51 protein-coding genes and 1 pseudogene (2 of these 52 running past the window's edge) are annotated in these 56,716 nt (G+C 70.0%); 21 read left to right on the forward strand and 31 right to left on the reverse strand.

The genetic code is table 11. From position 1 onward, the window contains the following. The 3 genes in view from GF068_RS43715 to GF068_RS25345 are tightly spaced (at most 43 nt apart) and all read right to left on the reverse strand, a layout consistent with a single transcriptional unit that may run on beyond the window. Positions 1-393 carry the 5' portion of an Lcl C-terminal domain-containing protein gene (locus GF068_RS43715; protein WP_170319667.1) on the reverse strand. The gene continues 624 nt to the left of window position 1, outside the view, so only the first 393 of its 1,017 coding nucleotides appear in the window; it begins with the start codon at positions 391-393; its stop codon lies beyond the left edge, outside the window. After that, positions 390-1,295 (reverse strand): peptidase associated/transthyretin-like domain-containing protein, encoded by a 906-nt coding sequence (locus GF068_RS43720; protein WP_170319668.1) that lies wholly within the window; start codon positions 1,293-1,295, stop codon positions 390-392. The genes GF068_RS43715 and GF068_RS43720 overlap by 4 nt, the downstream gene beginning before the upstream one ends. Before the next feature lie 43 nt (positions 1,296-1,338). After that, positions 1,339-2,733, reverse strand: coding sequence for a serine/threonine-protein kinase (locus tag GF068_RS25345; protein ID WP_170319669.1), 1,395 nt, complete (start codon positions 2,731-2,733; stop codon positions 1,339-1,341). Between the two features lie 308 nt (positions 2,734-3,041). On the opposite strand from GF068_RS25345, the gene aroA reads away from it, so the two are divergent. From aroA to GF068_RS25390, 9 genes are all read left to right on the forward strand, one after another. Beyond that, entirely contained in the window at positions 3,042-4,409 is a 1,368-nt protein-coding gene (gene aroA, locus GF068_RS25350; RefSeq protein WP_338046560.1) for a 3-phosphoshikimate 1-carboxyvinyltransferase, read from the forward strand. Then, positions 4,406-5,125 carry a (d)CMP kinase gene (gene cmk / locus GF068_RS25355; protein ID WP_153822036.1) on the forward strand — a complete coding sequence of 240 codons (720 nt, stop codon included), beginning with the start codon at positions 4,406-4,408 and terminating at the stop codon, positions 5,123-5,125. The genes aroA and cmk overlap by 4 nt, the downstream gene beginning before the upstream one ends. After that, positions 5,094-6,077 carry a hypothetical protein gene (locus GF068_RS25360; RefSeq protein ID WP_153822037.1) on the forward strand — a complete coding sequence of 328 codons (984 nt, stop codon included), beginning with the start codon at positions 5,094-5,096 and terminating at the stop codon, positions 6,075-6,077. The genes cmk and GF068_RS25360 overlap by 32 nt, the downstream gene beginning before the upstream one ends. 20 nt (positions 6,078-6,097) lie before the next feature. Continuing rightward, positions 6,098-7,282 carry a hypothetical protein gene (locus tag GF068_RS25365; protein ID WP_206079546.1) on the forward strand — a complete coding sequence of 395 codons (1,185 nt, stop codon included), beginning with the start codon at positions 6,098-6,100 and terminating at the stop codon, positions 7,280-7,282. A 232-nt stretch (positions 7,283-7,514) separates the two neighbouring features. Then, complete coding sequence (locus tag GF068_RS25370) at positions 7,515-9,296, forward strand: 30S ribosomal protein S1 (protein WP_153822038.1); 1,782 nt, start codon at positions 7,515-7,517, stop codon at positions 9,294-9,296. A gap of 94 nt (positions 9,297-9,390) precedes the next feature. Next, entirely contained in the window at positions 9,391-9,792 is a 402-nt protein-coding gene (locus GF068_RS25375) for a YfiM family lipoprotein (RefSeq protein WP_153822039.1), read from the forward strand. A gap of 39 nt (positions 9,793-9,831) precedes the next feature. Further along, positions 9,832-10,368 (forward strand): HIT family protein, encoded by a 537-nt coding sequence (locus GF068_RS25380; RefSeq protein WP_153822040.1) that lies wholly within the window; start codon positions 9,832-9,834, stop codon positions 10,366-10,368. After that, complete coding sequence (locus tag GF068_RS47145) at positions 10,365-11,747, forward strand: AI-2E family transporter (RefSeq protein WP_338046561.1); 1,383 nt, start codon at positions 10,365-10,367, stop codon at positions 11,745-11,747. Before GF068_RS25380 ends, GF068_RS47145 begins: the two co-directional genes overlap by 4 nt. A gap of 58 nt (positions 11,748-11,805) precedes the next feature. Beyond that, entirely contained in the window at positions 11,806-12,774 is a 969-nt protein-coding gene (locus GF068_RS25390) for a tetratricopeptide repeat protein (RefSeq protein ID WP_153822041.1), read from the forward strand. Here the strand turns inward: GF068_RS25390 and GF068_RS25395 are convergent. After that, positions 12,771-13,196 carry a response regulator gene (locus GF068_RS25395; protein WP_338046562.1) on the reverse strand — a complete coding sequence of 142 codons (426 nt, stop codon included), beginning with the start codon at positions 13,194-13,196 and terminating at the stop codon, positions 12,771-12,773. The two genes, GF068_RS25390 and GF068_RS25395, sit on opposite strands and share 4 nt — an antisense overlap. 104 nt (positions 13,197-13,300) lie before the next feature. Between GF068_RS25395 and GF068_RS25400 the strand changes: the two genes are divergently transcribed. Together GF068_RS25400 and GF068_RS25405 are read left to right on the forward strand one after the other, a co-directional pair. Then, entirely contained in the window at positions 13,301-13,726 is a 426-nt protein-coding gene (locus GF068_RS25400; RefSeq protein ID WP_153822042.1) for an HIT family protein, read from the forward strand. 7 nt (positions 13,727-13,733) lie between these two features. Then, positions 13,734-15,158 (forward strand): hypothetical protein, encoded by a 1,425-nt coding sequence (locus tag GF068_RS25405; protein WP_153822043.1) that lies wholly within the window; start codon positions 13,734-13,736, stop codon positions 15,156-15,158. 12 nt (positions 15,159-15,170) lie between these two features. Here the strand turns inward: GF068_RS25405 and GF068_RS47150 are convergent, their stop codons facing one another. The 11 genes from GF068_RS47150 to GF068_RS25460 all read right to left on the reverse strand — a co-directional run bounded on the left by GF068_RS47150 (position 15,171) and on the right by GF068_RS25460 (position 29,540). Further along, entirely contained in the window at positions 15,171-17,828 is a 2,658-nt protein-coding gene (locus GF068_RS47150; protein WP_206079547.1) for a PEP/pyruvate-binding domain-containing protein, read from the reverse strand. A gap of 55 nt (positions 17,829-17,883) precedes the next feature. Next, a complete protein-coding gene (asnS, locus tag GF068_RS25415; RefSeq protein WP_153822044.1) occupies positions 17,884-19,275 on the reverse strand; it encodes an asparagine--tRNA ligase in 1,392 nt (463 codons plus the stop codon). Between the two features lie 160 nt (positions 19,276-19,435). Then, positions 19,436-20,287, reverse strand: coding sequence for a sulfurtransferase (locus GF068_RS25420; RefSeq protein WP_153822045.1), 852 nt, complete (start codon positions 20,285-20,287; stop codon positions 19,436-19,438). 9 nt (positions 20,288-20,296) lie between these two features. Further along, positions 20,297-21,589, reverse strand: coding sequence for a hypothetical protein (locus GF068_RS25425; RefSeq protein ID WP_153822046.1), 1,293 nt, complete (start codon positions 21,587-21,589; stop codon positions 20,297-20,299). Positions 21,590-21,596: 7 nt separating this feature from the next. Further along, positions 21,597-23,426 carry a serine/threonine protein kinase gene (locus tag GF068_RS44370; RefSeq protein ID WP_240807382.1) on the reverse strand — a complete coding sequence of 610 codons (1,830 nt, stop codon included), beginning with the start codon at positions 23,424-23,426 and terminating at the stop codon, positions 21,597-21,599. 22 nt (positions 23,427-23,448) lie between these two features. Beyond that, a complete protein-coding gene (locus tag GF068_RS25435) occupies positions 23,449-24,780 on the reverse strand; it encodes a hypothetical protein (protein WP_153822047.1) in 1,332 nt (443 codons plus the stop codon). A 44-nt stretch (positions 24,781-24,824) separates the two neighbouring features. Continuing rightward, positions 24,825-26,108, reverse strand: coding sequence for a hypothetical protein (locus GF068_RS25440; RefSeq protein ID WP_153822048.1), 1,284 nt, complete (start codon positions 26,106-26,108; stop codon positions 24,825-24,827). 53 nt (positions 26,109-26,161) lie between these two features. After that, positions 26,162-27,817 (reverse strand): DUF2254 family protein, encoded by a 1,656-nt coding sequence (locus GF068_RS25445; RefSeq protein ID WP_338046563.1) that lies wholly within the window; start codon positions 27,815-27,817, stop codon positions 26,162-26,164. A 28-nt stretch (positions 27,818-27,845) separates the two neighbouring features. After that, on the reverse strand, positions 27,846-28,727 hold the full coding sequence (locus GF068_RS25450; RefSeq protein ID WP_153822049.1) for a hypothetical protein: 882 nt from the start codon (positions 28,725-28,727) through the stop codon (positions 27,846-27,848). A gap of 142 nt (positions 28,728-28,869) precedes the next feature. Beyond that, entirely contained in the window at positions 28,870-29,208 is a 339-nt protein-coding gene (locus GF068_RS25455) for a hypothetical protein (protein ID WP_153822050.1), read from the reverse strand. Further along, positions 29,205-29,540 (reverse strand): hypothetical protein, encoded by a 336-nt coding sequence (locus GF068_RS25460; RefSeq protein WP_153822051.1) that lies wholly within the window; start codon positions 29,538-29,540, stop codon positions 29,205-29,207. Before GF068_RS25460 ends, GF068_RS25455 begins: the two co-directional genes overlap by 4 nt. Before the next feature lie 124 nt (positions 29,541-29,664). On the opposite strand from GF068_RS25460, the gene GF068_RS25465 reads away from it, so the two are divergent. From GF068_RS25465 to GF068_RS25475, 3 genes are read left to right on the forward strand one after another with little or no spacing between them, the layout of a single operon-like run. Next, on the forward strand, positions 29,665-30,525 hold the full coding sequence (locus tag GF068_RS25465) for a tetratricopeptide repeat protein (RefSeq protein WP_240807384.1): 861 nt from the start codon (positions 29,665-29,667) through the stop codon (positions 30,523-30,525). A 58-nt stretch (positions 30,526-30,583) separates the two neighbouring features. Beyond that, the gene (locus GF068_RS25470; RefSeq protein ID WP_338046564.1) at positions 30,584-31,984 is read left to right on the forward strand and encodes a protein-disulfide reductase DsbD family protein; all 1,401 of its coding nucleotides are present in this window, start codon (positions 30,584-30,586) and stop codon (positions 31,982-31,984) included. A gap of 49 nt (positions 31,985-32,033) precedes the next feature. Further along, on the forward strand, positions 32,034-32,957 hold the full coding sequence (locus tag GF068_RS25475) for a hypothetical protein (RefSeq protein ID WP_153822052.1): 924 nt from the start codon (positions 32,034-32,036) through the stop codon (positions 32,955-32,957). Here GF068_RS25475 and GF068_RS25480 read toward each other — a convergent pair whose 3' ends face one another. Together GF068_RS25480 and GF068_RS25485 are read right to left on the reverse strand one after the other, a co-directional pair. After that, entirely contained in the window at positions 32,958-33,914 is a 957-nt protein-coding gene (locus GF068_RS25480) for a hypothetical protein (protein WP_153822053.1), read from the reverse strand. A gap of 59 nt (positions 33,915-33,973) precedes the next feature. Beyond that, positions 33,974-35,359, reverse strand: coding sequence for a DUF4912 domain-containing protein (locus GF068_RS25485; protein ID WP_170319670.1), 1,386 nt, complete (start codon positions 35,357-35,359; stop codon positions 33,974-33,976). Positions 35,360-35,503: 144 nt separating this feature from the next. On the opposite strand from GF068_RS25485, the gene GF068_RS25490 reads away from it, so the two are divergent. Continuing rightward, the gene (locus tag GF068_RS25490; RefSeq protein WP_153822055.1) at positions 35,504-36,250 is read left to right on the forward strand and encodes a sterol desaturase family protein; all 747 of its coding nucleotides are present in this window, start codon (positions 35,504-35,506) and stop codon (positions 36,248-36,250) included. 243 nt (positions 36,251-36,493) lie between these two features. On the opposite strand, the gene GF068_RS25495 is transcribed toward GF068_RS25490, so the two are convergent. Both GF068_RS25495 and GF068_RS25500 read right to left on the reverse strand, forming a co-directional pair. Then, complete coding sequence (locus tag GF068_RS25495) at positions 36,494-37,495, reverse strand: D-alanine--D-alanine ligase family protein (RefSeq protein WP_153822056.1); 1,002 nt, start codon at positions 37,493-37,495, stop codon at positions 36,494-36,496. A 106-nt stretch (positions 37,496-37,601) separates the two neighbouring features. Continuing rightward, a complete protein-coding gene (locus GF068_RS25500) occupies positions 37,602-38,420 on the reverse strand; it encodes a PP2C family protein-serine/threonine phosphatase (RefSeq protein WP_153822057.1) in 819 nt (272 codons plus the stop codon). A gap of 93 nt (positions 38,421-38,513) precedes the next feature. Between GF068_RS25500 and GF068_RS25505 the strand changes: the two genes are divergently transcribed. Continuing rightward, entirely contained in the window at positions 38,514-39,656 is a 1,143-nt protein-coding gene (locus GF068_RS25505) for an FIST signal transduction protein (protein ID WP_153822058.1), read from the forward strand. On the opposite strand, the gene GF068_RS25510 is transcribed toward GF068_RS25505, so the two are convergent. Continuing rightward, the gene (locus GF068_RS25510; RefSeq protein WP_153822059.1) at positions 39,617-42,022 is read right to left on the reverse strand and encodes a protein kinase domain-containing protein; all 2,406 of its coding nucleotides are present in this window, start codon (positions 42,020-42,022) and stop codon (positions 39,617-39,619) included. The genes GF068_RS25505 and GF068_RS25510 overlap by 40 nt on opposite strands. 56 nt (positions 42,023-42,078) lie before the next feature. Between GF068_RS25510 and GF068_RS25515 the strand changes: the two genes are divergently transcribed. Both GF068_RS25515 and GF068_RS25520 read left to right on the forward strand, forming a co-directional pair. Then, positions 42,079-43,083: an ABC transporter ATP-binding protein gene (locus GF068_RS25515; protein ID WP_153822060.1), complete on the forward strand. Its 1,005-nt coding sequence runs from the start codon at positions 42,079-42,081 to the stop codon at positions 43,081-43,083. Continuing rightward, entirely contained in the window at positions 43,080-43,865 is a 786-nt protein-coding gene (locus GF068_RS25520) for an ABC transporter permease (protein WP_153822061.1), read from the forward strand. The genes GF068_RS25515 and GF068_RS25520 overlap by 4 nt, the downstream gene beginning before the upstream one ends. Before the next feature lie 17 nt (positions 43,866-43,882). On the opposite strand, the gene GF068_RS25525 is transcribed toward GF068_RS25520, so the two are convergent. From GF068_RS25525 to GF068_RS25570, 10 genes and pseudogenes are all read right to left on the reverse strand, one after another. Next, positions 43,883-46,264, reverse strand: a complete 2,382-nt coding sequence (locus GF068_RS25525; protein ID WP_153822062.1) for a pyridoxal-dependent decarboxylase — start codon at positions 46,262-46,264, stop codon at positions 43,883-43,885. A gap of 199 nt (positions 46,265-46,463) precedes the next feature. Beyond that, complete coding sequence (locus tag GF068_RS25530) at positions 46,464-46,832, reverse strand: VOC family protein (protein ID WP_206079549.1); 369 nt, start codon at positions 46,830-46,832, stop codon at positions 46,464-46,466. Between the two features lie 66 nt (positions 46,833-46,898). Beyond that, positions 46,899-47,684 (reverse strand): hypothetical protein, encoded by a 786-nt coding sequence (locus GF068_RS25535; RefSeq protein WP_153822064.1) that lies wholly within the window; start codon positions 47,682-47,684, stop codon positions 46,899-46,901. Positions 47,685-47,695: 11 nt separating this feature from the next. Beyond that, positions 47,696-48,742, reverse strand: coding sequence for a cysteine hydrolase family protein (locus GF068_RS25540; RefSeq protein ID WP_153822065.1), 1,047 nt, complete (start codon positions 48,740-48,742; stop codon positions 47,696-47,698). Positions 48,743-48,768: 26 nt separating this feature from the next. Continuing rightward, positions 48,769-50,712 carry a hypothetical protein gene (locus tag GF068_RS25545; RefSeq protein ID WP_153822066.1) on the reverse strand — a complete coding sequence of 648 codons (1,944 nt, stop codon included), beginning with the start codon at positions 50,710-50,712 and terminating at the stop codon, positions 48,769-48,771. Positions 50,713-50,727: 15 nt separating this feature from the next. Beyond that, complete coding sequence (locus tag GF068_RS25550; protein ID WP_153822067.1) at positions 50,728-51,552, reverse strand: protein phosphatase 2C domain-containing protein; 825 nt, start codon at positions 51,550-51,552, stop codon at positions 50,728-50,730. Positions 51,553-51,568: 16 nt separating this feature from the next. After that, positions 51,569-52,258 carry an NUDIX hydrolase gene (locus GF068_RS25555; RefSeq protein WP_153822068.1) on the reverse strand — a complete coding sequence of 230 codons (690 nt, stop codon included), beginning with the start codon at positions 52,256-52,258 and terminating at the stop codon, positions 51,569-51,571. 96 nt (positions 52,259-52,354) lie between these two features. Next, positions 52,355-52,996, reverse strand: coding sequence for a HEAT repeat domain-containing protein (locus GF068_RS25560; RefSeq protein ID WP_153822069.1), 642 nt, complete (start codon positions 52,994-52,996; stop codon positions 52,355-52,357). Between the two features lie 84 nt (positions 52,997-53,080). Continuing rightward, positions 53,081-53,209, reverse strand: a pseudogene (locus GF068_RS47405) (pirin family protein); the annotation flags it as partial. A 1-nt stretch (position 53,210) separates the two neighbouring features. Then, positions 53,211-53,834: an NAD(P)-dependent oxidoreductase gene (locus tag GF068_RS25570; RefSeq protein ID WP_170319671.1), complete on the reverse strand. Its 624-nt coding sequence runs from the start codon at positions 53,832-53,834 to the stop codon at positions 53,211-53,213. A gap of 59 nt (positions 53,835-53,893) precedes the next feature. On the opposite strand from GF068_RS25570, the gene msrP reads away from it, so the two are divergent. Together msrP and GF068_RS25580 are read left to right on the forward strand one after the other, a co-directional pair. After that, positions 53,894-54,910: a protein-methionine-sulfoxide reductase catalytic subunit MsrP gene (gene msrP, locus GF068_RS25575; protein WP_153822071.1), complete on the forward strand. Its 1,017-nt coding sequence runs from the start codon at positions 53,894-53,896 to the stop codon at positions 54,908-54,910. Continuing rightward, positions 54,910-55,548 carry a protein-methionine-sulfoxide reductase heme-binding subunit MsrQ gene (locus tag GF068_RS25580; RefSeq protein WP_153822072.1) on the forward strand — a complete coding sequence of 213 codons (639 nt, stop codon included), beginning with the start codon at positions 54,910-54,912 and terminating at the stop codon, positions 55,546-55,548. Before msrP ends, GF068_RS25580 begins: the two co-directional genes overlap by 1 nt. On the opposite strand, the gene GF068_RS25585 is transcribed toward GF068_RS25580, so the two are convergent. Beyond that, a complete protein-coding gene (locus tag GF068_RS25585) occupies positions 55,545-56,336 on the reverse strand; it encodes a DUF6585 family protein (protein ID WP_153822073.1) in 792 nt (263 codons plus the stop codon). The two genes, GF068_RS25580 and GF068_RS25585, sit on opposite strands and share 4 nt — an antisense overlap. A 60-nt stretch (positions 56,337-56,396) precedes the next feature. Here GF068_RS25585 and GF068_RS25590 point away from each other — a divergent pair, with 60 nt between their 5' ends. Continuing rightward, positions 56,397-56,716, forward strand: partial view of an ABC transporter permease gene (locus tag GF068_RS25590; protein WP_153822074.1) — the 5' portion only. 466 nt of this gene lie beyond the right edge of the window; only the first 320 of its 786 coding nucleotides appear in the window; the start codon lies at positions 56,397-56,399; the stop codon falls past the right edge of the window.

Below are 56,716 nucleotides of genomic sequence, written 5' to 3' on the forward strand. Positions count from 1 at the left end.
ATCGTCCCACGACATCGGCGCGGGCGCGGCGTCACGCTCCCACACGAGATCCAGGATCTCGTCGCGCACCCCCTCGCCCTCGTCCTCGCCGAACGGCACCTCCGCGTAGCTCGGCAGGGCGCCGACCACGTGGCCATCCTGGCCCGCCGCGAGGGACGCGTCCTCGCAGGCGACCACGAACGTTCCATCCGAGCAGAGCCGCGTCGCCGAGTCGGGGAAGCCCGTCCCTTCGGCCTCGGCGCACGCGCCGTCGGTGACGGGCGGCGCGGGCGGCGCGAGCGTGCGTGGCTCGATCCCCGCCACGACCTCGCAGCCGAGCGGGCCCGCGACGAGCAAGGGCCACGCGGCGGCGTACCTGACGAAGGGATGGACGAGCTCGCGTTTGGTGCTCAAAAGGTTCCTCCGAGGAGCAACGTCGCGCCCGACCCCGCCGCAGGCGCGACCGCGATCGACGTGCCTGCATCCGCCGGGCTCTTCGCGCGCGAGATCCAGTAGAGCGTCGCGGACGAGAGCAGGCACGCGGCGCCCAGGCCGAGCGACACGTCGGCGATCTTCGCGGCCCTCCGCCCGTCCTCGGCCACGTCGAGCGACGTCGCGTCGGGACAAACCGTACCCTCGCACCGCGCGCTCGCCTCGTCCTCCTTCACGAGCGCGCGGATCCCGAAGATCGCCCCCGTGCCGAGCGCGACCACCGAGAGGCCCGCGGTCACGTGCGCCGCGATGCGCGTGCCCGAAGGACCGCGGGACGGCGCGAGCGGAGGCACGACCACGGTCACTCGCTTGCCGGGCGAGACACGCACCGTGGTCAGGAAGGGCTCCTTGCCGTCGGCCGTCGCGGTGACCACGTGCTCGCCGGGATCCACCGGCACGGGCGCGCCGAGCGACGCGTCCGCGATCGTGGTCCCGTCGCGCTCGACCACCATCCCCGCGGCGCGCGCGCCGGGGCCGAGCACGATCACGAGCCGCGCGAGCTTGCCTTCGAGGGCGTCGAGCTCGGCGTGTGCGATCTCCGCGCGATCGGGCCGCGCGTCCGTGCGAGCCCACGCGAGGGCCTCGCCGAACTCGCGGTAGGCCGTGGCCGTCTTGCCCTCCGCCTCGTGGCAGAAGGCGAGGTTCAGGATCGTCCCGCCGCCCGGGTCGAGCCGGTGGCTCTCCGCGAGCTTCGGGCAAGCCTCGGCGAAGCGCTTGTCGGCCATGAGCTGCCTGGCCTCGCGAAAGAGGGCCTCCGCCTCCTCGGCGGCGCTCCCCTCGGCGCGCGCGGTCCCGCTCCCGAGGACGAGGGCGGCCCACCCCATCCAGGGCAGGAGAAATCGTTTGTCGCGCCAAGTGTATCTCTTCTCATTTGCGGCTGCCCAGCGGATCAAGGAAGTTCCCTCCTTTGCGGCGCCCCGAGGGGACGCCAGAGGTTTGATAAGGTGAAGCTGTCTGCGGCTTTGGCTCCTTCGCCTGCGGGCTCGGCGCGGGGGCCGCGGGCGCGGCGGCGGGCGGGTCGCTCCGAGGGTCGGGCGCCACCACGACCGAGGGCTCTTCGCGCGGCGCGGCGGCCGTCCGAGCTTGTGCGTTCGTGTTCGGCAGATCCTCGGGCGCGCCTCCCTGGGCGACGACGAGCGCCCCGACCACGAGCAGCGCGACGCCGAGCAGGCCGAGCCCCGCGCGGAGGCGCGTGGAGCGCCGGAGGGCCGCGGGCAAGAGGGCCGTGGAGAGCGCGCCGCGCGGGCCGTCGTCGTCACGGCACGGGCCGCCATGGGTCGGTAACTTCTCGGGAGGAACCCCCATCACCCGGATGACCCGCCGCACGCTGGTCTCGCTGCGCTCGGGCGCGAAAGGCCGGAGCGAAGCGGCGAGCTCGGCCACGTCGGGCGTGCGTTTGTCCGGGTCTTTCTGCAAACACTGGAGGATCGCCTTCTCGAGCCCCTCGGGTACGTCGGGACGAACATCCCGGATCCGCGCGGGCGGGTCGGCGGCGATGCGGAAATAGAGCGAGGAGATGGTCTTCGCCTCGAAGGGGCTCTGGCCGCTGAGGAGCTCGTGGAGGACGATACCGAGCGACCAGATGTCGGTGCGAGGATCGACGTTCGTCGGGTCCCGCAGCCGCTCGGGTGAGGTGTACCGGGGCGAACCCACCACGAATCCATTGCCCGTGAGCGTGACGCAATCCTCGGGCTGGCTCGCGCCGCCCTGGCGGAGGAGCTTGGCGATGCCGAAATCGAGGACCTTGATGAGCGGCGAGCCGTCGGCGCGGCTCGTGAGGAAGAGGTTCGAGGGCTTGATGTCGCGGTGGACGATGCCGAGGGAATGCGCCTCGGCGAGCGCCTCGCAGGCCTGGAGGATGTAATCGACCGCGTCCTCGACGGGCAGCGGGCCGCGGCGGCCGAGCACGCCCCGGAGATCGACGCCGGTCAGGTATTCCATCACGACGAACGGCGAGCCGCCCGGAAGGGTGCCCATGTCGAGCACGCGCGCCACGTGTTCGCTCTTGATCGCGCTCGCGGCCCGCGCCTCGCGGAGGAGCCGGGTGACGGAGACCTCGCTCCCCGCCACCTTGGGGTGCAGGAACTTGAGCGCGACCCGCTGCCTGAGGCTCGCGTGCTCCGCCTCCACCACGACGCCCATTCCCCCGGCGCCGAGGACCCGCAGGGCACGATATTTCCCCGCGATCATGTCGCCCGGGCGCGGCAGCGAGTCTGCGCCGAGATCGACGGAGACGTCGATCTCACATTCCGCGTTGTTCATACCCCCCATGATCCCCGTGTTTCACGATAGCGCGCGGGGGCGGAATGACAATCGATCCCGGGGCGATCCGGCACGTCTCCGCGCCGCGCGCCGTTCGGGCTGGATCCGGTGAAATGGGGACATCCACGGATTGGTTTGTCTCTCTCGCAGAATCCACTCGCTGCCCCGGACGGGGAATTCGCCTCCCCTGCCCTCCCGCGAGCGGACCGGGCCGCCCGGGGCGGCCGCTCGGGTGACGTTTCCGTGCGCCCCGACTGCCGCGTCTGACAAACATCCCCTCGGCCCTCGGCTTCTGCTAGAGCCTGCCCGTGACCGACCTCGTCGTCTTTCCATCCGAACGCCCTCTCACAGGCAGCGTCCCGATCCCGGGCGACAAGAGCATCGCGCACCGGGCCCTCCTCTTCGCCGGCCTCGCCGAAGGACAGAGCCGCATCGTCGGCGGCGCGCTCGGCGCGGACAACATGTCGACGCTCGCCGCGCTCCGCGCGATGGGCATCACCACCGAGGAGCAGACCGACGCGCTGCTCGTCGGCGGCAAAGGGCTCTACGGCCTCCGCGCCCCGAGCGCGCCCATCGACTGCGGCAACTCGGGCACCACGATGCGCCTGCTCGCCGGCGTGCTGGTCGCGCAGCGCTTCGCCGCCGTGCTCGTCGGCGACGAGTCGCTCTCGCGCCGCCCGATGGAGCGCGTCGCCAGGCCCTTGCGCCTGCGCGGCGGTCGCATCGAGGGCAAGCTCGATCCGAAGCGCGTCGGAGAGATCACGGCGCCGCTCCAGATCGGACCTCTGCCCGAGCCCAACGTGCTCGGGCCGCTCGAGTACGAGATGCCCGTCGCGAGCGCGCAGGTGAAGAGCGCGATCCTGCTCTCGGGCCTCTACGCCAACGGGCCCACGTACGTGCGCGAGCCGCTCGTGTCGCGGGATCACACCGAGCGGCTCATGCTCGCGCTCGGCGTGCCGCTGCGCTCGGTCGGCTCGATCATCGAGCTCGACGGCCCCTCGTTCTCGGGCAAACTCCCACCCTTCGAGATCACGGTCCCCGGGGATCCCTCGTCCGCTTCGTTCCTGGTCACGGCCGCGCAGCTCGTCCCGGGCAGCCGCGTGACCGTGCGGCGCGTGGGCCTGAATCCCACGCGCACCGGGCTCTTCGAGGTCCTGCGCGACATGGGCGGCGCGCTCGTCCTCGAGCCGAAGGGCGAGGAGATGGGCGAGCCGATCGGCGACCTGCACGCCGGCGCGGCGGACCTGCGTCCCGGGCGGCTCGGCGGCGAGCTCGTGGCGCGCACGATCGACGAGGTGCCGATCCTCTGCGCGCTCGCGGCCCGCGCGCACGGCACGACGCTCATCGAGGACGCCGCCGAGCTCCGCGTGAAGGAGAGCGATCGTATCGCCATGATGGCGCGCGTGCTCCGCGCGTTTGGCCTCGACTGCGAGGAGCGGCCGGACGGGCTCGCGATCGAGGGAAAGCCGGAAGGCAAGCTGAAGGCCGCGGACATCGAGAGCGGCGGTGATCACCGCATCGCCATGGCATCGTGTGTGCTCGGCCTCCTCGCGGATGGCCCCACGCGCGTGCGCGACGCCGACAACATCGCCACGAGCTTTCCGCGGTTCGTCGGTACGATGCGCGCGCTCGGGGCACGAATCGAGGTAGAACCGGGCGCCGGAGGGACGCCATGACGAGCGGTCGGAGGGCAGTACGCGTCGCGATCGATGGGCCGGCAGGCGCGGGCAAGAGCACGGTCGCGCGGAGGCTCGCGGAGCGGCTCGGCTACCTGCTCCTCGACACGGGCGCGCTCTACAGGACGGTCGCCCTGGCAGCCGTGCGCGAAAAGCTCCGCTGGGACGAGGCGGAGGCGCTCGGCGCGCTCGCGGAGGACCTCGTCACGCGGAGGCGCATGGTGATCGAGCGCGTCGAGGGCGCGACCGGCGGCGGCAGCGGCATGCGGGTCGTGCTCGACGGCGAGGACGTCTCGGCGGCGATCCGCGCCCCCGAGGTGAGCCTCGGCGCGAGCCGCGTCTCGGCCGTGCCCGCGGTGCGCGCGGCGCTGCTCGACATGCAACGCGGGCAAGGCGCCGTGGGCGGCGTGGTGCTCGAAGGGCGCGACATCGGCACCGTGGTCTTCCCCGACGCAGAGGTGAAGTTCTTCCTCACCGCGTCGCCCGAGGTCCGCGCGCGGAGGCGCTACGAAGAGCTCGTCGCGCAAGGCAAGGACGCCACCTACGAGGCGACGTTCAACGACGTGGAGCGCCGCGACAAGGCCGACACCGAGCGCCCCGTGGCGCCGCTCCGTCAGGCCGAGGACGCGATCGTCGTCGACTCGAGCCACAGGGACGTCGCCGAGCTCGTCGAGGAGATGGCGCTTGTCGTCGAAGCGCGAGAGCGAGCGGGCTGAGCCTCGTCCGCGCCGCGCGCTCTTGCTCGGCCTCTTCGCGCTCGGCTCCGCCGCGGCGTGTGGCGGCGAGGTGCCGGCCCCGAAGAGCCCCCGCAAGCGCAAGGGCAAGCGGGAGAGCCTCGATCCGGCCGAGCTCTTCCCGGCCGATCTGGATCTCGTGGTCCGCGTGGATCTCGGCCGCATGCGCGCGCAGCTCGGGCCGCTGGCGGAGGTCCTCTCCGCGCGTGTCGAGGACGAGAGCGGCGGCGAGGAGGCGATCGTCTCGTTGGCGATCACGCGCGCCAAGGTCGTGTGGATCGGCCTGCGCGCCGCGGACGCCGAGGCCGGGGATCGGGTGCTCGTCGTCGAGGGCGACGTCGAGGATGTGCGCCCCGATCCCGGGATCTTCCGCCTCGTGGATCCTCCGATCGCGGACGACGTCCGGACGTGGGAGCGAAGAGGGCCCCTCGGGCGCGCAACCACCGCGCGTATCCACGCCTTCGGGACCCGCATGATCATGTTCGTCACGCCCGTCGAGGCGGACAGCGTCGCTCGTGTGCTCGAGGAGGGCCCGGACGATCGCCGCCGTGATCCCGCGGCCGAGGGCCTGGTCAGCGTGGACCTCCGCGCCCGGCGCCTGCCGCCCTCGCTCGAGCGACGTTTCCCCTCCATCGCCTCGATCATCGGCGGCCTCGACCGCGCCCGCGCGAGCGCGGTGATGGTCGGCGACGCCTTGCGGATCGACGCCGAGATCACGGCCGGCACGGGGCAAGCCGCCGGCAAGGCCGAGAATTTGCTCCGCGCGCTCCGCGAAGGTGGGCAGGGCAGCCGGTATGCCGCGCTCTTCGAGGACGTGCGGATCGAGCGAATCGATCGCTCCGTGCGCGTGCGCTGGGACTTCTCGTCGGAGGTGCTGCGGGCGATGCTCGAAGGCAAGCTCGCGGCGCCGGAGGAGATGCAAGGCGAGCGCTGAGCGTTTTATGCTCGGCGGCGATGGCCGACACGCTCGTCGATCCCGTTGACGCTCAGGGGCTCGGCTCGGACGCGCCGAGTGACGCCCCCGATCCCCCCATCGAGCCCGTCCCGCCCACGCAACGTGATCCCGAGGCGGTCGGGGCCACGCCTCTGGCTGCGCCCAAGCCCGACGTGTTGCCGGAGCCTCCGCCCGAGCCTCGCGCCGAGTCGCCACGACCGAAGCCGCCGCCCACGCGTGTCTTGCTCGTGATCGCTGCGACGGTCTTCGTGCTCGTCACGCTCGCGGGCCTCGCGTTCTGGAGCTTCTTCCTGCGGTACCGGCCCACGGCGCGCGCGCACGTCCCCGCGGGGACGAACATCGCGGTCCGGCTCGAAGCCGCGGACATCGTGCTCTTCAAGCCCGTGCGCGAGCACCTCTTGAAGCTCGCGCTCGATGAAGGCAGCGGGCCCGAGGCCGCCGCGCCCCAGCGGCCCTCGCGCGCGGAGCGCATCCACGATCACACGGGCGTGCGTTTGCCCGCGGACGTGCGCGAGGTCGTCGTCGCGTCGATGGACGGCCGGAGCTGGGTCGCGCTCTTCGGCGGTCGCATCGAGCGCGGCCGCTTCGTCGCGGGCCTCGCCGAGGTCGCGAAGGAGGAGGGCTGGGCCGGGTTTCGCCGGGAAGGCGAGCTCCTCGTGGGCCCTTCGATCGTGATCGGACAGGCGGACGACGGGACGATCCTCGTCGGCACGGATCGATCGATCGTGGAGGCCGCGCTGCCGGCCACGGAGGAAGGTGAGAAGCTCGGTTTGCCCGAGAAGGGCGCGGTCACGTTCGCGATCGCGCGGCAGGCGTTCGAGGTCGCGTCGGGGGCGAACACGCTCCTGCCGCGCGCGTCGGTCCTCGGCACGATCGAGCGGGCCACGGGCTCGCTCGCGCTGAGCGGTTCGCCGGAGCTCGTGGTTCGCCTCGAACCGACGAAGGCCGCGGACGCGCCCAAGCTCGAAGAGGGCGCGCGCTCTCTCCTGTCGGATCTCGGCCTCGTGCTGCTGCTCGCGCAGGACGTCGCGGGCGAGAAGGAGGCGCTCCGGGCGACCACCGTGAAGCGTGAGGGTGATGTCGTCGTGCTCCGCGCGCCCTGGCCGTACGAGGGACTGGATCGCGCCGCCGCCGGGCTCGCGGGCAAGCTGCGCGGCGCGGAGATCCCTGGCAAAAAGCCCTGATTTTGCTCGCCCTGGCCGGAGTTTGTCTCGCCGGTGAGGGCGGACAAAACGGAGCCTTTGGGGGCATCACATTGACAAGGCGCTGGCACCGGACTAGAGGGACCGCTCTCCCGGATCCGGACCGACGCCCGACGTGTGCCCGAGGCCGGCTCAAAACGAGCCGCACGCCCGCGCGGCGCATCGCAATCCGTGCACCGGGAAATCCTAGGGAAGGACGGTTTCAAAAGACCAGATGGCTAGTAACGCGAACGTGGAGATGACGGGATCCGACATGGGATCCGGTATGGAGAGCTTCGCCGCGCTCTTCGAGCAGCGGGTCGAGTCCGATTTCGCGCGCGAGGGCGAGATCATCGCTGGGACGGTCGTTCAGGTCGGCCGTGACTCGGTGGTGGTCGACATCGGTGGCAAGAGCGAGGGCGTGATCCCGCTCCGAGAGTTCGCGGACGCCACGGGTCAGGTCGGCGTCAAGCCCGGCGACAAGGTGGACGTCTACATCGAGAGCCGCGAGAACGACGACGGCCTCGTCACCTTGTCGAAGGAAAAAGCCGACAAGATGAAGGTCTGGGATGAGATCTCGAACGCCTGCGAGGCGGACGAGCTCATCGAGGGCACCATCAGCCAGCGCGTGAAGGGCGGCCTCTCGGTCACCATCCGCGGCGGCGTGAAGGCGTTCCTCCCGGGGTCGCAGGTCGACCTCCGCCCGATCCGCAACTTGGACAAACTGATCGGCCAGACCTACAAGTTCAAGGTCATCAAGTTCAACAAGAAGCGGGGCAACATCGTCCTGTCCCGCCGCGTCCTGCTCGAGCGCGAGCGCGACGAGATGAAGCAGAAGACGCTCGAGACCCTCACCGAGGGCATGACCGTCAAGGGCACGATCAAGAACATCACCGAGTACGGTGCGTTCGTGGACCTCGGCGGCATCGACGGCCTGCTCCACATCACGGACATGAGCTGGGGCCGCGTGAACCACCCGAACGAGGTGTTCAACGTCGGCGACGAGGTCACCGTCAAGGTCCTCAAGTACAACCCCGAGACCGAGCGCGTCTCCCTGGGCCTCAAGCAGACCCAGGAGGATCCGTGGAACCACGCCGAGGAGGCCTACCCGGCGGGCAAGAAGGTCCGCGGCAAGGTCATGTCGATCACGGACTACGGCGCCTTCGTGGAGCTCGAGCCGGGCGTCGAGGGCCTGATCCACGTGAGCGAGATGAGCTGGACCAAGAAGGTCAAGCACCCGTCGAAGCTCCTCGAGGTCGGCCAGGAGATCGAGTGCCAGGTGCTCGAGGTCGACGCGCGCGCCAAGCGCATCAGCCTCGGTCTCAAGCAGCTCGAGCCCGATCCGTGGATGCTCTTCACGGACAAGTACCACCCCGGCGACAAGATCGCGGGCAAGGTCCGTTCGCTCACCGATTACGGCGTGTTCGTCGGGATCGAGGAGGGCGTCGACGGCATGGTCCACAAGAGCGACCTCTCGTGGTCGGTGCGCGTCAACAACCCGAGCGACCTGCACCACAAGGGCGACGACGTCGAGGCGATCATCCTCTCGATCAACCACGACGAGAAGAAGGTCTCCCTCGGCATCAAGCAGCTCTGGGACGACCCGTGGCCGACGATGCTCAGCGAGTTCGCGCCCGGCCGCGTGATCGACGAGTCGCAGGTCATCAGCATCGTCGAGTACGGCATCTTCGTGCGCCTGCGCGAGGGCGTCGAGGCGCTCATCCAGACGGGCGACATCCTCGAGCCCGAGGGCACGAAGATCAAGGTCGGCGACCTCGTGAAGGTCGAGATCTCGAGCGTCGACACGATCGAGCGCCGCCTCTTCGCGACGATGAAGAACATCGGCGTGGAGAAGCCGGCGCCGGCCGAGCGCCCGAAGCGCGTGAAGAGCGCGGGCGGCGGTGGTAGCGCGGCCGTCGAGGAGGAGAAGAGCGTGGCCGGAACGGTCGGCGATCTCATCCGCGAGAAGCTGGCCGGCAAGCTCGATCTCAAGAAGAAGGAGAAGGATCAGGAGTAATCCTGGCCCCTCTCGGGTGACCGTTCGCGGCGCCTTCCCCTCGCGAGCTCGTGAGGGAGAGGCGCCGCGCGCGTTTTGTCCTTACGATCGGCGCATGAAACGCTTGCTCGTCGCGCCCGCGATCGTCCTCGCCGTGATCCTCGCCGCGCTCCCCGTCCGCGCCGATCCGCCCCCGGATCCGGATCCCTTTTTCGGCCGCGACAAAGCCCTGCACTTCGGCTTCTCGGCCGCGCTCGCGGGAGGCGCATACGGCGCCTCGGCCCTCTACGGCCTCGACGGGCGGGCGAACCGCGTCGCGGTCGGCATGGCCGTCGCGATCGGCGCCGGGTACAGCAAGGAAATCCTCGACGCTTGCGGGTTCGGCACGCCGTCGTGGAGAGATTTCGCCTGGGATCTCATGGGGACGGCGGTGGGCATCGGCGTCTCGCTCGCCCTCGATTACGCACTTTCACCTTCCCCGGCCGCGAAAAGCGGCAGCATGGCGCCCGCGCGTTGATCGCCACCGGCCGGCGCCGGTGCTAGCGTGCCGCGCTCGATGGGCCATCCGCTCTGGGCGCCGTGGCGCATGGAGTACATCCTTTCAAAAAAGGGTGGATCCTGCGTGTTTTGTGGCATCGAAGCTGCACCGCCGGAGGAGCTCCGCGAGCGCCTCGTCGTGTGTGATACGCCGCGCGCGTTCGTCGTGCTGAACCGCTACCCGTTCGCCGCGGCGCACCTCCTGGTCGTGCCGCACGCGCACGTCGACGCGCTGGAGAAGCTCTCGCGCGAGGATCATCACGCCCTCTTCGATCTCGTGCGCGATGCGACGCAGCGCCTGCGCGCCGCGGTCAAGCCCGAGGGGCTCAACGTGGGCTTGAACCTGGGCGCGGCCGCGGGCGCGGGGATCGCCGAGCACCTGCACGCGCACATCGTCCCGCGCTGGAGCGGCGACACGAACTTCATGCCGGTGCTCGCCGACGTACGCGTCGTGCCCCAGGCCCTCGAGAAGACGCGCGACTACCTCGCGCCTTTTTTCGCGGATCTGCCGGGCGCGCGCCTGCCCGCGCCGAGTGATGGAGGCGAGAGCCCGTGAACGAACCGTCACCGCCCGTGTCAGCCCATCCGCCGGAGCGCAAGACCGCGCGCCGCGTCTTCCTCGCCACGAGCGCGGTGCTCGTCGTCGCGCTCTGCATCACCGCGCACGCCGTGATGCTCCCCTTCGTGCTCGCGCTCGTCGTGGCGTACGTGCTGACGCCCGCGGTCCTGCGCGTCGAGCGCAAACGCGTGCCGCGCTGGGCCGCGATCCTGCTCGTCTACGCGATGACGCTCGGCGCGATCGGCGGCTTCATCGGGATGATCGTCCCGCGCCTCGTCACCGAGGGGCAGGCCCTCGCATCCGAGTGGCCGAACCTCACGCGCAAGGTGCGGAGCGAGTGGCTGCCGGCGATCGACTCGCGCCTCGTGCGCTGGGCCGGGCAACGCCCCGCGGAGAGCGCGCCGGAGCCCACGCCGAACGCGAGCCCCGAGATCAACGCGGGTGAGGCGCAGAAGGCCGAGGCGCAGGAAGCCGAGCGCCCGCCGCTCCGGATCGTCAAGCGTGACGACGGCTCGTACGACGTCTTCGTGAGCGAGGATCTGCGCCTGCACGAGGTGCAGCACGGCACCTGGGAGGTCGTGAACGAGGAGCCGAAGAACATCTCGAGCGCGGGCCTCTTGCGCGAGGGGTTCGACAAGGCGCTGCTCTACCTGCGCCAGAACGCGACGCTCGTGCTCCAGGTCGGCCAGAAGATCGCGGGCGCGATCTCGCGCGGGATCTTCAACCTCTTCATGACGTTGATGCTCGCGGGTTACATCATCCTGACGCACGAGAAGATCCTCGCGTTCTTCCGCGACCTCTGGGATCCGACCTCGCACCACACCTTCGACAGGTTCATGCGCAGGCTCGATCGAGGCCTGTCCGGCGTCGTGCGTGGGCAGCTCCTCATCTGCCTCGTGAACGGCGTGCTCTCGGCGATCGGCTTCTGGCTCTTCCACCTGAAGTACTGGCCGATCCTCTCGATCCTCGCGGCCGTGATGTCGCTGATCCCGATCTTCGGCTCGATCCTGAGCTCGATCCCGGCCGTGCTCATCGGCCTCACGCAGTCGCCGATGACGGCGTTCGGCGTGCTCGCGTGGATCGTGGGCATCCACCAGCTCGAGGCGAACTTCCTGAACCCGAAGATCATCGGCGACGCGGCCAAGATCCACCCCGTCCTCGTCGTGTTCTCGCTGCTCGTGGGCGAGCACTTCTTCCAGATCACGGGCGCGCTCTTCGCGGTGCCGTGCATGTCCATCGCCCAGACCATCTTCCTGCACTTCCGCGAGTCGACGATGGGCCTGTCCGATCCCATGTCGACGCACCCGCCCAAGGCCAAGGTGCGTCCGGACGTGAAGGAGACGCCGTCGACGCCGGAGGCGGGCGCCGCGGGCTGACGAAGTCGCGAGGGGCCGCGCTACTGTTTCCCGTGGCACGTGGTATGAAGCGCTCGCCTTGAAGACGTCCGACAAGCCGAAGAACAACACCCCGGAGAAACCGAAGACCGCGGACAAGCCGAAGGCCGCGCGCGAGGCGCTCATCGCCGCCGCGCGCGACAAACAGGCGGCCGCGCCCGATCCGCTCCAGATGCTCGAGCCGAAGAAGCTCGCGGTCCGGATCGGCATCCCGCTCGCGCTCGTCTGGTGCATCGCGCTCTTCATCTCGGGCTGGATCTCGAAGGTCGTGGCGCTCGTCGTGACGCTCGGCGTGGCGGCCCTGGTCGTCTGGGTCTTGCGGTACGCGCAGCGCTCGCGCGCCGTGGCGAACCTCGTGCGCGGCGCGGACACGCCCGAGGCGCGCAAGGAGGCCATCGAGAAGCTCGAGAGCGAGTTCGGCAAGGACGACACCGCGGCTGTCTTCGCCCGCGCGCAGCTCGAGCTGCAGGAGGATCCGAAGAAGGCGCTGGCGACGCTGGAGAGCATCAAGCTCGAGAAGGTCATGCCGCCGGTCGCCGACGAGGCGCGGGCGCAACGCGCGATGATCCACCTCGTGCTCGGCGAGACCGAGGCGGCCAAGGGCCTCGTCGACAAGATCGACCTCGGCCGGCACAAGGACGCGAAGAGCCGGGCGACGATCGCGGCGATCGTGGGCGAGGCGTGGGCGCGGGCCGGTCAGGCGAAGAAGGCCGTGGAGCTGCTCGACACGCTCGATCCGAACGACGCGACCTACGCCGACATCAAGCCGCAGCTCCTCCGCTCGCGCGCGTTCGCGTACGCGTGGACGAACGACACGAAGCGGATGAAGCAGATCCTGCGGCAGCTCTCGGCGCTCAACCCGCAGTACCTCGCGTCGTTCATCACGAAGAAGAAGCTGCCCGGCGGCGTCTCGCCGAAGGGCGTGCATCCGCTGCTCGAAAAAGAGGCCTTCGAGATGATCTCCAAGAGCGGGATGATCCCGCGCAAGATGGAGTATCGACGGTCCTAGGACGACGGCGCCGGCGGCTTGAGGAATCGCTCGACCGCGTCGAGCAACGTGTCGATGCCGACGGGCTTGCGCAGGTATCCGTTCGCCTGGATCTTCGCGGCCTGCTGCCGGAGGTTGCCGTCGGCCGAGATCACGATGACGGGGATGTCGGCGATCGTCGGATCCTGTCGTTGCTCGGTCCGGAAGCGCCAGCCGTCCATGACCGGCATCATCAGGTCGAGCAGGATGAGCTGCGGGCGAACGCCCTCGTGGAGCAGGTCGAGCGCCTGCTTTCCGTTGCTCGCGCCACGCACCTCGTAGCCCTCTTCCTCGAGGATCTGCGCGATGGTCTCACGGATGTCCGGATCGTCCTCGACGACGAGGACGCCGCGGCTCCCCTGCTCGATCGTGCCCATGGTCCCCGCCCGCAAAGGCGCGGCCACTCTACTGACCCACCCACGGTGTCGCCAGCCCCGGCGCCTCCGTACCGGACAAATCTTGGTGCGTGAGCAAACGCGACCATCGACCTGTGACGCGAGTTTCCCCCATGGCCCAGGCATGCACCTTTTGTCGTATTGCGGCAGGTGATCTTCCTGCCCATCTCGTGCTCGACGAGCCCGAGATCCTCGCCTTCCTCGATCGCAGCCCCTTGTTCGTGGGCCACTGCCTCGTCGTTCCCCGCGCCCACGTGCCGACGCTACTCGATCTACCCGAGCCGTCGATCGGTCCCCTCTTTGCGGCCGCGCAGCGCGTGGCGCGCGCGATCGAGCCTGCGCTCTCGGCCGAGGGATCGTTCGTGGCGATGAACAACAAGATAAGCCAGAGCGTGCCGCACCTGCACGTGCACGTGGTGCCGCGGCGCAAGAAGGATGGCCTGCGGGGCTTCTTCTGGCCGCGCGCGAAGTACACGAGCGACGAGGAGATGGCGCGTGTCGCCGAGGCGCTACGCGCGGCGCTGCGATCTCCCGCATAATGTGCGGATGAGTGACTCCCCCCCGCCGTCCCGCCCGCGCACGCCCCTGCGCGAGGTGACGAGGCTCTGGTTCGGCCTCGAAGCGCCGGTCGGGCGGCGCGCCTATCTGCTCACGGGCGTGACGCTGATGGCGCTCAAGTACGGCCTCGACGCGCTGCTCGTGTACCTCGCGTCGGGCGTGCTCTGGTCGCCGCTCGCGTACCTGAGCCCGGCCCTCTCGTTGCGGATGCAGAGCATCCCCGACGCGCCGTCGTGGCTCTTCGTGACGATGGGGGTCGCGACGCTGCCGTTCTTGTGGATCGGCGTCTCGATGAGCATTCGACGCGCGGCGAACGCGGGTTTGTCGCCGTGGTTCGGCCTCTCGTTCCTGGTGCCGGCGCTGAACTACCTGGTGATGCTCGTGCTCGCGGCGCTGCCGGAGCGCGCGGACGCGTGGAAGCCGGAGCCGACGTCGCCGTATCGCGAGCCGGGGCCGCAGCCGAAGATCCAGCCGAAGATCGAGGGCACGCTGCGGAGCGCGCTGCTCGGCGTGGTGGCAGCCGTCGCGGTGGGGCTCGGGATGGCGGGGCTCAGCGTGTACGCGCTGAACCTCTACGGCATGTCGCTCTTCTTCGTGACGCCGTTCGTGATGGGCTCGGTGAGCTCGTTCCTCTTGAACCGCGAGGCGCCGCAGCCGCTCGGACGTGCAGTCCTGGTCGCGGGTTTGTCCGTCGCGATCACGGGCGGGGCGATGTTGCTCTTCGCGCTGGAGGGCCTCGTCTGCCTGCTGATGGCCGCGCCGATCGCGGGCGTGGTGGCGGTGATCGGCGCGATCCTGGGCCGCGCGATCGCGCTGCAGGCGAAGACGCCGCGCACGCACGCCGCGGCGGCGGTGCTGGCGCTGCCGGGGCTCGTGGGCGCGGAGGCGGCGGTGGTGACGCCCGAGCTGCGCGAGGTGAAGACGGTGATCGAGGTGGACGCGCCGCCGGATCGGGTGTGGGAGAACGTGATCGGCTTCGGCGAGCTCGCGCCGCCCGCGGAATGGTTCTTCCACACGGGGATCGCCTACCCGGTGCGGGCGCGGCTCGAAGGCGAAGGCGTGGGCGCCGTGCGGTACTGCGAGTTCTCGACGGGCCCGTTCGTCGAGCCGATCACGGTCTGGGACAAACCTCGGAGGCTCGCGTTCGACGTGGCGAAGCAGCCCCACGCGATGAAGGAGTGGAGCCCGTTCCAGTACGTGCACGCGCCGCACCTCGACGGTAGTTTGAGGTCCAAGCGTGGTCAGTTCCTGCTGACCGAGCTGCCCGGCGGACGAACGCGCCTCGAAGGGACGACGTGGTACGAGCTCGAGATGTCGCCGAACATGTACTGGGCGTTCTGGTCGGATGGCGCGATCCACGCGATCCACACGCGCGTGCTCGAGCACGTGAAGCGGCTCAGCGAGGCGAAATGACGAGCGGGCGGGCTACGCGGTGACGACCCGGCCCGCCCCACCATCGACGGTGATGACCTGCCCCGTCGTGATCCGCGCCGTCGCGCCGGCGACGCCGACGACGGCCGGGATCCCGTACTCGCGCGCCACCACCGCGCCGTGCGACATGCTCCCGCCCATCTCCATCACGAGCCCTCCGGCCGTCAGGAAGAGCGGGGTCCAGCCGGGATCCGTCGACGGCGCGACCAGGATCTCGCCGGGCTCGATCTTCGCGCCCACCGGATCCAGCACCACGCGCGCCTTGCCCGTGACACGCCCCGCGCAGGCGGGCGTACCCGACAAACCATGCTCGTCCGACGCGGCCGCGGCCATCACCTCGGGCTCCGTGCCGTCCGAGAGCAGGATCCGCGGCACGTGCTTGCGGCCGAGCTCCTGCGTGATCATGCGCCGGCGCTCGGCCACGAGCGCGCGGAGATCGTCGCCCGCGACGACCGCGCGCAGCTCGCGCAGGTCGAGGAGGAACACGTCGTCCTCGGCCGCGAGGTTCCCTTCGCGCACGAGCAGCCGGCCGGCCTCGAGCAAGAGCGCGCGGGCGTGCGCGATGATGCGCACGACCCCGAACTTCGGCGCCTCGCGTACGCCCATGAGCCTGCGCACGCGGTCCGCCGCGAAACGAACCGCCGCGCCGCGCAGCATGCCCTTCGCGCGCGCCCGGGACGCGAGCTCCTCCGCCATCCGCTCCGCCTCGCGCGCGCCACGCTCGAACGCCACGTCCGGCGGCGCCACGTCGTCGCCGAGCGCGAGGTAGTTCGCGAGGCTGCCGAGGATGTGCGTCGGGTCGTCGCGCCACCGAGGCACGCCGATGTCGATCTCCGCGACGCCACGCGCGCCCCAGCGCGCGAGGAACGCTTCGAGCTCACGCTGGAGCACGGCCGGCAGCGCTCGCTCGGCGTGACGCTCGGCGAGCGCGGCGGGGGTCTCCTCGCGCAGAGCGCTTCGCGAGGCAGGATCGGCGCCGACGCGGCGCGAGAGCGACCAGAGCTCGAGGTCCATCTCGGTCGTCGGGTTGTTCGGCAGCGAGCGCAAGAGCGTGTGGACCTCGGCCTCGTCGAGGTCCTCTCCGAGCAAGCCGCGCAGCACGCGCAGCGCGACGAAGCCAACCGCCACGCTCGGCATGTGCAGGAAGACGGCGCTGAAGCCGGGGAGCATGCGCTCGACGGCGTCGAGATAGGCCGACGGCGGGGAGCCATCGGGCACCTGGGCGAGCGCGATCGCCGCCTCGACGTCGGCCTCGATGTGCGCAGGGACCTCGTCCGGCGACACGAGCCCGCGAAGGACCCTCCGCGGCGCGCGCATCGACGAGGCCGCGCGGGCGACGCCACGCGCGATCTTCCAGGCAGGCGTGCGCACGAGACCGAGGCGCGGTTCTTCGAGGAGCGCGCGCAGCACGGCGCCCGTCCGCGCTTCCATCCGCGCCGACACGAAGACCAGGAGGCGGTGGCCGAGCGGATTGCGGATGACGTCCGTGATGTCGAGGAACAACCGACTCGCGGAGACGGCCACGAAGGGCGCGCCCTCGATGGGATCGCCGTCCCAGAGGCTCGTCACCCTCGCGACGTTGCCGAAGAAGGCCCGCCAGAGCTGCACGCCCATCGGCGAGAACGGGCGGAAGACACCCTGCGCCACGTTGAAGCTGAAGAGGACGCGCAGATCGCCCTCCTTCGACCAGGGACCTACCGGGATCGGGAAGAGCGTGGTGATCGGGCGCGACTGCACGAGGAGGATCTCTCCTTCGGGATCGATCGCCCACTCGATGTCCTGCGGCGCGCCGAAATGCGCCTCGACCCGCGCGCCCATCTTCGCGAGCGCGCGCGCCTCCGCGTCGGAGATACAAGGCCCCGTCGAGCCGTCTGCGCGTTGCTCGTGGCGCGTCCCCCCGCCTGGCAGGGCCTCGATCACCACCCGTTTGTCCCCGAGGCGGCGGGCGACGATCTCGCCCGTGTCCACGCGGATCTCGAGGTGATCGGGGTTCGTCGCGCCACTCACGACGGCCTCGCCGAGGCCCGGCGCCGCGTCGATCACGGCCTCGCGGCGCCGGCCCGTCACGGGGTTCGCCGTGAAGAGCACGCCCGCCGCGCGCGCGAACACGAGGCGCTGCACGACGACCGCGAGGGAGACCTCGCGAGGATCGATCGCGCGATCCGCGCGGTACACGACGGCGCGCTCGGTGAAGAGCGAAGCCCAGCAGCGGCGAACCGCGTCGAGCAGCGCGTCCTTGCCGAGGACACCGAGGTAGGTGTCCTGCTGTCCGGCAAAACTCGCGTCCGGCAGATCCTCGGCCGTGGCCGACGAACGCACGGCGACGGTCGCGCCGCCGAGATCGTCCTCGTAGGCGCGAACGCACGCCTCGGCGATCACGTCGGGCACGGGCGCGGACGAGAGCGCGGCGCGGATGTCGGCCGCGAGCGCGGCGAGGCGGGCGCGATCGCTCGGATCGGCCTTCGCGAGCGCGTCGAGGGAGGGGCCGATCTTCGCCGCCTCCGCCGCGACGCGGAAGGCGGAGGTCGTCGCGACGAACCCGGGCGGGACCGGGACACCCGCGCGGATCATCTCGCCGAGGTTCGCGGCTTTGCCGCCGGCGATGGGGAGGGAAGAGCGATCGAGCGCGGCGAGCGGACGTACGAAGGTCACGCTCGACGCGTAGGGGACGCGGCACGCGGGAACAAGGTCTCGCGCGCCTCCCGGCTCAGAACTCGCAATGGCCCGGCGTGCGCGGGAACGGGATCACGTCGCGGATGTTGCCCATGCCGGTGCAGAGCAGGACGAGGCGCTCGAAGCCGAGGCCGAAGCCGGCGTGCGGGGCCGTGCCGTACTTGCGGAGGTCGAGGTAAAACGCGTAGTCCTCGGGCTTCAGGCCGGCCTCCTGCATGCGCTCGAGGAGCACGTCGTACCGCTCCTCGCGCTGGCTGCCGCCGATGATCTCGCCGATCTGCGGCACGAGCACGTCCATGTTGCGGACGGTCTTCTTGTCGTCGTTGAGGCGCATGTAGAAGGCCGTGAAATCCTTCGGGTAGTCCGTGAGGATCACGGGCCTCTTGAGGTGCACCTCGGTCAGGTACCGCTCGTGCTCCGTCTGCAGGCTCGAGCCCCACTTCGCCGGGTACTCGAACTTCTGGCCGGACTTCTCGAGGATCTCGACCGCCTCGGTGTACGTCATGCGCGCGAAGGGGCCGGCCACGATGTTCTGCAGGCTCTCCTTGAGGCCCTTCTGCACGAAGCTGTCGAGCAGGTGGAGGTCGTCCTGGTTCTGCTCGAGCACGGCGCGGATGACGTGCTTCAGGAACTCCTCCGCGATGAACGCGTTGTGATCGAGATCCGCGAAGGCCATCTCGGGCTCGATCATCCAGAACTCGGCGAGGTGGCGCGTGGTGTTGGAGTTCTCGGCGCGGAACGTGGGGCCGAAGGTGTAGATGTTGCCGAGGGCCATCGCGTAGGTCTCGCCCTCGAGCTGGCCGCTCACCGTGAGGCTCGTGCGGCGGCCGAAGAAGTCCCTCGCGTAGTCGATCTTGCCCTCGGGCGTGCGCGGGGGTTTGTCGAGGTCGAGCGTCGTGACCTGGAACATCTCGCCCGCGCCTTCGCAGTCGTTCGCCGTGATGATCGGCGTCTGCACGTAGAAGAAGCCGCGCGAGCGGAAGAAGTCGTGCACGGCCATCGACAGGGTGTGGCGGATGCGCGTGACGGCGCCGAAGGTGTTCGTGCGCGGCCTGAGGTGCCCGATCGTGCGCAGGTAGTCGAAGCCGTGGCGCTTCTTCTGCAGCGGGAAATCCTCGGGCGAGAAGCCGTAGACGTGCACGCGCTCGGCCTTGATCTCGATCGCCTGCTCCTTGCCCTGGCTCGCGACGACGACGCCCTCGACGCGCACGCTCGAGCCCGTGCCGAGCTTCTTCACGTCGGTCTCGTAGTTCTCGAGCGCGCCGTCCGCGATGACCTGCAGGTTCTTCAGGCAGGAGCCGTCGTTGATCTCCAGGAAGGAGAAGTTGTTCTTCGCGTCGCGACGCGTGCGGACCCAACCACACACGGCGATGCGCTGGCCAACGGGCGACTGCTTGAAAAGCTCCTGTACGCGATGAATCTGCATGGCCAATACCTCTCGTCGACGCTTGGGGCTACGGATCGCCTACGGCGTCCTACGCCCCAAACCCCTCGACGCTTGGGGCTACGGATCGCCTACGGCGTCCTACGCCCCAAACCCCAAAGCACCGGACCTCGCGCGGCGCAAGGGGCTTCCGGATCGAGGCTCAGCCCGTCTCGATCGGCAGCGTCGCGTCCCGCGACCAATCACTCCAGGAGCCCTCGTACAGAGCGACGTCCTCGCGGCCGAGCAGCACGAGCGCGAGCAGCGCGTGGCACGCCGTGACGCCGGAGCCGCAGTAACAGACGACGCTCTCCGCATCGAGCGCGCCGAGCGCCCGGTACCGCGCCTCGAGCGCCTCGCGCGGCAGGAAGGCCCCGCCGGGGGCCACGAGGTTCTCCACGAAAGGCGCGCTCCGAGCCCCAGGGACGTGCCCGGCGCGCGCGTCGATCGGCTCGACGCGGCCCTCGTAGCGCTCGCGAGCCCGCGCATCGAGGAGGACGGCAGCCTCCGGCCCCAGCGCGGCGAGGCGAGCGACGTCGGCTTTGCCCACGACGGGAGCGCTGCCAGGTCGGAGCGCGGGGGTCGGCGCGACCGCTCGCCGAGGACGGCCCGTGTCGAGCGGGTGGCCCGCCGCGATCCACGCGCCGATCCCGCCGTCGAGGACACGCCCGCCGCGAAACCCGAAGTAGCGGAGCAGCCACCACATACGCGCCGCGATCGCACCACCCGCGTCGTCGTAGGCGACGACGATCGAGTCCTCGGTGACGCCGAGGCGCGCGTGCAAAGCGGCGAAGTCATCAGGCGCGGGGAGAGGATGACGGCCCGGGCCGCGCGCATGATCCCCGGCGAGCTCGCGGTCGAGATCCACGAACGAAGCGCCCGGGATGTGGCCCGCGTCGTACGCGTCCACGCCACGCTTGCCCGAGAGGTACCAGCGCACGTCGACGACGACGACGCGTGGATCGGACACACGCGCCGCGAGCCAATCCACCGTGACGAGCGGACCTTCGGACATCGACGCCTCCTAGAACGTACCGGACAAACCCACGCTCCCCGGCCCGATGAGAGGCATGATCCGGGGCGCGAGGTGCGCGTCCTTCTTCGTCGGTTTCTTCCCACCACCCGAGGGCAAGAGCCAGAACGTCAGCGCGAGCGCGCCCATCACGCCGCCGCCGATGGCGAGGCCGAGGCCCACCGTCTGGAACGTCCGCCGCTCATCGTCCCTCGCCTTGATGTCGGCGTAGTCCGTCGCAGGCAGGCTCGTGCCCGGCTCGCGTATCGCCGCGAGGTCCTCGATCTCGCTCGTGCGCGACGCCGCCGTGTAGAGGAACACGCCCGAGGCGGCGCCGAGGCCGACCGTCAAACCCGTCGCGATCCAGGCGAACGTCCGACCTCCGCCGCGCGACGGCGACAGCGCCACGCGCGCCACGCTGCCGCGCTGCACGTTGACGGTCGTGCTCGACGTCGCGCCGTCCACCTGCATCTCGACCTCGTGTTTGCCCGGCTCCACGGCGACGCGCCCGTCATCGTCGGGCTCCACCGCCTTGTCGTCGACGAGCACCGACGCCGAGCCCGGCACGTCGCCGAGCGCGACCATCGCCTCCTGCGCCGGCACTGAGATCGTCTTCGTGAGCGCCGTCGTCGCGAGATCGCCGAACTTGTCCTGCGCGACGATCGTGACGTCGATCTTGGCCTTCGGGCGGATGAACGACGGATCGAGCGTGCCGCGCAGCGGGCCGTCGGGCGAAGGCGCGAGCGGCAGATCGAACGAGCCCTCGAGCGCGCTCGATCGAACCCGCGCGACGACCCGGAGCCACGGCGGCGTGGCGCTCGCCGTCGCCGAGATCCGCACCGGCGCCCAGGCGACCTCGGGCGCTCCGACCTCGAGGTCCGAGAGCTTCACGCCCGCCTTCTCGATCCGATCCTTGCGCGCCGTCTCCGCAGCCGTGCGACAAGCCGCGCGCACCTTCGGCGACTGATCCCGGGCGACCTCGGGATCGTAACCCGCCGCCACGATCGCCTTCGCGCACGCCTGCGCGCCCGCGCCCTCGCCACGCGTCACGAGCGCCGCTTGTGTCTCGAGCAGGCCCGCCTCCACGGCGAGCGTCGGCGGGAGCTCCGACTTCGACAGCGAGTTCAGCGTACGAAGCGCGTCCGCGAACGCGCCGTTCTCCACCTGCTCGCGCGCCCGCGCCACGACGCTCGCGAGGTCCTGACCTCGCGCCTCCGTGCCCGCGGCGCCGAGGACCAGCCCCACCAAAACGGTCACCGCGACCCGCCCGCGCCGAGCGCCCATGCAACGCCTCCCGTTCTTCATGGCAAACCTACTCCGACCTGCGCAGATCCACTCGAATCGACGACGGTTTGCCCGGCTTGATCGTGACCGACATGCTGCGCGACGCGCCGAGCTCGCTGTTGCGCAGGATCACCGAGTGCGGGCCCGGCGCGAGCGAGAGCGGCGCGAGCGGCGTGGTCCCGACCGAGCGCCCGTCCACGGTCACGTCGGCCCACGGCGAGACCGACACGACGAGCGTGCCCGGCTCGTTCGACGGCGCCTCGGCCGCGGACGCCGACGCGGTCGGCGCCAGAGAACCTCCGCCCGTGCGCCGCGGATCGACGGGCCGCGGGCCCGTCCCCTGCGCGACCTTCTCGGTCGGCGCGGACGAAGGCGCGCTCGAAGGCGCGGTCGCGGGCTCGACCTCGATGGCCGTCGCGCTCGGCGCAGCCGCGATCGAAGCCGACGGCGCGACCACGGCCGCGCTCGGCGCCGCCGACGTGGCGGCTTGATCTGCGCGTGGCGACGACGCGCTCTGCGACAGCACGAAAAACGCCGTCACGCCGCCGAGGATCGTGAAGCCCGCGAGCGCGATGATGGGCAGCACCATCGAGCGTCGCCCGCTCGTCCCCAGGCTCGACGGCGCGCCCGCGTCCGCGAAGCTCGACACGTTGGTCACGCCGAGGCCGCCGCTCGTCGGATTCGAACCGGGCGCGGACCCCGGCGTCCCCGCCATCGAGGGGTGATACGCGGGCGTCGAGATCCGCCCGGCGCCCGTCCCCGGCTGCCCCGCGTGCCCGTACGAGCCGTACGAGGCTTGCCCCGGCGCGTCGGACGATCGCGTGTTCTCCTGCGGAAAAGCGCTCGGCCGCTGCGCGCCCGTGCCGAGCTGCATGCTCCACTCCTGCGGCCGCTTCGCTTGCCCCGTGCCCGGCGCGTTCGAACCTCCCGCGGGCGCGCCCGCCACCTGCTCGACGCGCGCGCGGAGCTCGGCTTGTGCTTCCTTCACCGCGCTCGGCCCGAGCGCGCGCAGCGCCTCGTCCATGAGATACGCGAGCTCGCTGCCGTCGGCGATGCGCCTCCGTGGGTCGAGCTCCGTCGAGCGATCGATCGCATGCGCGAGCGCGGGCGGCACGCCCGGCACGAGCTCGTGCACGCGCGCGACGGGCTCGCTCGCGATCATCATGAGGAGCTGCGTCTGCGTCTCCGCCTTGCGCAACCTGCGCCCGAGCAGCCCTTCGAAGAGCGTGACGCCGAGCGCGAAGACGTCGGCCCGACCGTCGAAGGGCTCGCCGCGCGCCTGCTCGGGCGGCATGTACGGGAGTTTGCCCTTGAACACGCCGGTCTCGGTCTTCTCACCGCCGAGGCCCGAGATCCGCGCCACGCCGAAGTCCGAGAGCCGCACGCGGCCGTCCCGCGCGACGAGGATGTTCGACGGCGTGACGTCGCGATGAACGACGCCGCAGTTGTGGCCGTTCTCGTCGCACATGCCGTGCACCGCCTCGAGCGCGCGCGCGACCTCGCGGCCGATGTACGCGACCGTCGCGGGCGCGAGCGCGCCCGTGCGCTTGAAGATGCGATCGAGCGCGGCGCCGTCGACGAACTCGAGCACGAGGTAGAGGCCCCCCTCGGCGTTGCCGAGCTCGATCAGGCGGACGACGTTCGGGTGGTCGAGGCGCGCGATCACCTGCGCCTCGGCGACGAACGAGTCGGTCGCGACGTCGCCGATGTCCCCCGCGGTGAGCAGGCGCTTGACGGCGACGCGGCGGCGGAAGTTGCGCGGCCCCTCCTCCTCGGCGAGCCAGACCTCGCCCATCGCGCCCTTGCCGAGCATGCGGATGAGGCGGTACTTGCCCGCGAAGAGAGGCTGGGAGCTCATGGAGCCGGTGGTCATGCGCGCCTCAAGGTGCCGCCGGGGGCTCGGGTAGGATGGCCATCCGGATCGTGGCCGACGCTTCGTCCGTCTCGAGCCAGCCGACGAAGAGCCTGCCCGAGGTGAGGACCGCATGCACCGCGCTGATGTTGCGCGTCGAGAGCCGCGGGATCGAGGCCACGCGTGACACCGAGGCGCTCGCCGGATCGACGAGGTAGACCACGAGCTCCGGCGCGTCGAACGCCTCGCCGGGCGTGACGAGGATCGGCAAGGCGCCCTCGCGGCCGATCCACGCCGGGCGCGGCGTGTCGCGCAATCCCGGCAGCGCGCCGATCGCCGTCTCGACCGGCGGCATGGGATCACCCACGACGGGCGCTCCGACCCTGCGCAGCTCGGCCGGGCCCGAGACGGGATCGGTCGGCTGCTTGTCGCCCTGACGCGCCGAGGGCTCGATGTACGTGAGCGACGTGTCGTCGGCCGCGACGGGGATCGCGAGGCGACCGAGCTTCACCTCCGCCTCGCCGCCGCCCTCGGGCAAGAGCACCGCGCTCGGCCGCTCGTTGTCGAGGATCCACCACGCGCCGTCGTTCACGGCGAACGCGCCGAGAACGCCCACGGCGACGGGCAACTGCGCGCGCGCCGGGTGATACGTGGGCTCGGGCGTGAGGAGCGTCCCGTCCTCCTGCATCGCGTAGATCGCGAGCTCCGCGATCGTCTCGAGGTTGCCGTCCACGACCGTCGTCCGCGATCGCACGTAGCCGAGCTCGACCTGACTGCCGCGGCGAAGGAGCTTCGGGAAGCTCACGGCGCCGTACCCCACGGTGGCGAGGCGCTCCTCCTTGGGCCACGCGGGCTCGAACGAGGCCGGCTGATCCTCGCGCCCCTCCGGCGGGAGATCGACGCGGTACGTGACGAGCCGCGGCTCGACCGTGGGCTCGTCGGGCAACGATGGCGCGCTGACCGCCACGAGCACACGATCGCCGCTCACGGGCAGGATGTCGAAGTAGGGCTCGAGCGAGTCGGCGTCGGCGACGAAGCTACCCACGAGGTCGAGGCGCGGGCTCACGCCGCCCTCGGGCGTCACGCGCGCGCCCACGAAGCGTTGCCCCTCGTCGGAGTACGCATACGTCTCCCACGCGACGAGCACGCCCGAGGCTTGTGGCACGATCCGCACGTCCGATCCACGCAGGTACGGCGTGGCGGCGACGGTGATCGGCACGGGCGTACCCGGCAGCGCGCAGACGCCACGAATGCAGTCGTATCCCTCGGGGCAAGCGCCGCCCTCCGCGCAGAGCGCTGGCATGTCCCCGAACGAAGGCCCTCCGCAGCCCACCCCGAACGTCGCGAGCGCGGCGATCATCACGCGCGCCGATCGCGGATCCAGAACCCGTCCCCTCGATCCCCTCAAGGTGCCCCCATGCCCTCGCGACGCAGATCCGACACGCCGATCCAGAGATCCATGTTCGACTCGTAGAACTCGGTCCACGCGACGTACACCTTGTCGCCGAGGCCAAACGCGCGCGCCGTGTAGAGCGAACCGGTGCTCGTCCGCGGCACGCTCGCCACGATCCGCATGGGCTCCGTCGCCGAGCGCCAAGCGACGTCGATCGTGGGCAGGCTCGGATCTCGCGACACCGGCGCGACGAGCGCGCCCCCTTCGAAGGGCGTGCCCACGAAGGGCGACGCCGTGTCGGGCAGCGCGAAGCCCTCGTCCACCGTCGGCGTGCCCATCGAAGGCGTGAACACGTAGCTCACCGCGCACGTCGCCTTCGCCGGATCGCAGTCGCCGCGCCGCATCGAGAAGACGCCGTCTCTCCAGCCGAAGAGCGGCTCGTCCGTGGTCGACGCGAAGGCCGTCATCGTGTTCGCGCCGCCCATCGCGGCCGCGGGATCCACCGTCGAGAGCGCGTAACTCTCGAAGCCCACGCGCACCGTGAGCAGACCCGCGTCGTCGCGGAAGAGCTGGCAGTCGCCGGAGAGCGGCGGCACCTCGGGCGGCAGGCTCGCCGAGGCCGTCCAGGTGGTGTTCCAGAGCGAGCCGTTTCGCTCGAGGTGCAAGACCTCCACGCGCCCGCCGCCGGAAGGCACGGTCCAGGCGATGTTCACCGTGGTCCCGTCGATCGCGGCGCCGACGTACGCCGGCTCCACGCCGCCGAGGAAGGGCGTCGTCGTGGAGAAGAGCTTCCCGACCGCGGTCGTCGTGCCGCTCGCCGACGTGCGCTCGATCCCGAGCAGCTCGAGCGTCGTCTCGTCGCCGTCGACGTTCGGGAACCTCACGAGGACCACGCCGTAACGACCGTCGGGCAGCGGCACCACGGCCGAGGAGATCGTCGTGCCGCCGTACGCGTAAATCGCGCGTGGCTCCGAGACGCTCCCGTCGGGCGCGACGTGGATCTCGTAGATCCCCTTCGCGCCCGGGGTGAAGCCGTCGTTGACGATCAGCGTCGCGCCCTCGCCCTCGGCCGAGAGCCAGAACATCTCGGGCGGGTTGATCCAGGCGACACGTTTCGGCCGGCGGCTCGTGGGGTTCTCGCCGTCGCGCACGCAGACCGTGGCCTGGCACGAGTACCCCTCGGGGCAGAGCCCGCCGGATTCACACGAAAATGGCACGTCGCCGAGCTCGGGCGTGCAGCCCGCGCCGAAGAGCGCCGAAAACCAGAGGAAGTAGCGGGCCGTCCGCCCGAGCATGCGAGCAGTCTACCCCCGGACCCGGCCGCTTTGCGTCGGAAATGCGCGCCCTGTCAGCCTTCGCGCGCGCCGCCCGGCGCGTGGGCCTTCCCCGCGCCGTGCCTCGGCCCGCCCGCCTCGCTCCTCGGCGGCGTGTCCATCTGCGGAAACCACTCGAAAAACCGGTGCAAATGGGCGCGCCGCTCCGGATCGATGTACTCGAAGACCACCCCCCGATCGTTGATCTCCCAGAACTCGTTGCTGGTCACGGAGAGCATCTCGTTCTTGATCGACCAGAGCCGATGGGGCCGCTCGTCGCGCATGTCGCGGTGGATCTGCCTCGCCAGATCGACCTCGCCCTTCTGCAGGTAGTACGTCGCGAGCTTGACCTGCGCCTTGCGCACGCCGCGGAGCGACTGCTCCTGCTGCGCCACCTCCGCCTCCTTGTCGACCTCGAGGAAGATCCGGAGCAGCTCGTCCCGCACCGAGGCGCCGAGATCGTAGGCGAGCTCGTTCAGCGCGCAGAGGTCGAAGGCCACGGTCTCCGTGACGAACGCGAGCTTCATCGCGTGCGCCGTCTGCGCGTAGTACTTGAAGTGCCCCGCGATCCGCAGCGCCTCCTCGCCCCAGCCCTGCGAGAGGATCTTCTCGCCGAGGTAGCGGTACTGGTTCAGGCAGTTGTACGCGGCCGGCACGTCCCGCGCGTTGAGCGCGCGGCGCATGTACGTGTTGAAGAACTTGATCACCGTCGAGAGCGCCGCGCGATCCTCCGCCGCGAGCGCCGCGAGCCCGATGTACCTCGTGCCGATCGCGATGCGGTTGACGATGTCCGGCATCTCCGTCAGCGCCTCGCGCAGCACCATCAAGAACTGCCGGAGCGCCTTGTATTCGAGCCAGGTGCGATCGCTCTGGAGCTTGCCGAGCGCGACCTCGTTCATGCTCACGAAGTCGGCGTCCCGGAGCAGGCGCCCGCTGATCGAGAACCAGCGCTCGTCGAGCGTGCTCTTGTGCGGCATGTACGCGACCACGAGATCGCAGATCGCGTCGACCGTGTTCGAGGCGATCCCCTTGTCCTTCTGCTCGATCGCGTTGAGCCCGATGTCGGCGAGGTGCTCGAGCGCCGAGAGCGCGGTCATGCGCCGGCCGTCGACGTCCTCGTCCGACTCGTCGCTCGGCCTGCGGAGCGCCTGCGCCACGCCCGCCTTGCGGATGCGCTCGACGATCTTGTCGGGCTCGAGGAAGTCGAAGACGTAGTTGAAGTAAGGCGCCATCACGAGCAGGCTCAGCGTGAGCAGCACGATCGAGCCCATGACGCCGAAGCGCGGGACGAAGGACAGATCCGGCTCGGGCGCCTGTCGGATCGCGTAGTTCACCCAGAGCGAGAAGACCGCCGAGACCACGAAGAACGCGATCACCGCGCGGTTCGTGCGGTCCCGGAAGAACATGTCCGTGATGCGCGGCGTGTACCGCGTCGCCGCGAGCTGCACGATGATCGAGGCGACGGTGATGACGATCCCCAGGATCGCCGCGATCACCTCGCCCGTGCCGCCCATGATCCGGCTCGCGTCGTCCGGCGACATCGCGCCGAAGAGCGCGGTCACGCCGCCGGGTTGCGCCTTCGAGAGATCGACGAGCCGGAACGCGACGAACGCCGCCACGCTGACGCTGGCGAGGATCGAGAGCGGGTAGAGCCACAGGCTCTGCGAGATCGCGAGGCGAGCTTTACGCACGAGCCTCCTCGAGAGGACGAGAGCGCGGCTACGGGCTCTCGCCGCCCTCGAGGTCCTCGGCCAGGTAGCTCAGGATGACCTCGTCGAGCGACTTCTCGCTGATGAGATCCTCACCGAAGATCGAGGTTCCCTGCGCGGGACGCGCGGTCGCGAAGATGGCCGGCGGGCGCGTCTGCGCGTAACGCCCCGCGCTCGTCGGCGACGACACGGACGCGGGCTCCGGCGTCCCGAGCGCGCGATAGACCCCCGCCGTGAAGAGCGCGCCGCCCTTCTTCGAAGGGCTCAGCGAGGTGGGCGGCGGCGGGACGTCCTGCGTCTGCTGCACGAAGGTCGCCGTCTCGGGCGCCTTCGTCTTCTCCTCGAGCGACGACAGATCGAGGTCCATGTTCCCCGTCGTCGGCGCGGGCGGCGGCGGCGCGGGCGCCTTTCCGCGGAGCGCGGCCTGCAGATCCGTCGCGTTCATCAGCACGGACGGGCGCTGCGGCAGGGCCGGGTTGAAGCTCGGCGGCGGCGCCGCGGGCTCCGGCGCAGCAGCGGCAGCGGGGGGAGGAGGAGGCGCAGCCGGCGCCGGAGGAGGCGCAGCCGGCGCGGGGGCGGGCTCCGGCTTCGCGGGGGCCGAGGCCTCGGGTTTGTCCTCGAAAATGTGGTCGAACTGTCCGTCGCGCAAAGCGACGAACATCGCTTTGTGCTGCTCCTTCATGAGCTGACGGACGATCTCCTGCACGTTCGCCTCGTTGAGGTGCTCCGCGTAGGAGGTCTTCAGGGTCTTCAGGATGCGCCCGCCGTCCGCGAAAAGATGCGTGATCACGTGCGGGTGACGGTGCCCCGAGTCTTCCGTTTGAATATGGAAGACACGTCCCTTGTGCTTGACGTTGTTGTTGAAGCCGAGAAGCGGTGAGATGACTTTCACGGCGATCGATAAGGCTCCTGAAGGCCCAGAGAGACCCTACCATAGGGTCTGCCGGAGCGACCAACAAACGTCGCTTCAATCGACACGAGCGCTGGAATCCTGCGCCCTCGAGGTCGGCGCTCTCCTTCTTTCTCGTCTTGCTTCAAGGCAGACATCGCTCGAACTCGTCGGCGTTTCCCGCGCGCATCGCACACTCCGCCTCGTCCGCGGTGAGGTAGGTCGGGCAGCGCGCGAACTTCCGGTCGCCCCCGGCGATCGACCGCGCCTGGGCCTTGCGCGCCGCGAGCTCGGCCGCCGGCGGCTTCGCGTCGATGGCGTGGACGACGTGCTCCACGTAGCGATCGAGCAGCGCCGCGCACGTCTCCGGGGAAGGATGCGCCGCGAGCGCACGACGTAGCGGCTTCGACGCGACGAACCCCACGACGAGCAGCACGATCACGAGCGTCGTCACCACCTCCACGCGGCTCGCCGTCGAGCTCACTCGAGACACTGATCGACCTGCTCGGCCGTCGTCGCCTTGCGCACGCACTCCATCGCGCGCTCCGTGATCCGGCGCCCGACGCACTTGCTGACGAGCTCGTCTCCGCGCGCCGCGCGCACGGCGGCCGTCCGCTTCTGCACCTCGGCCGGGTCCGTGACGTTCTGCGCCGCGAGCTCGATCGCCGCGCTCTTGTCGAAGATCTCGTCACACTCGGCCTTCGTCGCCGGGCGACCACAGCCGACCACGACAAAAGCGAGCGAGACGATCAGGCAGGCCCCCGCGAGGCGCCCCCTCGCGCTCGAACCACCCTGCTCCATCATGCGCTGGCCCATGGGTCCGGGACCTTGGCGTGCCTCCGCCCGAGGCGCAAGCGCCGGCCGCGCGAGGAAGCACGACCGGACGCAGAGGGGCCCGTCGAATTCTGGACGCTCGGTTTGGCCTTGCTAAGCTCGATCCGTGAGCAAAGCGAAGGACAACCCAGCCTCCTTCGCACCCGCGGCAGCGGGCAAAGGAGCGGGCCAGACGGCCGGCGCCAAGAAGGCCTCGCCGCGCCGCGAGCGCGCCAAGGTCACGCCGAAGAAGCGGCCCGCGCGGCCGAAATCGGTGCTCGCCGAGGACATGCTCCGCCGCGCGCTCGAGGCGCCGACGCCGCGCTCCCGCGCGCTCTGGGCCCGCCGAGGCCTCGCCACCCGCGCCCCGCTCGACCGCACGACGCAGGCCATGCTGCTCCGTCAGCTCTACCTCGCTTACTACGAGGAGTGCCGCTTCGTGCAGGCCGCCGCGATCGCCGAGCAGGCGCTCACGCTCGACGTGTTGCCCGACGTCGCGCACCAGGACGCCGCGCGCGCGAAGCAGGCGCTCGGGGACGTCGAGGGCGCGGCCGCGCATCTGCGGCTCGCCGCGCGTATCGGCCCCGCGAGCCGCAAGGCGTTCCATTACTGGACCCTCGGCAGCCTCTTTTACCTGCACCACCGCTACGCCGAGGCGATCGCCGCGATGTCCCGCGCCGCGCGCTGGGGCACGACCGACAAGCCGCTCTACCATGGGCACCTCGCGCTCGCGCGGATCGCGCTCGGCCAGGAGGTCGACGGCATCGGCGAGCTCATCGACAGGTTACTCGTCGCGCCCGCGGGCGGCGGTTACGGCCGCTTCGTGCTCGGCCTGCTCGCCCTCCACGCCGGCCGGCCGGTCGACGCCCGCCGCTGGCTCGAGGCCTTCGTCGACCGCACCACCTCGGGCCGCAGGGCCGCCGCCATCGCGCTCCGCGGCGAGGTGGAGGCGGCTCGGCAGGCCCTCGCGCGCCTCCCTGCGGATTGATTGCCCGGGGCATTCGTGGATCGGGCCGAACGCTCGACCCTTTGGTAACATACGCCCCGTGCGACCCCGACGTGATCCCATGACACCCGCGCCTCGTTCGCTCGCGCCGCTCGCCCTCGCCGCGCTCGCGATCGGGGTGCTCCTCCTCTCGCCCTCCGCGGCCTTCGCAGCGGAGGACAGCCGCGATCTCTTCACGCGCCTGCGTGAGGACTACGGCCTCGTCGGCGGCGCGGTCGGCGCGTTCGTCGGCGGGCTCTTGACCTGCCTCACGCCCTGCGTTTACCCGATGATCGCGATCACGGTCAGCGTCTTCGGGGCCAAGCAGGCGTCGAGCCGCAAGCAGGCCGTGCTGCTCTCGCTCTCGTTCGTCATGGGCATCGCGGTCCTCTTCACCACGCTGCTCGTCGGCGCTGCGCTCACGGGAGGCCTCTTCGGCGCGGCGCTGCAGAAGTGGTGGGTCAACGTCGGGATCGCGCTCGTGATGGGCGCGATGGCCGCGTCCATGTTCGGCGCCTTCGAGCTCACGCTGCCCGAGGGCTTGATGCAGCGCCTCTCCAGCGTCGGCGGCGTCGGCTACGGCGGCGCCTTCGCGCTCGGCCTCGTGAGCAGCCTCATCGCCGCGCCTTGCACCGGCCCCGTGCTCACGGGCGTGCTCCTCTGGATCGGCAAGACGCAGAGCGTGGTGCTCGGCGCGCTCGTGGGCTTCTGCTACGCGCTCGGCCTCGGCTTGCCCTTCTTCCTCGTCGGCGCGTTCGCGGTCGGCTTGCCGAAGGGCGGCAAGTGGATGGTCGCCGTGAAGTCGTTCTTCGGCACCGTCCTGCTCGTCTGCGCCCTCTACTTCCTGCGTTACGCCATCCCGGCGATGACCAAGGTGGCACGGCATGACACGGTGTTCATGGTCGCGGGTGGCGCGGCGATCCTGTTCGGCATCCTGCTCGGCGCGATCCACCTCGACTGGAGCGACGGCGGCGTAGGCGTGAAGATCCGCAAGGCGCTCGGCATCGTCGCGGCGACCGCGGGTGGCTTCGTCCTCTGGGTCAGCGTCGAGCTGCCGCCCGAGATGCCGCACATCGTGGCGGACGCGAACGCGGCGCCGGGTCAGCCCGCGAAGAAGCTCCTCATGTGGGAGCACTCGGAGAAGGACGCGACGGAGAAGGCGCAACGCGAGAAGCGACCCCTCATGGTCGACTTCACGGCCGACTGGTGCGGCGCTTGCAAAGAGTTCACGAAGCACACCTTCTCCGATCCACGCGTCATGGAAAAGACGGGCAACTTCGTCGCGGTCAAGTTCGACGCGACCGACGACGAGGATCCGCAGGTGGAGCAGGTGAAGAAGAAGTACGGGGTGGTTGGGCTTCCGACGGTGGTCATCTTCGACTCGACCGGCAAGGAGCGGAAGCGGTTCACCGAGTTCGTGCCTGCCGACAAGTTCCTCGCGGCCATCGAAGGCATCGAGTAAACGGCGCGCCCATACCCCCTCGCATCGTTGCCGCATCGCGAGGTCCGACATGGGTATCGTCATCCGCCTTCTCTCCCTCCTCACGCTCCTCCTCCTCGTCCCAGCCTGCTCCGGCGGCGGTGAGCCGCTGCGGGGCGGCCTCGTCGTCGGCGTCACGAGTGATCTACGCGTCGGCGTCGACGTCCTGCGCCTGCACGTGATCCGCAAGGTCAACGGCGCCGTCGTCAGCGACGACGAGCTCTTCTCCGACGGCGCGTCGCCCTTCGAGATGCCGCTCGAGATCGGCTTCTCGGATCTCGCGGACGGCGACGACGTCGACGTCGAGATCGAGGCCTTCGGCAGCACGAACAGCCCGCTCGTCGTCCGCTCGGCCGGCAGCACGATCCGCGCGGGCCGCACGCTCCTCTTGCGTGTCGACCTCGCCGCTGCGTGCGCGGGCTCCTCGGCGCCGAAGTGCGAGGCGCCGCAGACGTGCACCGGCGGCGTCTGCGGCGCGGTGTACGTGAGTCCCGCGAACCTCGAGGACTACAACACGGGCTGGTCCAAGGGGAAGACGGACATCTGCAAGCCGAACGACGGCCCCCCTGCCCTCTTCATCGGCAAGGGCCAGGCCGATTATCTGCCCACGAGTGACTACGACCTCGCGCAGATCGAGGCCGGCCCGCAGGGCGGCCATCACATCTGGGTCGCCCTGCGCATGAAGAATCTGCGCCAGTCCGGGAGCATCACGACGCTGACGGGCCACGTCGACGAGCTCGACCTCGACATCAACCCGTTCACCGTGATCTTCACGTTCGACCCCGCCGAGGGCGGCTACTGCAAGCTCTACGGCCTGCGCTTCCAGATCGACGGCGCGACCGACGTCGAGGCGCTGCTCGGCAAGACGCTGCTCGTGAAGGCCAGCGTCAAGGACAAGGACGGCGACGTCGGCACGGCCGAGCGGTGGGTGAAGCTCTCGTCCGACATCCTCTGATCACCGCGCCGTCGCGGCATCCTCGCCGAGCCGCGACGTCTTCCACCGCGACCAGAACCCCCCCGTCAGCACATCGAGCGTCGCCTCCGCCTCCATCACCGCGAGCTCTGCGCGCGCTCGCGCCTCGGGATCCTCCGCCGGATCGTCTCGCACCACGCGCGCGCGTTGCCAGGCGAAGAGCGCGTCGAGCACGCGCGCCTCGAGCTTGTGCCTCGCCGCGGCGCGCTCCTCGCGCAGCCGCTCGAGCGCGACCTCTTCATCCGCGAACACCAGCCGATCGAGCTTGAACGTCGCGCGCGCTTCCAGCCACAGGCTCGATCCGCCGGAGGCCGTGACGCGCTCCGGGTCGTACTCCGTCGGCGCGAGCGCGCGCGCCTCGTCGAGCAGGCGCGTCACGCGCAGCCGAAGCTCGGGCAACAGGGCCGACGCGCGTGCCCGCGAAGCCACGCGGTCGATCCGCGCGACGTGTTCTTCGAGGCGCGCATGCTCGATCGCCGCCGACACGACGGCGCGCGCGACGGCCGGCGAGATCAAGAGCGCGGGCGCCACACGCGGCACCTCCGGCGGCGGCGTGGGCGCCTGGGGGACTTCCGGGCTCGGCGCCGGATCGGCCGCGACCTTGGCGAGGCGCGCGCGTGCCCGGCGCGCGTCTGCGGACTCGGAGATCCGCTCGATCGGGACACCCACGAGCACCATCACGCCGAGATCGTTCCGCCCCTCGTCGCGACGCACGAACGACGCCTGCAACGACACCCAGAGCGATCCTCCCGAGGCGCCGTCGCTCCAGAGCTCGTGGGCCATCGCGTCGTCGAGATCCGCGGCGGCCTGGAACGACCAGTCGTCGTCGGGCAACGTCGACGCCGCGTGAACCGGCGCCGCTCGCAAGAGCGCGACGAGCGCGGCGGCGAGGGCGAGCGGAGACGAAAACCGTACTTCGGAGCGAGCTCGATGGGTCATGCGCGTACATCGACGCGCGCCGCGACGAGTTGCGTACGACCCGACGATTTCTTCTCGATCTACCGCTCGCGTGTCCCGGGACGAACCTGCTCGCTCGCGCCGCCGCGAGGCCACTCGCTCGATCCGCCGCGTGCTTGCGCGCCTGGCCTCGTGGCGCCTGCGGGCGCGCCGCGGTCTCCGAAATCGAGCGTGGGGACACGCTCGCCGATCGCCTCGAACCGCCCGGCCCCGCCCGTCGTCGGCGCGCCGGCCGAGGGGCCCGCGAGGATCGGCCCGAGCATCGCTTCGATCTCGGCGGGCGCGGGCCCAGCGACGTGGGCGCGCGTGGGCTCTTCGCCCGCAGCTCCGACCGGCCCCGACGTGCTTCGCTCGGGTGACCATCGCGCGACGCGGAGCGAGACCGACGTGGTGGGCTCGCTCCGCGACGTCATGACCTCGGCGCCGATGGCGAAGGGTTCGAAGGCGCCGTGCGCGAGCCAGCCGATGCTCACGCGTACGTTTGATCCCGGCCGCAGGTTGCGCAGGTAGGCGTCGCCGAAGAGCGCGTCGATGTGCAGATCGCGCTGCTCGAGGATCGGACCATCCCAGCTCGGGGTGACCTGGACCATGCGCACCACGAGCGCGCCGCCCGCGTGCCGGGCCCGCGCGCGCGCGAGGCTCACGGGGCGCACCTCCCAGTAGAGGTAGATCGTCGCGGGATCGACGGCGATGGCCACGACCTCGTCGACGTCGTACCGCTCGGGCAGCGGCAGCTCGTCGATCGCATCCGCCTCGGGCGCCGACCAGGCCTCGAGCTCCGCTTCCGCTGCGGCCTCCGCGATCGCCTCCGCTTCCGCCTCCACGAGCGCCTTCGCGATCGCGACCGGCGCGACCGGCTCCGCCTCCGCCTCCTCGATCGCCTCCGCCTCCGCCTGCGTTTGCGCCTCCGCCTCCGCCTGCGTTTGCGCCTCCGCCTCCGCCTGCGTTTGCGCCTCCGCCTCCGCCTCGATCGGCGTGGTCACGGCGTCCTCGTGTACCTCTCCGGTGGTCAGCCGTTGCCGCAGCACGCGTGCTTCCGTGTGCTCGGGCTCCCGCGCGAGCACCTCGTCGAGCACCCCGATCGCTTTGTCCACGAAGCCCTGCGCTGCGTAGATCTCCGCGAGTGTCACCGTCGCGAGGGGCGGCGGCGCCGTCGGCCAGCCTTTGGCCGGCGCGGGCGTGCTTCGCACCGAGCTCACCACGTCGGGCAGGTGCAGACCTCGCTCGATCACCCCGGCGAGCAGGTCCCTCGCTCGCCCCATCCATCCGCGGGATCGCGCGCGGTCTCGCTCGCTCCGCGCCGTGCGCGTCACGATCTCGTCCACGAGCTCCGGCACCGTGAGCGAGCGCGGGCGAGCCACGCCGAGCTCTTCTGCCAGCGCGATCAGCTCCTCCCGCGTCAAACCCTCGAGCTCGTGCCGCTCCATTTCGCGCGAACCTAGCACGAACGACGGCGCGACGAGAGCGTCCGAGGCGGGCCGTCGTCTCCGCGCCCGTTCGTCCGGAGCATCCGCCTGCGAAAGCCTCCGGAAACAGAGCGAAACTCCGCGTCTGCGTTTTAGACTTTCCGCATGCCCCCACCCCACGTGCTCGCCTTCCGCGGCCAGGACCGCGCGGAACGAAGGCCGGGCACGCGCGCGTCCGGCTGGGCGCATTTCGTGTTCACGAGCCTCGCCTCGCTCGCCGCCGTCACCTTCGCCCTCTCTCGCGTCGAGCGTGTCCGTCTCCTCGAAGCGCTCGTCGTGCCGGCGACCTTCCTCTTCGCGAACCTCGTCGAGTACCTCGTGCACCGCGGCCCGATGCACCGCCGCAAGAAGCTCCTCGCGATCCTCTACGAGCGCCACACCTTGCGCCACCATCGTTACTTCACGCACGAGGCGATGGCCTGCGACACGGCGGCCGACTTCTCGATCGTCCTCTTCCCCCCCGTGATGTTGCTCGTCGTCCTCGGCGGCGTGGCCTTACCGGTCGCGCTCTTGCTCTTCGCCGTCGCGACGCCGAACACGGGCTGGCTCTTCGTGGCCACCGCGATGTCGTACTTCCTGACCTACGAGTGGTTGCACTTCGCCTACCACCTGCCGGAGGGCTCACGTGTCACGCGGAGCCCCCTCGTCCGCGCCCTGCGCAAGCGGCACACGCTCCACCACGACCTCGGCCGCATGGCGCACGAGAACTTCAACATCACGTTCCCGCTCTGCGACTGGCTCTTCGGGACGCTGGGGAGGCCGAAAATCGATGACCGAGGGGGTCGGCGCGAGGCGAGGGTCGCGCGCGACGATGACGCGCGGCCCTCGACGCGAGGCGACACCCACGCGTAACGCTGACCAGGCACGTCGACCACGAGGACGACACCCACGCGTCAGGATGACGCGCGTCCCTCGCCGCGGGGCGACACCCTCGCGTAAAGGTGACGCGCGCCCCTCGGCACGCGGCGACGGCCACGCGTCACGGTGACCAGGGGCCTCGGCCGCGAGGACGACACCCTCGCGTCACGATGAGCCGCGTCCCTCGCCGCGGGGCGAGGGGGAAGAGGGACGATTTTCGGGGGAGAGAGGCGGGGATCAGCCGACCGACTTCATCATCGCGACCGGCGCCGTCGCCTGACGGAAGCCCGCCGTCGCGATCGCGTCCACCGGGGGCTTGCGCCGCGCCGGCTGGTTCAGCTTCGCGCTGTCGAGCACCGCCTCGCAGAGCGCGCCGAAGTCGTAACCCTTCGCCGCCGCCGCGCGCGCGAGCAGGCCGTCCGGCGCGAGCGCCGGCAGCGTGTTCACCTCGAGCACGTACTCGTTTTCGCCCGCCGTCACGAGCAGGTCCACCCGCACCGCGCCCGTGCAGCCGAGCGCCCGCGCCGCGCGCTCCGCCAGGTTCTGCACGCCACGCTCGCGCTGCGGCGACAGCACCACCTTCACGAGCTCCGCGTTCGGGCCCTCCAGCATCGCCTTCGGCGTCGCCACCTCCACCGAACCGAGCACCTGCCCGTCGAGGATGGCCACGTTGATCTCCACGCCCGTCACGAACCGCTCCACGAGCGCGATGTCGTCGTACTCGAACGCCTGCTCCAGCGCGGCCCGCAGCTCCGCCAGGTTCGTCACCCGCGACACGCCCTGGCTCGAACCCTCCCCGCGCGGCTTCACGATCGCCGGGTACCCGAACGAGCCGTGTTGGCCCTCGAGGTCCGAGAGGTCCGCGTCGACCGCCACCGTGTAGTACGGCGGCGTCGGCACGTTGTGCAGGCGGAACATCTCCTTCGCCTTCAGCTTGTCCATCGCCAGCGCGCTCGCGAGCACCGACGAGCCCGTGTACGGGATGCGGAGCAGCTCGAGCATCCCCTGCACGCAGCCGTCCTCGCCCAGGCGGCCCGAGAGGGCCAGGAAGGCCACGTCGATCCGGGCTTTTTGCACCACGGACGCGAGGTCGGGGCCGTAACTCTCGCCGAGCGACACGCGCACCACCTCGTGGCCCCGCGCCGACAGCGCCTCCGCGACAGCGTGCCCGGCGGAAAGCTCCGACGACGACCCGCCCATGATCACGCCGACCCGCCTCCGCATCGATCGCCTCTTCATCGAATCAACCTCCGCCTCGTGAACGCTCGGACCGCGTCACGTGCCTTCGATGTCGGCGGGTATCAGATGATGGAGAGAAGGGTCAACAAAACGGACGACTTCGAAATCAGACAAGTTCCACGAGCACGGCGGTGATGTTGTCCTTGCCGCCTCTCCCGTTCGCGAGGTCGAGGAACCGCGTCACCGCGTCGAGGCCACCCGTCTCCGCGATCGCCGGGATCTCCTCGGTGTTCAAGTATCCATGCAGCCCGTCCGAGCAGAGCAGGTACCGGTCCCCGAGGCGCACCGGGATCACCGCCGTGTCCACCTCCACGTAGTCCCGGTTGCCCACGGCGCGCGTGATCACGTTCTTGTGCGTCGCCTTCGCCGCCTCCGCGGGCGTCAAGAGACCCTGCTTGATCTGCCACGCGAGCAACGTGTGATCCTCGGTGAGCTGCACCGCGGCCCCGTCGCGGATCTGGTAGATGCGGCTATCACCCACCTGCCCCGTCACGAGGGATCGGCCAAGCAAGAGCGCCGCGCTGATCGTCGTGCCCATGCCGAGCTTGTCCCGCTCGAGCTCGGCCATCGCGTAGATCAGGTACGTCGCCGCCTGGATCGCCCCCTCCATGATCCGGCACGCCGCCCGCGCCTGCGCCTCGTCGAGCTCCCCGTCGATCGGGCCAAGCGTCCCGAGGCCCTGCTTCACCATCCCGTGGATCGTGTCCACCGCCTGATGGCTCGCGACCTCCCCCGCCGCGTGCCCGCCCATCCCGTCCGCGACGATGTAGAGCCCGAGCTCGTCGTCGTGGAAAAAGGCGTCCTCGTTGCTCTTCCGATGCTTGCCGACGTCCGTCCGCGCGGCGGACCGCACCGGCCACCGCCCTCGGAGCGTCGGCGCCTCGTTCTGACGCAATGCATCGGCCCGGTCGTGCGGTGTGCCCATCGTGGAGAGCTCGTACTCTTTCCGACGATAATCCGCCCAGGGCCCCCCTGTCGAGAGGGCCGTCCGCTCGGGTAGACTCCCTCGCCAAACAACATGACAGCGCGGAGCTTCTGCACGAGCGTGTCGTCGCCCGATGGGCTCAGCCGTGTGCTGCGGGAGATCCGCGGCGCGGTCACCTCCCCCGCCGGTGGGCTCGTCTTCGTCACCGGCCCTCTCGTGGCGCAACTCCGCGCGCTCGCTCCCCGCGTCGCGGCCGCATGGAAAGGCGTACCGACCGTGATCGTCCCCGGCGCCGGCGTGCTCTCCGAGCGCTCCGAGCTCGAAGGGGTCGCGGCCGTGAGCGGCATCCTGTGGAGCGGCGGACAGGCGACGCCGTTCGCGCTCGGCGACGCAGAAGAACCGCCGCGCGCCCTCGGCGCGTCGATCGGACGAGCCCTCGGCGCGCGCCCCGGCTCGGCGCTCGTCTTCCACACGACCGAGGGCTTCGACGTCTCCCTGCTCGACGGGATCGCGGACGCGGCGCCGTCGGCGCGTGTCTTCGGCGGCGGCACGGTGGGCGCCTCGGGGATGGTGGTCACGGCCGAGGGCGAGGAGCGCACGGGGCGCGCCGTGGGCATGGCGATCAAGGGGCTCGCGGCGCCGATCGTCGCGGCCTCGTCGGCGTGCCGGCTCGTGTCGGAGCTCCACCCGATCGAGGAGGTCAGCGCGGGCCTGGTGCTGCGGCTCGGCGGGCGCGCCGCGCTCGACGAGCTGTCGCGTTGCGCGCCCTCGGCGAACACTCCGGGCGCGCCCTCGCCGCTCGTGTTCGCCGCGCTCGCCGAGCCGGACGATGTCGGCGAGGACGGGCGCCCGCGCTTCGTGATCCGGCCCGTGCGAGGGATCGATCCGGCGCGGCGCGCGGTGATGATCGGCGAAGGCGCGCGGCCCGGGATGCGTATGGGCTTCGCCGTGCGGGACGCGCAGACGGCGCGCAGCGAGCTCGAGACGATGGCGCGCGTGGTCATGAAAAACGCGCTCGGCGCGGCGCCACGTTTCGCGCTCTACCTGAGCTGCGCGGGCCGCGGCGCCGGCCTGCACGGCGCGCCCGACGCCGAGGCGCGTGTCCTGCGCCAGCGCTTCGGCGACCTCCCGATCGCGGGCATGCACGCGGCCTTCGAGATCAGCCCGCGTGAAGGCAAGCCGTCGCGGCTGGAGCTCTACGCGGGCGTGCTCGCGCTCTTCCGCTCGCCGAGTTGACCCTCGCGGTACGCTTCGAGCAGCCGCGCCACCCGCTCGTCCACGATCCCGCGGGCCCTCTGGAACTCGGGCGTCGCGCGGTAGGTCTCGAGCAGCGGGCAACGATCCATCCAGAGCAGATCGATCAGCCCGACCTGCGCGCAGGGCAAGAGCGAGCTCAGGGCGCGCGCGTGGTCGCCCACGTACGCGGCGAGCTCGATCTCGACCTGCCGGAAGTACGCGTTCCGCCTCCATCCGCCCTCGCGGCTCGCCATCGCCTCCTGGAAGACCGGCGAGTCGAAGGGCGAGATCTTCTCGAGCAACGCGTCGCGGATGGCCATCTGGATCGGCGACTCGGTCTTGATGTCCCGGAGCCGCTCGACGACGACCTGCGTGACCTTCTCGTCGCGGAACCACATCGCGTACCGCGTCAGGCCGGCGAAATAGGCGAACTCGCCTTCGAGCGTCCGCACCGAGTCGAGCAGCTTCAACATGCCGTCCCAGTCGCCGCGCAGCACGAGCACACGCGCGAGGTTCCGGGCCACGGAGGGCGCGGCGGGGTCGAGCGAGAGCGCCGTCTCGAGGAGGCGCCGCGCCTCGTCGAGCGGCCCCGACTCCGAGAGGATCATGCCGAGCAGCCCGTACGCCTCGGCGAGCGCGGGCGCGCGCGTGATGGCCTGGCGCGCGCTCCGCACCGACTCGACCACCTCGCCGATCTGGAAGAGGCTGTGCGCCATGGCGAGGTGGGCCTCCGCGAGGTGCGGCGCCACGGCGAGCGCGCGGTCGGCGGCCTGCTTCGCGAGCGCCGCGTTCTCCCCGCTGAAGAACGACATCCGCGCGAGGGCGCTCGCGTACCCGGAGAGGATCGTCGGGTCCTGCGGCGCGCGCTCGAGCGCCTGCTCGAGCAGCTTCACCGCCTCGCGCACGTGTTGCACCCAGAACTTCCGGTACTCGACGCGCGCCTTGAGGTAGAGCTCGACGGCCACGGGATCCGTCGGCGACTCACGCGCGGGCTGCGCCATGTCGACCGTGAGCGCGTCGGCGATCGCCTTCGCCACCTCGTCGTTCACGACGAAGAGGTCCTTCTCCGGCCGGTCGAAGCGCTTCGCCCAGAGCTGGAATCCATCGGCCACGCTGAGCACGCGCGCGCTGATGCGCATGGCCGCGGGTGTCCTGCGCACGTTGCCCTCGACGACGACCTGCACGCCGAGCTCGCGCCCGATCTCGCGTGGATCTTGATCGACACCCTTGAAGCGCATCACCACGCCGCGCGGCCGGACCTTCAGGCCACGCGTCATCGAGAGCGTGTCGATCAGATCGTCGGTGAGCCCCTCCGCGAGGTACGCGTCGTCCGGCGGCCCGCCGTTGCGGAACGGCAGCACCGCGACCGTCTTCTCGCCCGGCGACGTCTGCGCGGCGGGCGTCGGCGTGCCCGCGCTCGGCGCCCCCGTGTTCGCCACGAGCGTGTTCACGGGCAGCTTGTTCATGGCCGGCAAGGTCAAGCTCGCGAGCTCCTCGGCGACCTCGTCGGCCGCGCGATACCGCTCGTCGCGATCCCGCGCCAAACACTTGAGGACGATCGTCCCACACGCCGTCGGCAGATCGGGCCGCTTCACCCGCGGATCCGGCGGCGGTTGCAGGAGGCGCGCGGCGGCGATGCTCACGATCGAGTCCCCTCGCCAGGCCTTTTCGCCCGTGAAGAGCTCGTACAGCATCGCGCCGAGCGCGTAGATGTCGGCGCGCGCGTCGATGCCCTCGAGCCCCTGCACCTGCTCGGGCGCCATGTACGCCGGTGTCCCGATCACCGCGCCGGCCTGCGTCCGCGCGCCGTCGCCCTCGTGCATCCGCGCGATGCCGAAATCGGTGATCACCACGCGGCCGTCCCTCGCCATGAGCACGTTCTCGGGCTTCAGATCGCGGTGGATGACGCCCGCGGCGTGCGCGGCGGCGAGCCCGGCGCAGATCGACGTCGCGATCTCGACGACCCGCGCCACCGACATCGCGCCTTGCCGCGCGACGAGCGCGTGGAGCGGCTCGCCCTCGACGTATTCCATGGTCAGGAACTTGTCGGCGCCGTGCTCGCCGATGTCGAAGACGCGGGCCACGTTCTTGTGGGTGACGCGGCGAGCGAGCTTCACTTCGCGGCGGAATCGCTCGAGCATCCCGGGCTCGTTCACGAGGTCCTGCCGCAGCACCTTGAGGGCGACGACCTCCTCGAGCTCCTCGTCGCGGGCGCGGTAGACGCTGCCCATGCCGCCGACCCCGAGCAGGCCGAGCAACGTGTATCGGCCCGCGATGCGATCACCCGGCGCGCTCGGAAGGACCAGGCCCGTCGGCGCCTCGCTGAGGGGGCCGGAGAACGGAGGGTTCGCCTTGTAGTCGGTCATGTACGGCCGCTACCGAGGCTAACCCATCTGCCTCGGGGTGCTACCCTCCGCCGCCCATGAACGCCGCCGTCGTGGTCCGCGCACTCACGAAGGTCTACCGGGTCCACGAGCGCCCGGCCGGGCTCGCGGCCGCGCTGCGCAGCGTCTTCCGCCGCACGTACAAGGAAGTGCGCGCGGTCGAGGAGCTCTCGTTCACGATCGAGCCCGGCGAGCGCGTCGGTTTCCTCGGCCCGAACGGCGCCGGCAAGACGACGACCTTGAAGATCCTCGCCGGCCTGCTGCACCCGACGAGCGGCGAGGTGACGGTCTCGGGCCACGCGCCGCGGGAGCGTGATCCCGGCTTCTTGCGGGCGATCACGCTCGTCATGGGCCAGAAGCAGCAGCTCCTCTGGGACCTGCCGCCCGCCGAGACGTTCGACCTGAACCGCGCCATTTACGGCGTCCCCGACGCGGCCTACGCCGAGACCCTGCGTGAGCTCGAGTCCCTGCTCGACATCGGCGCCCTCGCGAAGAAGCCGACGCGCCAGCTCTCGCTCGGCGAGCGCATGAAATGCGAGCTCGCGGCGGCGCTCCTGCACCGGCCCGGCATCCTCTTCCTCGACGAGCCCACGATCGGCCTCGACGTCTCCATGCAGCTCGTCGTGCGTGATTTCATCCGCAAATACAACGAGAAGCGCGGCGCCACGGTGCTGCTCACGTCCCATTACATGGACGACGTCGCCAGCCTCTGCCCGCGCGTGATCGTCATCGACAAGGGCAAGCTCCGCTACGACGGCGACCTCGCCACGCTGGTGAGGACGATCCGCCCCGACAAACGTATCGTGCTCGTCTTCGCCACGCCGCCGGATCGCGCGGCCCTCGAGCGGGTCGGGGGGGTCGTCGAGCTCGAGGGGACGCGGGCCGTCTTGCGCGTGCCCCAATCGGAGGTGCGCGACGCGGTGAGCCACCTCGTCGCGAGCGCGGACCCGAGTGACCTCACGATCGAGGATCCGCCGCTCGAGGAGGTCATGCGTGATCTCTTCGCGCGGCCCGCGGAGGAGCCGGCCGGGGCCACCAAATGAGCGTGCTCGGGGCCTATCCCACGCTCCTGCGGGTGGGCTTCTCGGCGGCGCTCGCGTATCGCGCCGAGCTCGTCATCTGGATGCTGACGACCACGATGCCGCTCGTCAGCCTCTCGATCTGGACGGCCGTCGCGAGCGAGGCGCCGGTGGGTCGTTATGGTCCGGGCGAGTTCGTGGGGTATTTCCTGGCCGCGCTCGTCGTCCGTCAGGTCACGGGCTCGTGGCTCGTCTGGGAGATGAACCAGGAGATCCGCCAGGGCACGCTCTCGCAGCGCCTCCTGAAGCCGATCCACCCGCTCTGGATGTACAGCGCCGAGAACCTCGCGGCCCTGCCGCTCCGCGCCGCGTTATGCCTGCCGGTCGTGGTCGTGGCCGTCGTGTATGCCGACCTCACGCGGAGCGGCCCCTTGCTCGTGATCTTTTTCGCCTCTCTCCTCGGCGCGTGGCTCATCAATTTCTTCACGATGGCCATCATCGGCTCGCTCGCGTTTTTCCTGGAGAGCTCCACGAGCGTGTTCGAGCTCTGGCTCATCACGTTCATGTTGCTCTCCGGGTACGTCGTCCCGCTCGAGCTCTTCCCCGGCTGGGTGCGCGGCGTGGCCGAGGCATTGCCCTTCCGCTACACCCTCGGTTTTCCCGTGGAGGTCGTGATTGGGCTCGTGGATCTGGAGACCGCGCTCCGGGGCCTCGCCGTGCAATGGGCGTACGCGGCGTCCGCCGCGGTCGCCTCGATCCTGGTTTTTCGTGCGGGCGTGCGGCGGTTCGGGGCGTTCGGGGGCTGACGGCAGGGGCAGCCGCGTCACCTGCCGACGGTGAGCGCCCCCTTGGCCACGAACTGCGAGAATGCCCCCAGGAACTCGTCCATGGTCACGGTTCCGCTTCTGTCGATGTCGCACAGGCGCAAGAACTCGTCTATCTCGACGTCCGCATAACCTTTCTCCCGGAACTTGGCCATCACCTCGGCCACGTCGAGGACCCCGTCCCGATTGGTGTCGATCTCTTCGAAGATCTGGAACATCGAGTCGCGCATCATCGATTTGAAGATCGCGTCCCGCAGCTCGTTCTCCAGCACGTCGAGCATCGACCCCTCGGGCGTCTCCAGGATCCACGGCTCCATCGTCGTGGACCTGAGCACCGTCACCGTGGTGCCGGAGGACGAGGAGACCCCGAGGCGTCGCTTGTAATCGTCGATGAAGACTCTCCCGTAGTGCTCCTCGCTGAGGTCCGTCGTGCTCACGATCATTCGATAGCCGTAGATGTCGTCACCGGGATCGAGGCTCAGGCGATCGTAGATCGCCTTGTTCAATCGATTGGCCAGGTCGAGGTTCGTGTTCAGCGACCCGTCCGGGTGCTTGAAGTTCACGGCGTAGGTCAGGATGTTCTGATCGGGCCCGATCTCGGGCAGGAGCGCCATCGCCTCCGGGTCGGACAGGAGCTCGTCGACGCTGCGTCCATCGATCCGCTCACGGATGAATCGCAGCTCGGCCTCCACCTCGCCGCCCGTGACCTCGGCGGGCAGCCGCGGGACCGGGACGATGACGAACCTATCCTCCGGGACCGCCATACTGAGGAGCCTCGCGTAGAACCTCTTGCAATTGAACAGCGCCCTCCGATGGATCTGCCCGTATCCGCTCCGGGTAGGTCGAATGACCTTGTGGCTCAGGTACACCGCCGCCACCGCCGCGCCCGGCTTGGAGCCCTCCAGCCCGTAAATACCCACGTTAGGCTCGGCCTCACCGTGGACGATGTAGGGCGCCTTGAACGTCACCATGTCGCGCATGGCCGAATTGCGGTAGCAGAGCGCCCCGGCCGGATAAGGGATGTAACCCGATTTATGCGGATCCACGGTGATGGAGTCCGCCCGGCCGAGCGCCGAGAACTGCGAGGTGACGTAGCCACTCATCCCGATCTCGGGCGCCGGACCGGCGCGCTCGTCTCTCGGGCGCGGCCCCTCGTCGGGCCGAAGAATCGAGGCGAAATATCCCCCCCACGCGGCGTCCGCGTGGACCGTGAACGACAGGCCCTCCTTCTGGAGCTTGTTGCGCAGCTCGAGGACCCCCTTGAGCGGATCCACTGCGCTCTCCTCCGTGCTGCCGATGACGGCCACCACCGTGTACACGGGCCGCCGCTCCTCGAGGCAATCCCGCAGCATCTTCTCCAGCGCGGCCAGGCTCATCCGCGCGTCGCAATCGACGGGGACATCGATGACATGGGCCGAGCCGATGCCCAGCACCGCCGCAGCCTTCGGAAACGAGTAGTGCTTCGTGGCGGGGACGAAGAGCACCGGCGACGCGGGCACGTCGGCCCCGCAACGCCTGCAGAGCTCCTGCATCCCCAGGTGCTGGAGCGAGTGACCCGACATGGCCTTGGTGATCGTATCGCTCGAGATGCCGTACTCCTCCGTGAGGCGCGCGGGCAGCGCGAGGACGTCGTCCACCTTGAGGTTCAGGAGCGACCACGCGTCGAGCGTGGCGATGGGCGCGCGCCTGCCGTCGCACGTGTTCACCTCGATGTCGCGCGCCGTCGACAGGGAGGGCTCGGCCTTCAATGCCTCGCGGAGCGAGAGCGGATAAAACTTCAGGTTCCTCGCCGACCAGATGGCCTCGATATTGGCCACGGTCCCGCCGCTGGTGATGTGTCCCCAGGGCCTCACGATCCCCTTCGCGACGTCGTCGTCCTCCGGGACGGTGTAGCCGAGCATCCGGCACAGGTCGTCGCCCACGATCATTTCCAGGATCGTCGTCGATGTCGACCCCTCGAACGCGACGTTGTTGGGGTTGTAGAGCATCGCCGCGAAATAACCCAGGATGCTGGGAAGCGACGTATCCCAGTTCATGTGCCCCTGATAGCGGCCGCTGAAGAAGGGCACCGATTTCTTGAGGAACGACATGAGCGACCGCAGGTTGTCCTTCAACGAGTCCATCGCGTGGAGGTAGGAAGGGTGCCGCTTGGCCTGCTCGGTGATGTGCGTGGGGTCCTGGGGATGGAAGTTCCGCCTCCAGAAGGAATGGTCTCGGATGGCCTCCACGATGAGCTTCTCGAGCTCGTCCGCGTTTTCGGCTTTGGTGCCCAGGAACCACGCCTCCGGTGACCTGGTCCCTGCACCCTTGAGGAAGGGTCTCTCGCCGAACCCGAAATACTTACCGTTCGGCTTGCCAGGACGGGACTTCTCGCCGCTCATCTCTCCAGAACCTTTCCTGCCCCGCTCTCGAATGCATCCAGCGGCGCGGGGCGGAGATCCTATACAGGAGGATCGCTCTCGCGGTCAACGCTCGGCGTCCGGGCTCATTGCGAAGCGCCGCGGGTGAGGGCTCTCGTCATCAGGTGAGGACAGGACGCCGCAGCAGCGTCGTCACGTGAATCAATGAACGCGTAATGGACTAGAGCCCTTTCATCCAGCCCATCGCCGCGCCCGTCGGATCACGGACGATCGCGACGCGCCCGACGTTTGGCATGTCCACCGGCTGCCGCACGATGGTGGCGCCCCGGGCCACGGCCTTCGCGACACACGCGTCCACGTCGTCCACCCCGACGAACGAGAACCAGTACGAGTCCTTGGCGTCCGGAATGGCGCCGACCTCCATCCCGCCGAGCCCCGCCACCATCCGATCTCCCGACTTCGCGACCCAGTAACGCCCCTCGGGGATGGGGAACTCCTCGAACGTCCAGCCGAGCGTCTCCGCGTAAAACGCCTTCGCGGCCTCCACGTCCGTCGTCGTCAGCTCGTTCCAAACGAATGTGCCGTGCATGGTTTGTCCTTTCCCTCGCGCGCGGCGCATCCCAGCACGGCTCGGCCCCTCTTGACAAGCCCCCACCTACCCGAGGAACCCTCCCGCCGCCGCCCGCGAGAACCCCGCGTGCTGGCTCGCGCGCATCGCCGATTGCGAGAACATCCGGAATGCGCGCCGGATCTCCCCGGCGTCGCTCCGCGGCGTCAGGATCCACCGGTCCTCGATCCCCATCGCGCGAAACACGTCCCGGAACGGCGTACGCCCGTCGTCGATCCCCATGGCCGCCACGATGTGTTGCTCGCTCGCCAGCATGTCCCGCACGAGCGCGCGCACGTCGCTCGCCTTGCTCTTGCAAGAACCCTCATCCGCCCCATCCGTGAGGATCAACGTCACGCTCCGCACGGGCACCCCGCTCTGCGCGAACTCCTGCGTTTTTGCGATCACCGTCCCGAGGAGCACCACCGTCTGATCGTAGAGCGGCGTCCCCAGCAGGGGATCGTAGTTCTTCGTATTCATCCGCTCGGCCTCCGCGACGGGCCGGTACGGATAAAGCACGAATCCATTCAGGTACCGCGTATGCGCCAGGATCGAGTCCTTCTGCTTCGACGAAGCGAGCGCCTCCACCACCGCGTTGTGCCCCTCCCGCACGGCGTCCGCGTTCCCGGAGAAACGGATCGACCCCGAGTCGTCCGGCATGATCGTCACGAGCACGACCTCGGAGGCCTGCACGTCGTCCACACCCACGCCGAGCCCGGCCTGGATCTGCGCGCCGATGTCGATCGCCGCGAGCGCCGCGAGCGCCTCCGGCGAGAGCGTCCCTTCCTCCTCCGCCGCCTCGAACAACTTCTGGATGTCGCTTCCTTTTTTCATGATGACCTCCTCTATTTCAACCAGCGCCCGATCTCGTCCGTGCTCTTCACCAGGTTCATCCCCGCCGCCGCGAACTTGGCGAGCGCCTTGTCGGCCTCGGGCGTGAAATCCGCCATGAACCCGCCCTTGCCGTCCGGCACCGTCACGGCCGACATGCAATCGGTGAGCAGGTAGATCTTCCTCGCGAGCGCGGCGTCCACCGAGGCGATCTCGCCGAGGATGTCGTCGATCGAGCTCTTCACGCAATGGCTCGCCGCCTGCCCCGCGATGATCACCGCGTCCGCCGCGAGCAGCGTCTTCAGAAAGAGCGTGTTCTTCTGCCCGAGCGGCTGCCCGTCGAAGCGCGTGAGCACCTCCGGCGAGAGCACCGAATAGTTCTCGGTCAGCGGGTTGCCGCCCTTCACCTCCACCCACGACTGCGCCCCGCGCACGTACGCGTGGAAGAGCCGCGCCTCGTGGATCGCCCCCACGAGCGCGTGCCCGTCGCTCCCGAGCAAGCAATGCGGCGGCCACAGGTAGAGCGTGTACTTCCCGGCCTTCTCGAGCTCCTCGCAATAATGCCGCACCTGCTTCACGAGCCACGGGTAGTTCCCGCCGCAGAGCCATTTCGCCACGGCCGGGTTCGGCCGCGCCTCGCCCGCGTCGACGTCGCGCGTGGTGATCACGCGGTGCGCCGAGAGGGGTTTGCCCTCCCGGTCCACCCAGAACGACGGGAAGAAGATCTGGTGCGAGAAATGCGTATCCATCGTCGTCGTGATCGCCGTGAGCACGTCGAGGTTCCGGTAAATGAACTCCGCGATGCGGCGGCTGTCGTCGACGGCCCCCGTCCCGCTCCTGCCGGCCACGAAGAGCGCGCCCTCGGGGTGGCAGAAATCCTTCTGCACGTCGATGAGCAAGAGGTGCACGTTCGTCCTGTCGGCGCCCGCCGGCTTGATGTCGAGCGACCTGCGCCAGTCCTCGGCGGCCGTGAAGAGCAGCTCCTCCTTGGGGTGATGGCCCCAGCGCTCGGCGCTCTTGTGATCGTAAAAGACCGGCAGCGGAAGATCGGTGTGTCTCATGAGGTGTCTCCTCTTCGTTTGTCTCGTCAACCCATGACGAGCTTCGTGATCTCACGTGTCCCCACGACCCAGAGCCCCGCGTGGCTGGCGAGGATCCGCGCGCCTTCCTGCACGAAGGGCTCGGTGTCCGGGAAGCTGCGCGCCTCCGCCGGCCCGCCCGGGCCGAGCTCGACGCGCACGAGGCCGCCGTCCGTGGCCGCGAGCAACGCGCCCCCGATCGCCTTCTTGCCCGCGATCGATCCGAGCCACGTTCCGTCGCCCGCCTCGGCCTCGGCCACGCCGAGCCATGCGCCGCTCCCGGCCACCACCACGCACCGGTTCATCGCGCGACCGGCGCGCACGTACGTCATGAAGAACCATACCCTGTCGTCATCGATGACCGCGTCCGCGGCCACGATCTGCCCGCTCGGCCAGGGCAATTTCAGCGAATCACGGATCCCGCGGCGCTCGGCGTCCCAGGTGAACGCGACCGAGACCGCCCCCGCCCGGTAAAACCCGAAGCCGAGCCGCTCGCCGGCCCAGATACGCGTCTGCCCCGCGAGGACGTCCCCCCAGAGCTCCGCCGCGCCCTCCGCGAGGCCCACGAGGGGCGTTCCGGCATGACGCGCGGCGCGCCGGTAGAGGCGCCCTCCGTGGACGAACCAGCGATATCGTTCATTCACCACGAACGCGGGCTCATTGCCACAGACGTCGACCGTGAGGGCCTCCTCCGAGGCCCCGCCCCCGAGGGCCACGACCCGGCCGCGCCGCGCGATGAACGTGGTTTTCCCCTGCACCCAGAGCCGCAATGCCCCGTCGAGCGGCCCCCGCGCGATCACGGCCCCGTCCTCCCGCTTGTAAACGCCCTCCTCGTGCACCACGTACGCCGGCAGGTCCCCGACGAGCGAGGTCGCGAGAAGCGTGCCCGACGTCTCGAACCTCCGCGTCGCCTTCACGTGGCCCCGCACGACGATCACCTCGCGCGCCACGCCGTGATCGCAGGCAGGACACCGCACCCGCGCGTGTTCGGCGCCGCACGACACGCACCTCGTAAAGCGCAAGTTCTCCAGCAACACGTGCGAGATCGGCGCCCGCGCGTCGCGCTCGAAGATCGCGGAGAGCGCGTGCAGCAGGTCGTCCGGTAAAACGCCGTACGGGATCGCCGGCTTGGGATACCGCACCTCCGGGTCGAAGACCGTGATTCGCCGGAGCGGCCGCGCCGCTTCGGGGACACGTTTTGCCGGATCCCGCGGCCGATACACCCCGCCATAGGGCCCCACGCAGAGCAACGTGCCCATCACCATCACGGCGAACGCATACCAGTCCGATTCGGCCGAGAAGGGCCGCACCGGCGCGGGCCGCGGCGCGCTCGCGTCGCAGAGGAGCGGATCGACGAACCGCTCGGTATAAACGGGGCACGGAAAAGAGCCGAACTGGAAGCTGTCCGCGTCCACGAGGTGCGCCTCGCCGCCCCGCGCGAGCACGTTCAGGTCGTTGAAATCGCCGATCACCGCGCCCGCCCGATGAACGGCCGCGACCGTCGCGCGGAGGTCACGGAGCAGCCGCGCCGCCGCCTCGCCCCCGAGCGCCCTGCGCCGCGCGGGCTCGCCGAGGCACATGAGCGGCTCGGCGCCCGCGACGAGGCGCATCGTATACCCGAGGATCGTGCGCCCCTTGCGGTCTTTTGCGAGCGCGATCGGCGCGGCGACCCGCTCGGGCAAACCCGCCGGGAAGAGCGGCATCTTCTCCTGCACGAGCGCGAGCCTGTCCGCCGCCGCGCGCGCCTCGACCGAGGCCCCGGCGACGTCCGGATGATCGGGCCCCTTCCAGAGCTTCAGCGCGATGCCCCCGCCGAGGTCGAAGACGTCCGCCTCGCCGCCCTTGCCAATCGAGGCCTGCGGGCTCACGCGAATGCGTTTGTCGTCGATGTACACATCCATGGCACACGTCTCCCGCTCTCGCCTCCCGGCGAGCCCGAACGGCCACTTCATTCGCCCGTCCCCTTGCTAAATGGCGACGCTCGCCTGTCTCGGACGCACGACGAGCACCGTCGTATCGTCCTCGAGAAGCCCCGGCTCCTTGTGCACCCGCCGCTCGTCCCAGAGCGGCCGCGTCACGTCACGATTGACGAGCGCGAGCGACCGCCGCACCGCGTCCACGTTCCGAAAAAATCGATCCTCCGACCAGAAGCTCCGCAGCGGCGGGACCCGCTCCCCGCGCGCCCCGGGGATCGCCGCGCCTTCGAGCGCGCTGTAATCGGCAGCCCCGTCGGTGCCGATGAGCGCCGACGTGAAGGACGCCGCGGGAATGACGCGGTGAATCGAGAACCGCGGCCCCTCCCCCGCGAGCCCATACCCGAGGTAGGGCGGCGCATTGCCGGGAAAGGGGCCGAGGCGCGTGATCTCGTCCCCCACCGCGAAGACCCCGTCCCCGATGCCGAACACCACGGCCCGCTCGGCCGAGATCGCCACGCCGAGCACGGTGAACAGGAAAAACTCGGCGATCCCGCGCGCGTGGGCGACGCCCATGGCCTGCGCGGCCGAGGCGAGCGCGAGGAGCGAGCGCTCCCGCACGCGCTCGAACGTCGCCTCCTCGTCGATCGCGGCGCCGGCCGTGATCTCGAGCAGGACCTCGGAAGCGACGATCCGCGCCCCCATGGCCGCGCCGATCTCGTTATGCGCCCCGCTCCCGCACCCGTCACAAACGACGCCGACGAGCCCGCCCTCGTCCGCGCGAAATGCAAATGCGTCCTGATTGGGTCTGCCGGCGAGGACGTGCGAGCGCCCCGTCACGCTGCCGGCGGCCACCTCGAATCGCCCGTCCTCGCGCATGGCTCCCTCCCTCGCGTCAAACCTCGAACAAGAAGCCCTCTTTTTCGAGCTTCCGATACGCCTTCTCGTCGAACGTATAGAGCCGCGCCGCCCTGTGCGCGACGTCCTGCTCGACCTCGTCGAGCTCGATCAGGAGCCCGGTCGAGAGCACTTTTTTTCGGAAGTTCCGCTTGTCGAGCTCCTGATCGAGGACCTTCTCGTACACGCGCTGGAGCTGCGTGAGCGTGAACTTCTTGGGCAAGAGCTCGAACCCGAGGGGCGCATACCGGACCTTGCCGCGGAGGCGCGTGATCGCCTTGTCGAGGACGGCCTCGTGATCGAAGGCGAGCTTCGGCAAATCGTCGATGGCGAACCAGGCGGCCTCGCGCGCGTCGGTGGCGGCGCGGACCGCGTGCTCGGAGAGCTTCACCAGCGCGTAATAAGCGACCGATACGACGCGCTCGCGGGGATCTCGATCGATCGCTCCGAACGTATATAGCTGCTCGAGGTACACCTTCTCGATACCAGCCTCCTCGCGGAGCTCGCGCCGCGCGGCCTCGTCGAGCGTCTCGTCGAGGCGCACGAACCCGCCGGGCAAGGCCCAGCGGCCCGCGAACGGCTCGATGCCGCGCCGGATGAGCAGGACCTTGAGATCCTCCTCGTCGAGGCCAAAAACGACACAATCCACGGCGAGCGCCGGGCGCGGGTAGTGGTAGGTCACGCTCATGATCGGGTCCGTGTTGGATGTACACGAAGCTTAGTGTCGATCCGACACCGTGTCAAGACGGGGGAGCCAACTGCGATGCAAGCCGAGCGAGGCGCCTCACAAGTACGGTTCGCTGCCGTCGCACAGGGCTTCGAGCACATCGCTCGCCATGTCCCTCCCCGTCGCGGCGCACTCCTCCAGAATCGCGCGTCCCTGCGCATCTCCGACCCGCGCGAGGGCGCAGGCTGCCCTCTCCTGCTCGAACACATCGGGCAGGCTGAGCTCTCGCCTTCGTCTCTCGTACCAAGCATCGAGCGCAGGGGCGCGAACGCCGCCGATACGCGTGAGGGCCAGCGCGACCACGTCGCTCACATACAAATGCCACCACATGTCGGCGCAGATCTCGTCGTCGTCGAGGGCTTTGATCAGCGCATCCACGGACGCAGGCGACGCCGTGCGGCACAAGGCCACCGCTGCCATGTAGCGCGTGAGTATCTTCCCCGAGAGCAAGAGCGAGCAAGTATGTTCGACATCGATCGGATCCATCTCGGGGCTCAGGGCGCGCGCGGCGCTCGCGCGAACCAGCGCCTTGTAGCCGCTGTCTCGCACGACCGAGCGCACCAGTGCGAGCCCCGGATCTCCACGCGATAGGAGCTGGAGGCAGAAGCGCTTCGCGTCCAGGGTGCTCTCAATCAAGGCCGGATCCGTGCGGAGGGCCTCGGCGCACGCCGCGAAATCATCGGTGAGGGGATCGACCATACCCGACCGCTACCACATCGACGAATGCACCGTACGATCATGAGCTCGATCATACGCTCCGCTCCGGGACCCTCCCACCCGCTCCGGCCCCATTTGCTCGTTGCCCGCGGGGTACGCGTCGTCGTGGTGCACGCAGAACAGGAAAGGATCGGCCGTCACCCAGGGGAAACCGAGGGGCTGCGTCTCCAGCACGATCTTGCTTCCGGCTCGCATCTCAATACCCGATCCCCACGGCCTCGCGCACGTAGCGCATCGCCATCAGCTCGCTCACCATGAACTCGGCGACGTCCGCGCGGCTCACCTCGTACGAATCGCCGGCGGGCCCGTCCTTCTCGACCTTGTAATTGCCTCGCCTCGGGCCGTCCAGGAGCCGGGGCGGGCGCACGATCGTCCAGTCGGAGTCGCTCGCGCGCAGCCGCTCCTCCGCTTTTTGTTGATCCGCGATCACCCTCCGCAACATCCATCGCCCCGCGGTCCGGAACAAGAATGGCGCCCGCGGGTCCTCGATCGTCCCGGCCGACGTCACGCACACGAACCTGCGCACGCGCGCCTCCGCCATCGCCCACAAGATGGCGGCGAATCCGTCCGAAAAGAGGTTCGTCTCGCCGAGGTCTTTCCCTGTCCCGAGCGCCGAGATCACCGCGTCCACGCCGCGCATCGCCGGCCCCACGTGGCCCCACTCGAGCACGTCTCCTTGCACGAGCTCGAGGCGCGGCGACCAGGCGCCCACGGCCGCGGGCCTGCGCGCGAACGCCCGCACCTCGTAGCCCGCGTCGAGCGCCTGCGCCACGACCTCTCGACCCGTGGGCCCCGAAGCCCCGAAGACCAAGATCTTCATGCGCCGAATCATCGTACGTCGGGCGCGACGTCGCAACGCGTATCGTTTACAATCCCCTCATGGCCAGGCTGCCCCCGCCGCCCCCGAGCTCCGAGATCACGCCCGAAGCGCGATACCTGCGCCGCCGCGAGATCCTGAAGAGCGCGGGGCTCTTCGTGGGCACGGCCGCGGCGCTCGGCACGGGCCTCGTCGCGCTCACGGGCCGCGGCCGCCGCGCGACCGTCACGGCCGAGCCCCTGCCCCCGGGCCTCGCCCTGCCCACGCCCGGGCCGCCCCCCGCGCCCCCGGGCTCGGCTGCGGCGCGTGATCCTTTCAAGACGGACGAACCTCGCACGCCCTACGAGGACGTGACGACGTACAACAATTTTTACGAGCTCGGCCTCGACAAGGAGGACCCAGCGCGGAACACGAAGACCTTGAAGCCTCGCCCCTGGACCGTGGTGTTCGAGGGCGAGATCAAGAAACCCCAGCGCATCGACATCGATACGCTCTTGAAATGGTTCCCGCTGGAGGAGCGCGTCTACCGCATGCGGTGCGTCGAGACGTGGTCCATGGTGATCCCGTGGCTCGGCTTCCCGCTCGGCAAGCTGATCGAGCGGCTCGAGCCGACGTCGCGGGCGAAATACGTCGCCTTCACGACGCTCATGGATCCGGAGCAGCTCCCGTTCCAGCTCACGGACGTGCTCGAATGGCCCTACCGCGAGGGATTACGCCTCGACGAGGCCAAGCACCCGCTCACGATGCTCGCCGCGGGCCTCTACGGCAAATCGCTGCCGGGGCAAAACGGCGCCCCGCTCCGGCTCGTCGTGCCCTGGAAATACGGGTTCAAGGGGATCAAGTCGATCGTGCGGATCGCGCTCGTCGAGAAGGAGCCCGAGACGTCCTGGAACATGGCCGCCCCGCGCGAATACGGGTTTTACGCGAACGTCAACCCGGAGGTCGCACACCCGCGCTGGAGCCAGGCGATGGAGCGGCGCATCGGCGACCTCGACAAGCGCCCGACGCTGATGTTCAATGGTTACGCGGAGGAGGTCGCGCACCTCTACGCGGGTATGGACCTCCGGATGTTTTATTGATGGCGGCGAGCGAGATCCCCAGGGGCGCGGGCAAGCTCGGCTGGCTCTCGCCCGCGATCGTCACGGGAGGGCTCGCCCCGGCCGTCGTCCTCGTGATCCGCGCCGCCCGGAGGGACCTCGGCGCGAACCCGATCGCCGAGGCAATGAACCAGCTCGGGCTGCTCGCGCTCGTCCTTCTGGTCCTCTCGCTCGCCGCGACGCCGCTCCAGATCGCCACCGGCTGGAAGTGGCCGATCCGCATCCGCAAGACCTTGGGCCTGCTCGGCTTTTTTTACGTCTGCGCGCATTTCCTGGTGTACGCGGTCCTCGACCAGTCCCTCGCCCTCGGCGCGATCGCCGCGGACATCACGAAGAGGCCGTTCATCCTCGTGGGGTTCGTCGCGTTCGTCCTGCTCGTCCCGCTGGCCGCGACGTCGACGGCCAAGGCCCTCAAGCGGATGGGGTTCGCCCGGTGGAAACGATTGCACAGGCTCGCGTACGTGGCCGCGATCCTCGGCATCGTCCATTTCGTGATGCGGGTGAAGAAGGACCTGACCGAGCCGGCGATCTACGGGGCCCTCCTCGGCGGGCTGTTTCTGATCCGGATCATGGACGTGGCGCTGAAGCGCCGGGACAAACGCGGCTCCATGCGCGGTTAAGCCGGCCCGCCCGCCAATCGCCCCACGCCGAACCGCTTCGCCACGGCCAGCAAGACCCCCACGTTCCGCACCTCTTCGGTCGGCAAGAGGAGCCGACGACCCGACGTGAGCCGCACTTCGAGCCACCGGAACGAGAGCTGCATCGCGTCCACGTCGTTCCACGGCGAACCGCTCGCGCCGTAATGAATGCCCGACGCGTCGACCACCACCGGGCCAAACTTGAGCCGCTCCCCCGCGTCGAGCGCGCTCTCCGCCTCCGCGACGAGCCGCGCCGCCGTCTCGTTTTGCACCCGCGCGGCGAGGTCCTTCGCGCCGTCGAGCTCCGTCGGCAGCTCGATCACCCGGCCGTCCCGCGCCCCGAGGCGCACGATCGACTCGGGTGAACGTACGGGCTCGTAGAATCGCGCCCAGATGGCCGTCACGTCGTCCCAGGAGAACACGTGGCTCCCGGAATGGTTGGTGATGCAGATCCCCTCGTCGTGTACGGTCACGCGACCACGGACGCGGCGCACGAAGGCGCGCAGCGCGAAGGCCGCGCCGGTCCCGAACATGCTCGCTTGCAGCACGGCCAAGGCCCAGCGGCCGGGATCCGAGCCGCGCCCGAGCGGCGCGAGCAGCAGCCCGAGCGCGATGAGCGCCGCGACCGAACCCACGACGAGGTAACCGACACGACCCAGCTTGCTCGTGCGGTGTGTCGCGACGGGCGGGCCAAACGAAAGCGGGGCAGCGCGGTAGGGGCTGATCGCCTTGGCGTTCGTTTCGCGAGGGGCTTCGAGGCGCGGAGGCACGAGGGGGGCGAGTATAACCTCGTTCCCGCTGCGACGTGCTACCCTCCGCGCCGACGCGTGATGCGGTATCTCACCCTGCTCGGCCTCCAGCTCCGCAAGTCGGCCACGCTCGCGATGCAGTATCGCTGGGATTTCGTGGTCAGCGGGGCCCTCGCCCTGCTCTGGACGGCCGCGGGCCTGGTGCCGTTCCACATCGCCTTCCACGGCAGGCCACCCGTCGGCGGCTGGACGTACGAGAGCGCGCTCGTCGTCGTGGGCTTTTTCACGCTGCTCCGGGGCGTGCTCGACGGCGCCGTCAACCCCTCGCTCCTCTCGGTCGTGCAGCAGATCCGCGAAGGTACGCTCGATTTCGTGCTGCTCAAGCCCGCCGACGCGCAATT

This window comes from Polyangium spumosum (assembly GCF_009649845.1).
Lineage (GTDB): Bacteria > Myxococcota_A > Polyangia > Polyangiales > Polyangiaceae > Polyangium > Polyangium spumosum.

Bases quoted from the DNA above. Each gene is read 5' to 3' on its own strand.
- asnS (WP_153822044.1), bottom strand. From the start codon at position 19,275: ATGCAGATTCATCGCGTACAGGAGCTTTTCAAGCAGTCGCCCGTTGGC.
- GF068_RS25555 (WP_153822068.1), bottom strand. From the start codon at position 52,258: ATGAGCGTGACCTACCACTACCCGCGCCCGGCGCTCGCCGTGGATTGT.
- GF068_RS25405 (WP_153822043.1), top strand. From the start codon at position 13,734: ATGAGTGACTCCCCCCCGCCGTCCCGCCCGCGCACGCCCCTGCGCGAG.
- GF068_RS25560 (WP_153822069.1), bottom strand. From the start codon at position 52,996: ATGGTCGATCCCCTCACCGATGATTTCGCGGCGTGCGCCGAGGCCCTC.
- GF068_RS25505 (WP_153822058.1), top strand. From the start codon at position 38,514: ATGACAGCGCGGAGCTTCTGCACGAGCGTGTCGTCGCCCGATGGGCTC.
- GF068_RS25425 (WP_153822046.1), bottom strand. From the start codon at position 21,589: ATGAAGAACGGGAGGCGTTGCATGGGCGCTCGGCGCGGGCGGGTCGCG.
- GF068_RS25475 (WP_153822052.1), top strand. From the start codon at position 32,034: ATGGGTATCGTCATCCGCCTTCTCTCCCTCCTCACGCTCCTCCTCCTC.
- GF068_RS25525 (WP_153822062.1), bottom strand. From the start codon at position 46,264: ATGAGCGGCGAGAAGTCCCGTCCTGGCAAGCCGAACGGTAAGTATTTC.
- GF068_RS25420 (WP_153822045.1), bottom strand. From the start codon at position 20,287: ATGTCCGAAGGTCCGCTCGTCACGGTGGATTGGCTCGCGGCGCGTGTG.
- GF068_RS25530 (WP_206079549.1), bottom strand. From the start codon at position 46,832: ATGCACGGCACATTCGTTTGGAACGAGCTGACGACGACGGACGTGGAG.
- GF068_RS25485 (WP_170319670.1), bottom strand. From the start codon at position 35,359: ATGGAGCGGCACGAGCTCGAGGGTTTGACGCGGGAGGAGCTGATCGCG.
- GF068_RS25515 (WP_153822060.1), top strand. From the start codon at position 42,079: ATGAACGCCGCCGTCGTGGTCCGCGCACTCACGAAGGTCTACCGGGTC.
- GF068_RS25520 (WP_153822061.1), top strand. From the start codon at position 43,080: ATGAGCGTGCTCGGGGCCTATCCCACGCTCCTGCGGGTGGGCTTCTCG.
- GF068_RS25570 (WP_170319671.1), bottom strand. From the start codon at position 53,834: ATGAAGATCTTGGTCTTCGGGGCTTCGGGGCCCACGGGTCGAGAGGTC.
- GF068_RS25500 (WP_153822057.1), bottom strand. From the start codon at position 38,420: ATGGGCACACCGCACGACCGGGCCGATGCATTGCGTCAGAACGAGGCG.
- cmk (WP_153822036.1), top strand. From the start codon at position 4,406: ATGACGAGCGGTCGGAGGGCAGTACGCGTCGCGATCGATGGGCCGGCA.
- msrP (WP_153822071.1), top strand. From the start codon at position 53,894: ATGGCCAGGCTGCCCCCGCCGCCCCCGAGCTCCGAGATCACGCCCGAA.
- GF068_RS25480 (WP_153822053.1), bottom strand. From the start codon at position 33,914: ATGACCCATCGAGCTCGCTCCGAAGTACGGTTTTCGTCTCCGCTCGCC.
- GF068_RS25375 (WP_153822039.1), top strand. From the start codon at position 9,391: ATGAAACGCTTGCTCGTCGCGCCCGCGATCGTCCTCGCCGTGATCCTC.
- GF068_RS25440 (WP_153822048.1), bottom strand. From the start codon at position 26,108: ATGCTCGGGCGGACGGCCCGCTACTTCCTCTGGTTTTCGGCGCTCTTC.
- GF068_RS25490 (WP_153822055.1), top strand. From the start codon at position 35,504: ATGCCCCCACCCCACGTGCTCGCCTTCCGCGGCCAGGACCGCGCGGAA.
- GF068_RS25535 (WP_153822064.1), bottom strand. From the start codon at position 47,684: ATGAAAAAAGGAAGCGACATCCAGAAGTTGTTCGAGGCGGCGGAGGAG.
- GF068_RS44370 (WP_240807382.1), bottom strand. From the start codon at position 23,426: ATGAGCTCCCAGCCTCTCTTCGCGGGCAAGTACCGCCTCATCCGCATG.
- GF068_RS25495 (WP_153822056.1), bottom strand. From the start codon at position 37,495: ATGAAGAGGCGATCGATGCGGAGGCGGGTCGGCGTGATCATGGGCGGG.
- GF068_RS25365 (WP_206079546.1), top strand. From the start codon at position 6,098: ATGGCCGACACGCTCGTCGATCCCGTTGACGCTCAGGGGCTCGGCTCG.
- GF068_RS25435 (WP_153822047.1), bottom strand. From the start codon at position 24,780: ATGATCGCCGCGCTCGCGACGTTCGGGGTGGGCTGCGGAGGGCCTTCG.
- GF068_RS25400 (WP_153822042.1), top strand. From the start codon at position 13,301: ATGGCCCAGGCATGCACCTTTTGTCGTATTGCGGCAGGTGATCTTCCT.
- GF068_RS25380 (WP_153822040.1), top strand. From the start codon at position 9,832: ATGGGCCATCCGCTCTGGGCGCCGTGGCGCATGGAGTACATCCTTTCA.
- GF068_RS25540 (WP_153822065.1), bottom strand. From the start codon at position 48,742: ATGAGACACACCGATCTTCCGCTGCCGGTCTTTTACGATCACAAGAGC.
- GF068_RS25545 (WP_153822066.1), bottom strand. From the start codon at position 50,712: ATGAAGTGGCCGTTCGGGCTCGCCGGGAGGCGAGAGCGGGAGACGTGT.
- GF068_RS25550 (WP_153822067.1), bottom strand. From the start codon at position 51,552: ATGCGCGAGGACGGGCGATTCGAGGTGGCCGCCGGCAGCGTGACGGGG.
- GF068_RS25370 (WP_153822038.1), top strand. From the start codon at position 7,515: ATGGCTAGTAACGCGAACGTGGAGATGACGGGATCCGACATGGGATCC.
- GF068_RS25580 (WP_153822072.1), top strand. From the start codon at position 54,910: ATGGCGGCGAGCGAGATCCCCAGGGGCGCGGGCAAGCTCGGCTGGCTC.
- GF068_RS43720 (WP_170319668.1), bottom strand. From the start codon at position 1,295: ATGGGGTGGGCCGCCCTCGTCCTCGGGAGCGGGACCGCGCGCGCCGAG.
- GF068_RS25510 (WP_153822059.1), bottom strand. From the start codon at position 42,022: ATGACCGACTACAAGGCGAACCCTCCGTTCTCCGGCCCCCTCAGCGAG.
- GF068_RS25345 (WP_170319669.1), bottom strand. From the start codon at position 2,733: ATGAACAACGCGGAATGTGAGATCGACGTCTCCGTCGATCTCGGCGCA.
- GF068_RS25460 (WP_153822051.1), bottom strand. From the start codon at position 29,540: ATGGGCCAGCGCATGATGGAGCAGGGTGGTTCGAGCGCGAGGGGGCGC.